At 27.3% G+C, this 41,197-nt stretch carries 38 protein-coding genes and 1 pseudogene; 31 read left to right on the top strand and 8 right to left on the bottom strand.

The features are described 5' to 3' along the window. Window positions 1-148 precede the first annotated feature (148 nt). From QZ288_RS06495 to QZ288_RS06470, 6 genes are all read left to right on the top strand, one after another. The gene (locus QZ288_RS06495) at window positions 149-1,201 is read left to right on the top strand and encodes a glycosyltransferase family 2 protein (RefSeq protein WP_295156645.1); all 1,053 of its coding nucleotides are present in this window, start codon (window positions 149-151) and stop codon (window positions 1,199-1,201) included. Window positions 1,202-1,466: 265 nt separating this feature from the next. Beyond that, window positions 1,467-1,979 carry an META domain-containing protein gene (locus tag QZ288_RS06490; protein WP_295156643.1) on the top strand — a complete coding sequence of 171 codons (513 nt, stop codon included), beginning with the start codon at window positions 1,467-1,469 and terminating at the stop codon, window positions 1,977-1,979. 162 nt (window positions 1,980-2,141) lie between these two features. Further along, window positions 2,142-2,735, top strand: a complete 594-nt coding sequence (locus QZ288_RS06485) for a hypothetical protein (RefSeq protein WP_295156640.1) — start codon at window positions 2,142-2,144, stop codon at window positions 2,733-2,735. Between the two features lie 31 nt (window positions 2,736-2,766). After that, window positions 2,767-4,128, top strand: a complete 1,362-nt coding sequence (locus QZ288_RS06480) for a LysM peptidoglycan-binding domain-containing protein (protein WP_295156637.1) — start codon at window positions 2,767-2,769, stop codon at window positions 4,126-4,128. A 77-nt stretch (window positions 4,129-4,205) separates the two neighbouring features. Next, the gene (locus QZ288_RS06475; protein WP_295156635.1) at window positions 4,206-4,781 is read left to right on the top strand and encodes a peptidylprolyl isomerase; all 576 of its coding nucleotides are present in this window, start codon (window positions 4,206-4,208) and stop codon (window positions 4,779-4,781) included. A 12-nt stretch (window positions 4,782-4,793) separates the two neighbouring features. Next, window positions 4,794-5,285, top strand: coding sequence for a peptidylprolyl isomerase (locus tag QZ288_RS06470; RefSeq protein WP_295156631.1), 492 nt, complete (start codon window positions 4,794-4,796; stop codon window positions 5,283-5,285). A 121-nt stretch (window positions 5,286-5,406) separates the two neighbouring features. Here QZ288_RS06470 and QZ288_RS06465 read toward each other — a convergent pair whose 3' ends face one another. Both QZ288_RS06465 and QZ288_RS06460 read right to left on the bottom strand, forming a co-directional pair. Then, on the bottom strand, window positions 5,407-6,840 hold the full coding sequence (locus tag QZ288_RS06465; RefSeq protein ID WP_295156628.1) for a sodium/glutamate symporter: 1,434 nt from the start codon (window positions 6,838-6,840) through the stop codon (window positions 5,407-5,409). After that, a complete protein-coding gene (locus QZ288_RS06460; protein ID WP_365970306.1) occupies window positions 6,837-7,664 on the bottom strand; it encodes an ElyC/SanA/YdcF family protein in 828 nt (275 codons plus the stop codon). The genes QZ288_RS06465 and QZ288_RS06460 overlap by 4 nt, the downstream gene beginning before the upstream one ends. Window positions 7,665-7,947: 283 nt before the next feature. Between QZ288_RS06460 and QZ288_RS06455 the strand changes: the two genes are divergently transcribed. The 23 genes and pseudogenes from QZ288_RS06455 (at window position 7,948) to aroA (ending at window position 30,953) form a co-directional block, all read left to right on the top strand. Further along, window positions 7,948-8,946 carry a class I SAM-dependent methyltransferase gene (locus QZ288_RS06455; RefSeq protein WP_295156622.1) on the top strand — a complete coding sequence of 333 codons (999 nt, stop codon included), beginning with the start codon at window positions 7,948-7,950 and terminating at the stop codon, window positions 8,944-8,946. Window positions 8,947-9,482: 536 nt separating this feature from the next. Continuing rightward, a complete protein-coding gene (gene ilvB, locus QZ288_RS06450) occupies window positions 9,483-11,156 on the top strand; it encodes a biosynthetic-type acetolactate synthase large subunit (RefSeq protein ID WP_295156620.1) in 1,674 nt (557 codons plus the stop codon). 18 nt (window positions 11,157-11,174) lie between these two features. Beyond that, on the top strand, window positions 11,175-11,702 hold the full coding sequence (gene ilvN, locus QZ288_RS06445; protein WP_295156617.1) for an acetolactate synthase small subunit: 528 nt from the start codon (window positions 11,175-11,177) through the stop codon (window positions 11,700-11,702). Between the two features lie 32 nt (window positions 11,703-11,734). After that, entirely contained in the window at window positions 11,735-12,730 is a 996-nt protein-coding gene (ilvC, locus tag QZ288_RS06440) for a ketol-acid reductoisomerase (RefSeq protein ID WP_295156614.1), read from the top strand. 115 nt (window positions 12,731-12,845) lie between these two features. Beyond that, on the top strand, window positions 12,846-14,342 hold the full coding sequence (locus QZ288_RS06435; RefSeq protein WP_295156611.1) for a 2-isopropylmalate synthase: 1,497 nt from the start codon (window positions 12,846-12,848) through the stop codon (window positions 14,340-14,342). Window positions 14,343-14,450: 108 nt separating this feature from the next. Continuing rightward, window positions 14,451-15,698, top strand: a complete 1,248-nt coding sequence (gene leuC, locus QZ288_RS06430; protein WP_295156608.1) for a 3-isopropylmalate dehydratase large subunit — start codon at window positions 14,451-14,453, stop codon at window positions 15,696-15,698. Window positions 15,699-15,755: 57 nt separating this feature from the next. Further along, window positions 15,756-16,241 (top strand): 3-isopropylmalate dehydratase small subunit, encoded by a 486-nt coding sequence (gene leuD, locus QZ288_RS06425; RefSeq protein WP_295156605.1) that lies wholly within the window; start codon window positions 15,756-15,758, stop codon window positions 16,239-16,241. Between the two features lie 44 nt (window positions 16,242-16,285). Then, entirely contained in the window at window positions 16,286-17,374 is a 1,089-nt protein-coding gene (gene leuB / locus QZ288_RS06420; RefSeq protein WP_295156601.1) for a 3-isopropylmalate dehydrogenase, read from the top strand. A 143-nt stretch (window positions 17,375-17,517) separates the two neighbouring features. Continuing rightward, complete coding sequence (locus QZ288_RS06415) at window positions 17,518-17,754, top strand: hypothetical protein (protein ID WP_295156599.1); 237 nt, start codon at window positions 17,518-17,520, stop codon at window positions 17,752-17,754. Next, window positions 17,747-18,463, top strand: coding sequence for a peptidoglycan editing factor PgeF (gene pgeF, locus QZ288_RS06410; RefSeq protein WP_295156596.1), 717 nt, complete (start codon window positions 17,747-17,749; stop codon window positions 18,461-18,463). Before QZ288_RS06415 ends, pgeF begins: the two co-directional genes overlap by 8 nt. A gap of 259 nt (window positions 18,464-18,722) precedes the next feature. Continuing rightward, window positions 18,723-19,430 carry an acyl-ACP thioesterase domain-containing protein gene (locus tag QZ288_RS06405; protein ID WP_295156593.1) on the top strand — a complete coding sequence of 236 codons (708 nt, stop codon included), beginning with the start codon at window positions 18,723-18,725 and terminating at the stop codon, window positions 19,428-19,430. Between the two features lie 83 nt (window positions 19,431-19,513). Beyond that, entirely contained in the window at window positions 19,514-19,708 is a 195-nt protein-coding gene (locus QZ288_RS06400; protein ID WP_295156590.1) for a hypothetical protein, read from the top strand. 2 nt (window positions 19,709-19,710) lie between these two features. Then, a complete protein-coding gene (locus QZ288_RS06395; RefSeq protein WP_295156588.1) occupies window positions 19,711-20,511 on the top strand; it encodes an AAA family ATPase in 801 nt (266 codons plus the stop codon). Window positions 20,512-20,812: 301 nt separating this feature from the next. Beyond that, on the top strand, window positions 20,813-21,817 hold the full coding sequence (locus QZ288_RS06390) for an alpha-1,2-fucosyltransferase (protein WP_295156586.1): 1,005 nt from the start codon (window positions 20,813-20,815) through the stop codon (window positions 21,815-21,817). Between the two features lie 156 nt (window positions 21,818-21,973). Beyond that, window positions 21,974-22,591 (top strand): cytidylate kinase-like family protein, encoded by a 618-nt coding sequence (locus tag QZ288_RS06385; RefSeq protein ID WP_295156583.1) that lies wholly within the window; start codon window positions 21,974-21,976, stop codon window positions 22,589-22,591. Window positions 22,592-22,604: 13 nt separating this feature from the next. Next, window positions 22,605-23,321 carry a phosphatase gene (locus QZ288_RS06380; protein WP_295156580.1) on the top strand — a complete coding sequence of 239 codons (717 nt, stop codon included), beginning with the start codon at window positions 22,605-22,607 and terminating at the stop codon, window positions 23,319-23,321. 207 nt (window positions 23,322-23,528) lie between these two features. Beyond that, window positions 23,529-24,509 carry a hypothetical protein gene (locus QZ288_RS06375; protein ID WP_295156577.1) on the top strand — a complete coding sequence of 327 codons (981 nt, stop codon included), beginning with the start codon at window positions 23,529-23,531 and terminating at the stop codon, window positions 24,507-24,509. Between the two features lie 4 nt (window positions 24,510-24,513). Next, window positions 24,514-26,721 carry a transcript cleavage factor gene (locus tag QZ288_RS06370; RefSeq protein WP_295156575.1) on the top strand — a complete coding sequence of 736 codons (2,208 nt, stop codon included), beginning with the start codon at window positions 24,514-24,516 and terminating at the stop codon, window positions 26,719-26,721. Window positions 26,722-26,847: 126 nt separating this feature from the next. Next, window positions 26,848-28,035, top strand: a complete 1,188-nt coding sequence (locus tag QZ288_RS06365) for a PLP-dependent aminotransferase family protein (protein WP_295156573.1) — start codon at window positions 26,848-26,850, stop codon at window positions 28,033-28,035. 262 nt (window positions 28,036-28,297) lie between these two features. Then, a pseudogene (locus QZ288_RS11770) lies at window positions 28,298-28,429 on the top strand (ferritin family protein); the annotation flags it as partial. 12 nt (window positions 28,430-28,441) lie between these two features. Further along, window positions 28,442-28,582 (top strand): rubredoxin-like domain-containing protein, encoded by a 141-nt coding sequence (locus QZ288_RS11765; protein WP_363322977.1) that lies wholly within the window; start codon window positions 28,442-28,444, stop codon window positions 28,580-28,582. A 129-nt stretch (window positions 28,583-28,711) separates the two neighbouring features. After that, window positions 28,712-29,665, top strand: a complete 954-nt coding sequence (gene ftsY, locus QZ288_RS06355) for a signal recognition particle-docking protein FtsY (protein ID WP_295156570.1) — start codon at window positions 28,712-28,714, stop codon at window positions 29,663-29,665. 25 nt (window positions 29,666-29,690) lie between these two features. Continuing rightward, window positions 29,691-30,953, top strand: coding sequence for a 3-phosphoshikimate 1-carboxyvinyltransferase (gene aroA / locus QZ288_RS06350; protein WP_295156567.1), 1,263 nt, complete (start codon window positions 29,691-29,693; stop codon window positions 30,951-30,953). 9 nt (window positions 30,954-30,962) lie between these two features. Here the strand turns inward: aroA and QZ288_RS06345 are convergent, their stop codons facing one another. From QZ288_RS06345 to QZ288_RS06320, 6 genes are all read right to left on the bottom strand, one after another. After that, on the bottom strand, window positions 30,963-31,685 hold the full coding sequence (locus QZ288_RS06345) for a polyprenol monophosphomannose synthase (protein ID WP_295156565.1): 723 nt from the start codon (window positions 31,683-31,685) through the stop codon (window positions 30,963-30,965). Further along, window positions 31,682-34,384 (bottom strand): DUF4132 domain-containing protein, encoded by a 2,703-nt coding sequence (locus tag QZ288_RS06340; protein ID WP_295156563.1) that lies wholly within the window; start codon window positions 34,382-34,384, stop codon window positions 31,682-31,684. The genes QZ288_RS06345 and QZ288_RS06340 overlap by 4 nt, the downstream gene beginning before the upstream one ends. A gap of 74 nt (window positions 34,385-34,458) precedes the next feature. Continuing rightward, window positions 34,459-35,487 (bottom strand): 23S rRNA (adenine(2503)-C(2))-methyltransferase RlmN, encoded by a 1,029-nt coding sequence (rlmN, locus tag QZ288_RS06335; protein ID WP_295156560.1) that lies wholly within the window; start codon window positions 35,485-35,487, stop codon window positions 34,459-34,461. 121 nt (window positions 35,488-35,608) lie between these two features. Continuing rightward, window positions 35,609-35,854 (bottom strand): FmdB family zinc ribbon protein, encoded by a 246-nt coding sequence (locus QZ288_RS06330; protein WP_295156557.1) that lies wholly within the window; start codon window positions 35,852-35,854, stop codon window positions 35,609-35,611. A 138-nt stretch (window positions 35,855-35,992) separates the two neighbouring features. Beyond that, a complete protein-coding gene (gene recN / locus QZ288_RS06325) occupies window positions 35,993-37,702 on the bottom strand; it encodes a DNA repair protein RecN (protein WP_295156555.1) in 1,710 nt (569 codons plus the stop codon). Next, a complete protein-coding gene (locus QZ288_RS06320) occupies window positions 37,702-38,571 on the bottom strand; it encodes an NAD(+)/NADH kinase (protein WP_295156552.1) in 870 nt (289 codons plus the stop codon). The genes recN and QZ288_RS06320 overlap by 1 nt, the downstream gene beginning before the upstream one ends. 112 nt (window positions 38,572-38,683) lie before the next feature. Between QZ288_RS06320 and QZ288_RS06315 the strand changes: the two genes are divergently transcribed. Beyond that, a complete protein-coding gene (locus QZ288_RS06315; protein ID WP_295156550.1) occupies window positions 38,684-39,430 on the top strand; it encodes a lysophospholipid acyltransferase family protein in 747 nt (248 codons plus the stop codon). Between the two features lie 152 nt (window positions 39,431-39,582). Further along, window positions 39,583-41,055, top strand: coding sequence for a 4Fe-4S dicluster domain-containing protein (locus QZ288_RS06310; protein WP_295156547.1), 1,473 nt, complete (start codon window positions 39,583-39,585; stop codon window positions 41,053-41,055). Window positions 41,056-41,197: the final 142 nt, after the last annotated feature.

Below are 41,197 nucleotides of genomic sequence, written 5' to 3'. Positions count from 1 at the left end.
CAAGCAAGCAAGCAAGCAAGCAAGCAAGCAAGCAAGCAAGCAAGCAAGCAAGCAAGCAATTCTAAAAAATATTTTATATATATGCCTATTAATCATAATAGGCTATCGTTGTTTTGTTTTAAACATATATTAACTGGCAGGTATAATTATGCTTAAAGTAAGCATTATTATACCTGTTTATAATGCAGAAAAATATTTAGCTAAATGCTTAGACAGCATTATTAATCAAACTTTAAAAGAAATAGAGATAATTTGCATAGATGATTATTCTGCAGATAATAGTTTATCTATATTAGAAAAGTATAGCAAGTTAGATGCAAGAATTATTCTAATAAAAAATGAAATAAATAAAGGCTCTGGCAGAAGCCGTAATATTGGAATAAATATTGCTAAGGGAGAATATATTGCTTTTATAGATTCAGATGATTTTGTAGATTCTAAATATCTTGAATTGCTGTATAATACAGGAAAAAAGTTTGATGCAGATTTAGTAAATACAGAAAGCATATATTTTTGCAATGAAAATGACAATACAGAAAATTACATTTCAAATAATAATTTTAGTTTTAAAGAGGGGGCTAGAAATATTGATACTTCTTGTTTATTAAATAAATTAAGAAAATCAGCATTAGAATATACATTGAGTTGGTATGCATGCTGTAAAATTTGGAAATTAAATTTTTTGTTAAAAAATAAATTAGAATTTTTAAATATAAATAATTCCGAAGATTTTTACTTTTTATTTATGGCATTAGCTCATAATCCTATTACAGCTTATAATGGGGCGGCAAAGTATTATTATATTCAAAGGGAAAGTAGTTTAAGTAAAAAAGGTTCAAAGGAAAGCGTATTAGAAAATGCAAGAAATAATTTGCCTATATTAATTAATTATTATAATGACTGCTGTAATGATTATAAATTAAATATTATGAATTATGTTTTAAGCTATTTGTTTTATCTTTATAAGGATATTAAAGATAAAGATGCTTATAATTTGCTTATTGATACAATTAATATAATTTCTTTAAGCAAAAAACTTTTTACTACAAATTTATTTTTAAAAATGTATTTTTCTAAATATGGCGTATTGAAAAATTATGATACTTTTATATTTTATAATGAATTTTATTCTGGAACCATAAGAAAAATGTTCTCTCATTCATTATTATCTTTATTAAAAAAACTTGACTTTATACCATAATTTATAAAGTATAATAAGTTTTCAAATATACTTTAAAAAGTTATGATGAGTATTTTGCTGTAGTTTATATTAGTTTTAATAAATAGTCTTTCTTATTTTATGTAAACTAATTACAAATTTTTATAATATTAAATTTCATTATAATATAATTATTGTACAATATTTTTTATATTCTAAAAAAATCTATTTTTTTGTTTATATAACATTGATATAAAATTTAATTATGATATAATTTACAATAAAATAAATTTTTGGGGAAAATAAAATGAAAAAATTATTATCTGCAATTCTCATAATTATGGGAGCAATATTTGTATTGTCATGCGGCAATAATGCAAAAAAAACTGATACAGTAGTAGTTACAACAGTTGAAGATTTAACAGGTAAAGAATTTATCCTTACTAATATGTATGAGGGTAAAGAAGTTACAATAGCTTTTTCTGATACTAATATGTTAGGCGGAAAATCAGCTGTTAATAGCTATTTTACAGAGTATTCATTAGATTCAGGCAAATTAATATTGAATGCATTAGGTTCTACTAAAATGGCAGGTCCTGAAGAAGATATGGCAGTAGAATATGAATACTTAGAAATATTAAATGGTGCAGATACAATTTCTTTAGACGGAGATGTATTAACTATTACTACTGATTCAGGTACAAATTTAATTTATACTTTTAAAGGTAATGTAGAAGTTATTACTGAAGATGTTGTTAATGCTGAAGATACTGAAAATGCTGTTAACGTTGAAAATACTGAAAATATTGTTGAAGAATAATATTTTTATTTAATATTTTTTAAATAAGCAAGATAATAATATTTTTATTGTCTTGCTTTTTTCTTTTTAATATAAATTCTTAATAAACTATTGACTTTTATAATTAGTAATATAATATAAAAGTATATATTACTGTTTTTATATAAAATTATTGGAGCTGTTATGCAATTTAGAGGATACTTTTTTATATATTTAGTGTTTTGTTTAATTCTAATTATTTCCTGCTCGGAGACAATGCCTTTAAAGGAATATAAAGATGCATCTGTTTTGAGAGAAAAGGCTGTAAGATATGATTTGCAGAAATACTCAAAAGAAGAATTTGATATAGCTGAAGCAAATTATTCAGAAGCTCTAATACTTATAAATGAAAATAAAGATTCTGCTAAAGTTAAAGAACTTTTAACAGCAGCATCAAATTCATATCAAACAGTATTAAGTAATGTTCTTCCTCAGTATGCCCAGATATTAAAAGAAGAGATATCTTTTGAGAGAGTATATTCTAAAGAAATAAAAGCATATAGAGTAGATAAAGATAATTATGAGTTTGCAGAACTTAATTATATAAATGCATTATCCGCTTTAAGTACTAATAATTATGAAGAAGCTGTGAATTATTTTCTAAATTCTAAAAAATATCATCATAAAGCATATTTTACGACTAAAGTAAGATATGATGAAAGTTCAAGAGGAATAAAAGAAGCAGAAGAAAAAATTAAGCAGGTTGATGAATTAGATAAGTCATCATCTGCTAAATAAACTATAATTTTATAAAATTGGAGTTTAAGAAATGAAAAAGGGATTATTTTTATTTATTGCTTTAATATTATCTTGTTTCTTGTATGCACAGGAGACTAATGATTTAGTTTTACCGCCTGAACTGCCTTCAGATTTGCCTGAAAGCATAAAAGAAAGTGATGACTATAAATTAGCTCAAAGATACAGAGAAATGGCGATAGAAGCTCATGAGGCAGGGGATTATAATCAAAGTATAGAATACTCAAAACAAAGCAAAGAATATTCTGATAAAATTATATTAAGATACGGAGTTTATGAGTATGTATTAAATAGCCAAAGATATGCTGAAAGAAAATTGAATCTTTTTAAAGGACTTGGCGGAGATACTAATGAATTAACATCTCCTCTATATGAAGGATCTGTTTCTGATATTAATTCAGCAAATAATATGTTTAATGCTGCTGCTAATAATGATGATTATACAAATACTATGCTTGAATACAGCAAATCAGCTGATAAATCTGAATTGGGATATAATATTATTTCTATAGATTTAAGAAGAGAATATCTAATGAATGAATCTTTATTAACTAACGGAGATGATACCGATTTGGAAATTACAGCTTTAAGAGATGAGTCCAAAGATTTATTATCTAATGGAGATTATACTAATTCTTTGATAAAATCAAGAGATGCTATGAGTATTCTTGACAGATTAGAAGCACCATTAGCTTATGCAAAGGCTCAGGAGGCTATGGATAAAGCTAAAGAAGATGGTTATAATGACAGCAAGCCTTCTTTATATGATGAAGCTTCAAAATCATTAACTTCAGCAGGAGAAACTTTGGCTGCTAATAATTATTCAGATTCATTAATGCATTCAAAAAATGTTATTAGTTTAGTTAATTCAATGGAAAATTCATCTTTCTCAGAAGGAGAACAGTTATTAGACAAAGCAGTATTCCCTCAGTATTATGTAGTTCAGCTAAGAGATACTAATACAGATTCATTATGGCGTATAGCTTCTTATAGCTTTATATATGGCGACGGTAATTTATGGAGAAGAATTTATGAAGCTAATAGAAATGCTATAAGGGATCCTAATATTATAAGAGAAGGTATGAGATTAATTATACCTAGTCTTAAAGGTGAAATCAGAGAGGGAGTTTATGATATTAATAAAACTTACAGTGATATAAATACTTTCTCTGCTAATCAGACACAAGACAATATGATTATGGAAGATGATGCAAATTCAGATACTCAAAATAATGCTGATAATAATGAAGAAGCAGAAGAGCCTATCATAAATGAACAGACAGATAATATAGAAGCTGGTGAGAGTATAGAAATGTCTGAAGAAGAAATTGCTGATGATATGGAAGCTGACGGAGATGCGGCAGCTGCAGAATAAATAATATAATTGGTTTAAATTTATAAAAAATAATTACGAATATTACTGAAGTTAATATAATTTAAGAGGGGCTGATTTTGTATAAAAAGTTAAAAATTATTATTATTTCGTTATTAGGTATTATAATATTTGCATCTGTTATTATAGCACAAAAACCTAAAGCTTCAAAAGAACATTTATTTATTGAAACAGATTTCGGTACTATAGAAATAGCTTTCTTTCCTGATAAAGCTCCGAAACATGTTGAAACTATTAAAAAACTCGCTAATGAGGGTTTTTATAATGGTACGCTTTTTCATAGAGTTATACCGGGTTTTATGATACAGGGAGGAGATCCTTTAAGTAAGCAGCCTAACAGAGCTTTGCATGGAACAGGAGGACCTAATTTTGTTATACCTGCGGAGTTTAATGATGTTTCTCATAAAAGAGGAATATGTTCTATGGCTAGAGGACAAAGCATAAATAGTGCTGGGTCGCAGTTTTTTATCTGTGTGGCTGACAGTACATTTTTAGACAGACAATATACTGTATGGGGCGAAGTTGTAAGCGGTATGGAAGCTGCTGATAAGATAGTATCATTAAAAAGAGATGCTAATGATAATCCTATACAGCCTGCTAAAATGAACAGAGTTTATGTGAAAACAGTTAATTAAGGGGAAATTAAAATGAAAGAACATTTATTTATTGAAACAGAATACGGTACTATAGAAATAGAATTCTATCCTGATAAAGCTCCGAAACATGTTGAAACTATTAAAAAACTTGCTAATGAAGGTTTTTATGACGGAATAAGATTTCATAGAGTAATACCTAGATTTATGATACAGGGAGGAGATCCTATAAGTAAAGATGCTTCAAAAAGGCATTTGCATGGTACAGGAGGTCCAGGCTTTAATATACCTGCTGAGTTTAATGATATTGCACATAAAAGAGGAATATGTTCTATGGCTAGAAGCGAGCATCCTGACAGTGCAGGGTCGCAGTTTTTTATTTGCGTAGATGATGCTTCTCATTTAGACGGACAGTATACAGTTTGGGGAAATGTTGTTAATGGTATGGAAGTTGTTGATAAAATAGTGTCATTAAAAAGAGATCATAATGATAATCCTATGGAAAATTCTACTATGAATAAAGTATATATTAAAGAAATAGAATAATTCTTTATAATAAAAGTAAAATAAAAGACGGGATTCAATATATGAGTTTCGTCTTTTTTATTATATATTATTTCTCTGTTATTTATTACAACTTATTTATTTATTATAACTTATTTATTTGTCATAACTTAACGGATTTTTTATGTATTAAATAAACAGTAAATGCAATAATCAGATAAATTGCTGAAGTAATTAATGCAGCTATAAGATTATCTAAAGTAGAGCCCACAGCTAATATAGTATTGAGTATAGGAACTACCAAAAGCCCAGTAACAGACATTAAAGAAAAACCTAAAGAAAACTCTGTAAGAGCAGGACTTTTATATTCGGGGTCGCATATTTTTAGAAGAGTCATTCCTGTTATAAGTACTCCTGTCAAAGTTCCCCAAGAAATTATTGCTCTTTCAAAAGCATAGTCATTTTTAAATAGCATATTATTAAATATAAATACTATAAGATAAGTAGCTATAAATCCCGCTATGCACATAACTGTTATAGGTGCTGTATAATGAATTACTGCTTTTATAGGAAGGCTTGTTATTGCAGATACTATTGCAAAGTCGCTTAGTGTACCTATAATTCTTGCTTTTACTTTAGAATCTATCATCCATTCTAATTTTAATTTTTTTATAATCATATTTAAAGCAAACATTATAATCATAGAATAAGTCCATACAGGAAGAACATCTAAACCTGCTATACCAATTTTTTTTATGAAATTCAAAACTATAAAGGCTAATCCGCATACTGCAAATATTACAGCTAAGTGAAAAGTAATAGTTTCTATAGAACTGCTTAAAAAAGTTTCTCTTCCCAAACTTTCCTGACTTTTTATATCATTATTATATCCTGCTTCCATATTATAATCTATTTTTTTTATATTCTTATTATTTTCATTTTCATTAATAATTTTTTTAATGACATTAGTTTTATTAGTTCTAACAGCAATATTTATAAATACAATGCCGAATATCATTCCTCCTACAAGCCCTATAGTTGCAGTAGTTAAAGCCACGCCTTGAGCTATTTCCCATTGAGCAATTCCAAATCCTTCAAGCATTTTTCCAGTGGCAGCAGCAAGTCCGTGTCCTCCTGCAAATCCTGCTGAAAGTTCATAGCCGAATGTTCTATATATATTTATATCCGTATTTATTTTTGTAAATAGTATATTAACTGCATATCCTATAGCAGACTGAAGCATACTTGCACATTGGAATATACCAAATGCCATTAAAACTTTTGCAGGGTAAAGAGATTTTATTTTTTTCTCTTCGTTTAAAAACATACCAAGCGGAATAGCAGCAAATATAGGTATGGATAAAATTCCGGGAAGCAGCGAATATGTTTTAATATAATCCTGAGATATAGAGAAACTTGAAATTTTACCTATAATTTCAGGAGATATTAAAAGTCCTATAAATCCTCCTATTACAGAAGCTGGAAGATATAATTTTTGAAATAATTTTACTTTAGCTCTAAGTAAAGCACCTATAAGAAGCAGCAGCGATAATAAAGATAATGATTGCAGTAATTCAGTTAATAGTTTTGAAGTCATTCTTTTTTTATATCTCCTATTAATTTTTTATTTATTTTATTGCTTTTATCTATTGTTATTTCTTTTTCTTCTATTTTAATAGTATCTCCGTAAAATTTAGGAGGCTTATCTAATATTATATCAGCAAACATTATAATCCTTGCTCCTAATTCTCTTGGAAATTGTCTGATTCTGTACAATTTTCTAACATTATTAGCATTATATCCTATTGCATTAATATGTTTTTGTCTTGCTATAAATACAGCTCTTTCATTATGGAAAGGCTGAGATACTATAGTGAAATTGCTGAGTTCAAAAACTTTATTTGCTCTTATTATAGAATCTCTAGTTCTAAATCCTGCAAAGTCTAAAAATATATGTTTTTTATTAACGCCCAATTTCATTAAATCTAAACGCATTTGTCTAGGCTCATTATATGATTTATATCTATTATCTCCGCTTACAAGTATGAATTTTACTTTTCCTTTTTTGTATAATTCGTATGCGGCGTCCATTCTAAATTTAAAATACATATTTATTTTTCCGTCATTTAAATATTTGCTTGTTCCCAAAACCAATGCAGCATCATTATAGGGTATTTTTTCTATTGAAGAATATATATATTTTCTTGAATATAAGGATACTGATGAGTATATTATAATGCATGACAAAATTAATATAATAATAATTTCAGGTAAAAATTTAAAAGCTGATAAAAAAATAAAAATTAAATAATTTACAAATTTATATAAACTATTTTTATTATATATTTTTTTATTTAATATTTCTTTATTATTTTTAATATATGATATTTTATTTTTGTATCTATTTTTTAATATCTTCATAATATTTTTATAAATATGCAGCCTTATGATTTTTGATAGTATACTAAAATAATTTATATTGTCAATCTATTTTATTATGATATTATTTTTTACTTTACTTTTTTATTTATTAATATATAATAAAAGAGAATGTATAATCATATTTATTTCAATATTTGCTTAATCTCAAGCAAGCAAGCAAGCAAGCAAGCAAGCAAGCAAGCAAGCAAGCAAGCAAGCAAGCGTCTAATCTTTATTTAAAAATAAATAATTTATATTTTTTGCTGCAATCTAGGAGTATTTTATGTTTTTAGAAAATCCTGTAAGCTATGATAATAATATTTTAAATAGAATAAAAATTTATGAAGAATATTCGCTTATGAGTGACGTAGATAGAAAGTTTTTAAATGGAGTTGTAAGAGAAGTTAAGCCAAAAAAAGTACTGGAAATAGGTGTTTTTGCAGGTATGAGTTCAGCAATAATATTAAATGCTATTAAAGATTTTAATGATTCTTTTTTATATTCTGTAGATTATAATACTTTGCTTTATTCAGATAATACTAAAAAGTCAGGTTTTATATTGGATAAAGAAGAGTATAGAGATTTATTAAGCAGGCATAAATTATATACAGGAGGAGTTACAGCTAAATTTATTGAAGAAATAGGGCAAGATATAGATTTATGCTTTATTGATGCAGCACATATTAATCCGGGTGAATTTATGGATATTTTAATGGTGCTTCCTTACTTGAAAAAAAATGCTGTATTAATAATACATGATGTGGCAAATCATACATTTTCATATAAAAATAATAAATTAGTATATACATGCGGTGTATTATTTAGTGCACTTAAGGGAAGAAAAATTATACCGAATGATGGTATATTTAATTCTATTGGTAATATAGGTGCTGTAATATTAGACGATGATATATTGGATAGAGTTTATGATTATTTTCATTTACTGACTTTGCCATGGGAATATTTACCTACAGATGAAGATATAGAGATTACAAAAAATATATTTATTAAGCATTATGATAAAAAATATATTGATATGTTTATTAATATTTATTCCTACTATAAAAAAGAAATTACAGCAATTAATGATAATATAAGAAATGAAAAAACTGCTTTTGAAAGCAATCATGATTTCTATATGAAAATAAAGTCTTTAGAAATAAGATTATCTGCTATGGAAAAATATGTAAATAGAAGGTTTAATAAAATAATTAATAAATTAGCATGGTTTATCCCTATTAAAAGTATGCGTAATAATTTTAGAAATGATTTGATAGAATAATTTAATTAATAATTTAATTTAATAACTATTTCTAAATAGTTATTAAATTATTAAATTTTCATAATACATATTTTTATATTTAATATGCTTCATTATATTTTTATATAAATTATGCTTTTTAATTATAGTATTTATTATGCTTAAAATATAAAACAGAGCTTTATTATTACTTTTAAAAGTTTAAGAAAAAATCATATTTAAGTATTGCAATATTACGAAAAAATATTATAATATATGCTATATTAAAAGGAGAATGAAGATGAATATGCCGTCTTTTTATTGTATGTATTCTGTTTTTAATAATACAAAACAAGATGCATCAGCTAACAATATTTTCAAATCAACTAATTCAAATAAAAATATTATTATCTTAAATATTCTCCTCTCTATTCTTGTCAATATCCTGCTATAATCATTTAAAATAAAAGTAAAATACATAATTACTAAAATAAGATACTTTTTAAAATTATGTTTCTATAAGTAGAAATCTAATATGGTAAATTGTAATTTTATAAAATAAATTAAGGAGTTATTTAATGAAGTTAAACGGGTCTGATATAATAATGGAAGTTTTGATAGAAGAGGGCGTAGATAAAATTTTCGGCTATCCAGGAGGGGCAGCTTTATTTATATATGATGCTATTTACAAATATAGAGATAAGATTGAACATATAATGCCTGTTGATGAGGTAGGGGCATGCCATGCTGCTGACGGATATGCAAGGGTAAGCGGAAAAACAGGAGTTATAATTGCTACAAGCGGACCGGGTGCTACCAATTTGGTAACTCCATTAGCAACCGCATATATGGACAGTGTTCCTTTAGTTGCTATAACAGCTAATGTGCCTGAAAGCTTAATAGGAAAAGATTCATTTCAGGAAGTCTTTATTGCGGGCATTACAATACCAATAACTAAACATAATTTTGTTGTAAGAAGCATAGAAGATTTAGCTGATACTATAAGAAAAGCTTTTGTTATAGCTGCTTCAGGAAGAAAAGGACCTGTTTTAATAGATATACCTAAGAATATAACATTTGCAGAAACAGAATTTACAAAAAAAGAAAAAATTATTCCTAAAACTGTTCAAATAACTTCAGAAGATGAAAAAATAATAGAAAAAACAGCTGATTTAATAAATAATTCAAAAAAACCAATTATATATTTCGGCGGAGGAGCTAAAGATTCCAGTAATAAATTAAGAGAGTTTATGATTAATTCTAATATACCTTCAGTTCATACTATAATGGGGGCTGGAGTATTAGGTTATAATGAAAAATTAAATATAGGGCTTTTAGGTATGCATGGCTCTGCTACTGCAAATAAGGTTATGAATGAAGCTGATTTAATATTGGCTATAGGCACTAGATTCAGCGACAGAGTTGCTTTGAATGCTTCCAAATTTGGAGGAGCTGCTAAGAAAATACATATAGATATTGACAGAAGCGAGATAAATAAAAATGTTTATGTTGATTATAGTATAATAGGTGATTTGGGAGATGTTCTTGACAGATTAAAAAAACTTGTAAAAAAAGTGAATAATGATGAATGGGTAGAATATTTATCATCTTTGAAAGCTAAAGAAATGAAAGAAGATTCTGATAGAAATACAAATAAAGAAGGAATTTATCCAAGCAAGATTATGGATATAATAGGAAATAAAACCAAAGATAATGCTGTATATGTTACAGATGTAGGACAGCATCAAATGTGGGCAGTTCAATATATAAGACATACAAAACCTAGAAGCTTCATAACAAGCGGAGGTTTAGGTACTATGGGATACGGATACGGTGCTGCATTAGGAGCTCAAGCTGCAAAGCCTGACAGAAGAATAATACATATAACAGGAGACGGTTCTTTTTATATGAATTTAAATGAAGTTGCAACTGCAGTTGAATATAATTTTCCTATAATATCAATTATACTTAATAACAGTACATTAGGTATGGTAAGACAATGGCAGACTATATTTTATGAATCAAGATATTCAAGTACTGATATTAATAAAAAAATGGATTATGTTAAAGTAGCTGAAGGATTCGGTGCTAAGGGGTTTAGATGTGAAACTATAAATGAATTTGAAAAGGCATTTGAAGAAGCTTTAGAATGCAAATGTCCTGTATGGATAGAATGTATTATAGATAAAGATTTAAAAGTTCTTCCTATGATACCTTCAGGCGGTACTATAGATGATATTATATTAGATTAATAATTGCAGGAGTAAAAAATGGAAGCTAAGCAAAGAAGAGTTTTAATTTTATTTGTAGATAATAGTTCAGGCGTATTAAATAGAATAACTTTATTATTTAGTCAGAAAGGCTTTAATATAGAAATGATAACATGTTCAGTAACTTGCGTACCAAGCATATCAAGAATGACTATAGTAACAGAAGGCGATGATTCTCATATAACGCATATTATGAAACAGACTTCAAAACTTATAGAAGTTCATTCAGTGCATTTGATAGATCATTCAAACAGCATAATAAGAGATTTATTATTAGTAAAAATAGAAATTGATGACAGCAATAGAAGAAAAGTATGCGATATAACTAATGCACATAACGGAGTTATACTTGATATAGGAAAAAAAAGTATTATAGTTGAAATTACAGCATCTGTTACAGTAATAGACGGATATTTGAATGCATTAAAAGATTTTAATATTTTAGAGCTTTCAAGAACAGGAGTAACATCTATACAGATTGGAGATGATGTGCCTAATATGAATATAACTAATAAATTCGGATTTTAATAAAAATAAATAATAAAAAGGAGAAATTAAAAATGATAAAAAAATATTATGATGCTGATTGTAATCTAGGACTGCTAGATAATAAAACTATAGCAATAATAGGATACGGCAGTCAAGGACATGCTCATGCACAAAATTTAAAAGACAGCGGAGTTAATGTTGTTGTAGGGCTTAGAAAAGACAGTGTTAATTTCAAAAAAGCTTCTGAAGATGGTTTGAAAGTTATGGAAGTTGAAGAAGCGGCTAAGTCTGCTGATATAGTAATGATGCTTGTGCCTGATGAGGTATCAGCTGATATATATAATAAGCAGGTAGCACCTTATATGAAAGAGGGAAATGTACTTATGTATGCACATGGATTTAATATTCATTTTCAATTTGTAGTACCTTCTGAAAATATAGATGTTATAATGGTAGCACCGAAGGGACCTGGACATACTGTAAGAAGTCAGTATTTAGAGGGCAGGGGAGTTCCTAGCTTGATTGCTGTTTATCAGGATAAAAGCAAAAGGGCAAAAGATTATGCTTTAGCTTATGCAGCTGGTATAGGAGCAGGACGTGCTGGCATATTGGAAACTACTTTTAGAGAAGAAACAGAAACAGATTTATTCGGAGAGCAGGCTGTATTATGCGGCGGTGTTACAGAATTAATGAAAGCTGGTTTTGATACTTTGGTAGAGGCTGGATATGAACCTGAAATGGCTTATTTTGAATGTATACATGAAATGAAATTAATTGTTGATTTAATATATTCAGGCGGTTTTGCTATGATGAGATATTCTATATCAAATACTGCTGAGTATGGGGATTACAGAACAGGCAGAAGAATGATTACTGAAGAAACTAGAAAAGAAATGAAAAAAGTATTAAGAGAGATACAAGACGGAACTTTTGCAAGCGAGTTTATTCAGGAATTCGGAGCAGGACGCAAGGCTAAATTTAATGCTACTAAGAGATTAGAAAGCGAGCATAAATTAGAGCAAGTCGGTGCTGAATTAAGAAAAATGATGAGTTGGATTAAAAAATAAAATGATAAAAAATAGCAGATATTTATATAATAATAAATAAAAAATTATAATATATTTTATATAGTCCAAGACATCTTTAGTTAAATGATATTTTTTATTTATAAGGGTTTTAACAATGAGAAAGATTAAGATTTTTGATACTACTTTAAGAGATGGAGAACAGTCTCCCGGCTGTACAATGAATTTAGCTGAAAAATTAGAAATAGCAGCTGAATTAGATAAATTAGGCGTTGATATTATAGAGGCAGGTTTTGCTATGTGTTCTGATGATGATTTCAATGCCATAAAAGAGATAAGCAAAGTTGTTGAAAATGCTAAATTAGCTAGTTTGGCTAGATGCAATAAAAAAGATATAGATAGGGCTTATGAGGCACTTGCTGGGGCAAAACATCCTATGCTTCATACATTTATAGCGGCAAGCGATATACACTTAAAGTATAAATTAGAGATGACTAGAGAGCAGGTATTGGAAACTATAAAAGAATCTGTTTCTTATGCTAAAACAAAATTTGAGTTTATAGAATTTTCTGCTGAAGATGCTTCAAGAAGCGACAGGGAGTTTTTAGCACAAGTATATTCTACTGCCATAGAAAACGGAGCTACTACTATAAATGTACCCGATACTGTGGGATATACTACTCCGATTGAGATGTCTGAACTTATTAAATATTTAAAAGATAATGTTAAAGGTATAGAAAATGTTGATATATCTGTGCATTGTCATGATGATTTAGGGCTTGGTACTGCTAATTCTTTATCTGCTATTTTATCAGGTGCTGCTCAGGTAGAATGTACTATAAACGGCATAGGAGAGAGAGCAGGAAATGCCAGTTTAGAAGAAATTGTAATGGGTATTAAAACTAGAAAAGATTTTTATAATGCTTATACTGATATTAATACTAAACGCATTTATAAAGTTTCAAAATTATTATCTACAATTTCAGGTATGGCGGTTGCTCCTAATAAGGCTATAGTCGGAGCTAATGCATTTGCTCATGAGGCGGGCATTCATCAGCACGGGGTATTGAAAGAACGTTCTACTTATGAGATTATGAATGTTGAAGATATAGGAATTCCTCAAAATAAAATGGTATTAGGCAAGCATTCAGGAAAGCATGCTTTTAAAGACAGAATAGAATCTTTGGGATATGATATTGATGATAAGTCTTTGGAAGATAAGTTTATAGAGTTTAAGGCTTTAGCTGATAAGAAAAAAATAGTAACAGACTCTGATATAGAAGCATTATTAATAGGAAGCAATGATTCAGAAAATCCTACATACACATTAAACGGATTTGTTGTTAATGATGGAAATTCAATATCTTCTTTAGCTACTGTATCTATTATGGATAATGTGAATAATATTGTTGAGGGAATAGGAAAAGGAAACGGGCCTATTGATGCAGCTTTCGGAGCTATAGATTCAATCACTTCTAATAAAGCTAAATTGATTAATTATAGTATCAATGCCATTACTGAAGGCGAAGATGCTTTGGGAGAGGTTATTGTTAAATTGGCTTCTGACGATAAAACTGTAATAGGAAGAGCAGTAAGTACAGATATCATAGAAGCTAGTTTAAGAGCTTATGTTAATGGCTTAAATAAATTATAAATTTTAGGGCTTATTCAATTAAAAAGTTGTAAAAGCCCTTTTATATTTTTACTGTTATTAATAAAAATTAGAAAATAAATAAATAATAAAATTTTTAAGGATACGAATATGACTATTACTCAGAAGATTTTGGCAGCACATGCTAATGTTGAAAAGGTAGAAGCAGGCGATCTTATTATGGTTAGAACTGATTTAGTTTTGGGAAATGATATTACAAGTCCTGTTGCTATCAATGAATTTGAAAAGTATGGTTTTGATAAAGTTTTTGATAAAGAAAAGATAGCTTTGGTTATGGATCATTTTGCTCCTAATAAAGATATTAAAGCTGCTGAGCAATGCAAACAATGCAGAGATTTTGCAAATAAATATGATATTACTCATTATTATGATGTAGGAGATATGGGAGTAGAACATGCACTTTTACCTGAAAAAGGATTAGTTGCACCCGGAGAAGTTATAATAGGGGCAGATTCTCATACATGCACTTACGGAGCTTTCGGGGCTTTTTCTACAGGTGTGGGAAGTACCGATATGGCGGCTGCTATGGCTACAGGACAGGTTTGGTTTAAAGTTCCTTCTGCTATTAAATTTAATCTTAAAGGAAAATTGAATAAAAATGTATCTGGTAAAGATGTTATACTTCATATTATAGGTATGATAGGCGTTGACGGGGCATTGTATAAATCTATGGAGTTTAGAGGCGAAGGCATTTCATCTCTTACTATGGACGATAGGGCTTGTATTGCTAATATGGCTATTGAGGCAGGTGCTAAAAACGGAATATTTGAAGCGGATGATCAAACTATTGAGTTTTTAAAAGACATAGTAAAAAGAGATTATACTATTTTCAAAGCTGATGATGATGCAGTATATGAAAAAGAGTATGATATAGATTTATCTTTAATAGAGCCTACAGTAGCATGTCCTCATTTGCCTGAGAATACTAAAGAGGCTAAAGAATTAAAAGATATAAAAGTAGACCAAGTAGTTATAGGTTCTTGCACCAACGGCAGATTATCAGATATGGCTGCTGCTGCTGAAATATTAAAGGGAAAGAAAATAGCTAAAAATGTAAGATGTATAATTATTCCAGCTACTCAGAAAGTTTATAAAGAATGTATAAAATTAGGGTTTATGGATATATTTATTGATGCAGGCTGTGCTGTATCTACGCCTACTTGCGGACCTTGTTTAGGCGGATATATGGGAATACTTGCACATGATGAAGTTGCCGTTACCACTACTAATAGAAACTTTGTAGGAAGAATGGGAGATAAAACTTCAAAAGTATATTTGGCTAGTCCTGCTACTGCTGCATACAGTGCTTTGACAGGGTATATAACAGAGCCTAAATAATTATTTTTATTTTATAAGCAAAAAAGTTTTAGTATTATTATAGGAGATATTGATTAAATGAAAGCTAAAGGTTTCGTTCATAAATATGGGGATAATGTTGATACCGATGTTATTATTCCTGCTAGATATTTAAATACTGCTAATCATAAAGAGCTGGCATCTCATTGTATGGAAGATATTGATAAAGATTTTGTAAGCAAAGTTAAAACAGGCGATATAATGGTAGGAGGAGAAAATTTCGGCTGCGGTTCTTCAAGGGAGCATGCACCTATTGCCATTAAGGAATCTGGAATATCATGCGTTATAGCATCATCTTTTGCTAGGATATTTTATAGAAATTCTATTAATATAGGACTTGCCATATTAGAATGCGAAGAGGCAAGCAAAAAAATAAATTCTAATGATGAGATTGAAGTTGATTTTGATAATGGCATAATATTAAATATTACTAAGAATGAAAGTTATAAAGCAGAGCCTTTTCCAGAGTTTATTAAAAATATTATAAATTCCAATGGGCTTTTAAACTCTATAAAGAACTCTTAATAATTTATTATTTCTTAATATAAAAAAGTTTGAGGATTATTATTATGAAAAAAAATATTGCAGTTATAAAAGGTGACGGAGTAGGTCCTGAAATAGTTGATAAAGCTATTAAAGTTTTGAATAAAATATCTGAAAAATATTCGCATGAATTTAATTTAGAGTATGCTGATATGGGAGGAGTTTCTATTGATAAATACGGAATCCCTCTTACAGATGAGAACTTAGATAAATGTAAAAAGTCTGATTCTGTACTTCTTGGTTCTGTGGGAGGTACTAAATGGGATAATATTGCTCCTGAAAACAGACCTGAAATGGGATTATTGAAGCTTCGTAAGGAACTTAATCTTTATGCAAATATAAGACCTGTAAAAATTTTAAAATCTTTAGAATATGCTTCTCCTCTTAAAGAAACTATATGTAAAGATATAATAGATTTTGTTATAGTAAGAGAGCTTACAGGAGGAGTATATTTCGGAGAGCATAAATTTGAAACTATTAATGGTATAAGACATGCATCTGATATTATGTCTTATACTGAAACTGAAATAAGAAGAATAGGCAAAACAGCCTTTGAAATAGCAAGAAAAATTAAAAAGCCTTTAACTTCTGTTGATAAAGCTAATGTTCTTCATACCTCAAAGTTATGGCGTGAAATTATGAATGATTTAGCTAAGGAATACAGTGATATTAAATATAATGATATGTATGTTGATAATGCCGCTATGCAGATAGCTTCTAATCCTTCTCAGTTCGGTGTTATAGTAACAGAAAATATGTTTGGGGATATACTTTCTGATGAAGCTAGCGTTATAATGGGTTCTATAGGTATGGCACCTTCTGCTAGTCTTTCTGACGGAACTTTTGGAATGTATGAGCCTATTCATGGTTCTGCTCCTGATATTGCAGGTATGGATTTAGCGAATCCTATAGGTACTATACTTTCACTTGCTATGATGCTTAGATATTCTTTTGATATGACTGATGAGGCTGATAATATAGAAAATGCTGTTTATAAGGCTATAGATGATAATTATAGAACTCATGATATAATGCCTAAATATAATACGATGTCATATTCATATAAAGAAGTAAAATGTTCTGAAATGGGGGATATAATAGTATCAAATATATAATTATATGATATTAATATTATAATTAAAACTTTTTTATATATTAAAAAAACCTTTTCTATTATAATATTACTTTATTTACTTGACAATTTATTTATAATGTACATAATAAATATTATATATATAATGTAAGAGGGTTTTCAGAAGTGGAATATAGCGATAAAGACATTATTTTAGAATTACAGGAAGATAATAAACTGCTTTCTTCTAAGATAGATGTTTATAAAGAAGAGATAAGCGAGTTAAAGCAAAAATTAGAATATGCTAAAAAGTTTTTTACTTTATATGAAAATATTATGGAGCAGTCCAGAATCGAAACTAAAGAATTAACTATAAAAGTAAAAGAATTAGAAGAAGAGATTAAAAGACTTAAGAATGAATAATATTTTTTATCCTTTAAAAAATAATAAGCAGAAGATACATATATCCGTTCTTTCAAAGGGTAAAAATATTAATGCAGAAGATATAACTCTTGAATATAGAAAAAAAATTGAAGATGAGTTTTTTAAATATATTAATTTTGATATAAATAAAGCTGTATTTATGCATCAAGTTCATAAAAATAATATAGTTAAAATAGATGAGTCTAATATTCATTTATTTGGAAGCAGAGAAAAATTAGTTAAAGATACCGATGCTTTGATAACTAATATTAAAAATATTCCTTTAATAGTTCAGACTGCAGACTGCGTACCTATAATACTTTATTGTGATGAAAGCAAATCTATGGCAGCCATTCATTCAGGCTGGAGAGGTACTGCTGAAAATATTACATCAAAAACAATAGAGTTAATGAAAAAAGAATATAGTATTAATCTGTCAAAAATGTATGCTTATATAGGTCCTTATATAGCTCAAAAGGATTATGAGGTAGGAGATGAGGTAGCAGTGCATTTTAAGAATAAAACTATTATTAATAATAAATGGCATATTGATAATGGTTTGGAAGTAAAAAATCAGATGATTGAATGCGGTATTTTAGAGAAAAATATTGAACTTTCTAATTTAAATACTTATGATGAAGAGTTTTATTCATATAGAAGAGACGGAGTACAAATTGGAAGAATGCTTACTCTTGGTGTTATATTATAATTTTATATTCTGCACTGTATTTAAATAGATTTAATAGCTTAAACTAATTTTTATTTTCAAATTTAATTATTAAAAAAAATAAATATTAATTATGCGGTAAATTTAGTATAATCAAAATTTGGGCGTTTAGTATTAAAATAATAAAAGAGTTATTCATTATTTTTTGTAATAAATAAAAAATGGCGGGATTTATAATTTAGCTTTGACAATTATAATTTTAATATTATAATGATTACATTAAGGTAAAGGGTTTATTTTTATGTATGAGATGAAAACAGTTGTAGGAACTAGTCAGATTGATAAAGACGGACTTTTAAAAACTTCATCTATATTTGATTTGATGCAGGACTGCTCATTTTTTCAATTAGATTCTGAAGAAGAGTTAACTAAATATTTTAACGAAAATAATATCAGTATGTTTTTAGTATCCAGACAGGTTGATATATATAAACTTCCTAAATACAGCGATAAAATTATAGTCCGCACTTATGTATATGAATGTAATGAGGCTTACGGATATAGAAATACTGTTATATATGATGAAAATTATAATGAGCTTGTCATTTGCTATGCTATAGGAGGATTTGTAGATTTATCTAATGGTAATTTGATTAGAGTTCCTTCTTCATTTATAGAAAAAATTAAATTTGATGAAAAACAGAAAATGAATTATCTTCCTAGAAAAATAAATATTGATAATGATTTATTAAAAGAAGCTGATAGATTTAAAGTTAAGAAATATTTTATAGATGATAATAACCATGTAAATAATGCAAGATATATTGATATGTCTTTGGATTATGCTGATGATTATTATAAAAGAATAAGAATAGAATATAGAACACCTGCTGAATTGGGAGATACTATTATTGTCAGGAAGGCTGTAATTGATGATAAAGTTTTATTGAAGTTTGACAGCGAGGATAATAAAACTTATGCTTTATTAGAGTTTTCTTATAGTTTATAAATTTAGATTTTGACAAAAATATTTTATAATGTATAATTATAATGTTAGGATACTGCTTATTCTATTTTTTAAAGGGAAGTACTATGAATAAGATTTTTGCACTTTTAGAAAGCGAAGAGGTTGAAAAAAGATTAGAAGCTCTTGATGAGCTTGCTAAAAATGTAGAAAATTCCGATAAAACTAGTGTAATTAAAGCTTTGAAGCCGCATATATTAGATTGGGACGAGGATGTCCGTATTAAAGTGGCTCAGGTATTAAAATTATATACGGGACAATAATTATGGGAAGAATAATATCTTTTTCAAGCGGAAAGGGCGGGGCAGGTAAAACTTTATGCTCAGTTAATTTCTCTGCTGAATTAGCTTCTAGAGGATATAAAGTTTTAATATTCGATATAGATATTAACTGTTCTAATGTATTTATACTGCTTCATGTAAAGCCGCAGTCTAAATTACAGGAATATTTTGAAGGAACATTGACTCTGAAAGATTGTGTTATAAAAAGCGAATATGGTATTGATGTTATCAGTGCAGGAGTTAATATACAGAGATTTGTGCAGTTTGAAAATGATTTTAACTTATCTAATTTAGCTAAAGACTTAAAAGTTTTGTCAGAGGATTATGACTATATTATAATAGATTATGCAGCAGGAATTACTCAGCCTATGATGCGTTTTTATGAGATGTCTAATGATATTATACTTGTTGCCAATCCTGAAATTACAGCTTTAACAGATCTTTACAGACTTATGAAAATGATATATGTTAATAATATGACAGATAAGATGTATTTGATAGTTAATAAAGTAAAAAATATAGATTGGGCTATCAATTTATATAGAGAAATTAAAAAAGTAGCATCTAAATTTTCTCTTGATATTAATTTGGTTCTCTTAGGTCCTGTTTTATTTGATGAAGAAAAAGTTATGGTATCTGTTCAGAAAAGAACTCCTATTATAATACTTTATCCTAAAACTCCTATAAAGGGCGGTTTTTCATTAGCAGTTACAAGGTATTTGTATGATATAGGGGTAATGCAGGAGGAAAATGCAAGAGAAAAAACTTTTTCAGATTTCTTCTGATTTATATAATTATGTATTTTGCTTGACTTTTATAATATTGTATAATATAATATTATTATGAGTTTGTATTTTAAAATAGACAGTAATATTGTGATCACATCACATCACATCACATCACATCACATCACATCACATCACATCACATCACATAATCTAATAAAGTATTATTTTTATAATAATGGGACTATTTTTATAATATATAGTTCCTTAGTATATTCGTGCATTTTTCTTTGTTTAATATTAAATATATTTTTTTATTCTAATAAAATTCTTAAAAATTATTTTCATTTGGACTTTTATTATGCTTTATAATGACTATGAACATTTTATTAATAAAATAGTATGGTTTATTCCATCAAAAAAACATAGAGATAATTTCAGAAAAATTTTGTATGATATGGTTAATTCTATGTACAGATTGGAATATATAGCTAATCAAATTAATCTAAAAAACTATGATAAAGGCAATGTTATTATATGTTCTTCAGGCGGCTTAGCAGATCAATTTTGGCATTATATTCTTGGAGAGTCAATAAAAAGAAATTATGATTTTAATGTGAAATATGATAATACATGGTTTAGAACAGTTCATAAAGATTATTATAAAAAAGAAGACAGACATTTTGAATTACTTAAATTATGTCCTGATATTAGTTATGATATAGCTTCAGAAGAAGAGCTGTTTTTTTATAAGGCAAATTTTAATAACTTTAATAATATGTTAAAAGGATATATAACTAATGAGGATTTAAATTATATTTTACAGACTAAAAAAAATGTGTATATTGAATGTTACCCTAAAAAAGATATTAATGCTGATGATATAGTTAAAAATATAGATTTAGATAAATATCATTTTAAAAGTCTTAAAGGAGAAAATTTATTATTATATAATGAATTAAAAAATAATTTTTCTATTTCTGTGCATGCAAGGCTTGGAGATGTTAATGTTATGGATACATTTAGAAGTATATTTAATTCAGATTACAGCGAATATGCTGATTATTTTATAAAATCTATAAATTATATTTATAATAAATTTAAAGATAATAATCCTAAATTTTTCTTTTTTTCAAATGATATAAATTGGGTAAATAATAATATAATATCTAAATTAGGTAAAAATATTTTATATAAAGTAAGTGAAGAAAAAAATCCTCCGCATTTAGATGTTTATTTAATATCAATTGCAAAACATCAGATTATATCATTAGGCGGATTTGCTAGTTTAGCAGGTTTATTTAATAAAAATACAAATAAAATAATAATTAAACCTAGTGATTTTCAATCATTCAAAAACAATTAATTATATTAAAAATTATATTATTTTTTATTAGATGAATAATAAAGCTTTTATCTGTATAAATATTTGTACTTAAATATAAGAAAAGAAGTTTTTTAAATTTGACAAATACAAATAATATTGATAAACTATTATAGTAGTTAATAGGAGGTATATCTTATGGGTAATAATATTGTTATAACTATAAGCAGAGAATTTGGAAGCGGCGGAAGATATATAGGAGAAATGGCTGCTAAGAATTTGAATATACCTTTTTATGATAAAGCTATAATAGAAATGGCATCGGATAAAACAGGTTTTTCAAAAGAATATATTAAAGAGAATGAACAGAAACTGACAGGTGCTTCGCTTTTTAATTTTGCTATTACTGGTTCTTATGCAGGTAATATGGTTTTTGGTAATGGAGAATCTTTGCAAGACACTATGTTTTTTGCTCAAAGTAATGTTATAAAAGAAGTGGCATCTAAACATTCATGCGTTATAGTAGGAAGATGTGCTAATCATATTTTAGAACATAATGAAAATTGTATTAATATATTTATTTATTCTGATATAAAAAGCAAAATTAGAAGGGCTGTTGAGGAATATAAATTAGACAGCTCCAATATAGAAAAAATACTTAAAGATAGAGATAAATTAAGAGCTAAGCATTATAATTATTATACAGGTAAGAATTGGGGAGATGCTAGAAATTATCATGCTTGTTTAAATAGTGATTTTATAGGTATAGATAATACTATAAAAATTATAGAAGAAATAGCTAAATCAAAATTATAATAGGTATTTTATTATGAAGATTATAGCTGATTTACATACGCATACTTTAGTAAGCGAACATGCTTATAGTACTGTAGATGAAATGGTAAATTCAGCTAAAGATAAAGGTTTTTTAGCTTTGGCTATAACAGATCATGGTCCTGCTTCAAGCGATGGTGCTAAATCAGTTCATTTTAAGGCTATGCATAGTCTGCCTGATTATATTAATGGTGTTAGGCTTTTGAAAGGCTCAGAGGTTAATATAATAGATTATAATGGAAAAGTAGATTTAAGTGAAAATGTATTAAGTTATTTAGATTTTGTTATAGCATCTTATCATGAAGATTCTATAGAGCCTATTACAAAAAAAGAACATACTAAAGGATATGCTGAAGTAATAAAAAATCCTAATATTGACTGCTTAGGTCATATAGGCAATCCTAAATTTGAATTTGATATAGAATATATTGTAAAATTATGTAAGGAATATAATAAACTTATAGAAATTAATTCATCATCTTTTATTATTAGAAAGGGAAGTTTTACTATATGCAAAGATATAGCCTTAACTTGCAAAAAATATGAAGCTAATATTGTTGTAACATCTGACGCTCATTCAAAGTATAAAGTGGGCTGTCATGAAGATGCTGTTGAATTATTATCATCTATAGATTTTCCAGAACATCTTATACTTAACAGCGATTATGATAAATTAATGAATTATATAAAAAAGAGTAATATAAAATCTTAATAGGTATAAAATATATTTATTTTGACTTATCTCTTTATTTTTTTGCTTTATAATTTATGCTGCTCTGTTTATTATTTTTTATATTTTTTGCTGTATTGATTATTATTTAGACTTGACAATTTAGTTTTAATTTATTATATTATTATAATATATGTATGAATCTCTATACATTTTTTAGCTTTATAGGAGTAGTTTATTTTAAATATAATGGAAGAAGAATTATTTTCTAGAAAAGAATCTGTTAAAGATATTTTCAGCATTATAGAAGCTAAATTGAAACAGGGTTTATTTATAGATTCTATGGAAGATTTTGACAGAATTATGTCCAAAGATTTTGAATATGCTGATCTTTATGAAAATATATCTTGCGTAAAATTTTGGATAAACAGACTAGATAAGTTTAAAAATGCAGAGAAAAACTGCATAGAATATTGTAAGCTTTTAGATTCTTCGTATAAAAAATTTAGTATTTTTGTACGGGGTAAATCTTATAATGAAGAACTGCTTTCTATTAAGGCTATACATTATTATGTTTATAATAAAATCATAGAATTAATAATGCAGAAAAATACTGATGATATTGAAGGTACGGAGGAATTACATTTACTTTCTAATGCTTTTATAGAGCTAAAGGATTATTCCAGAGCATTAAAATCTTATGAATATTTAAATATGATAGAGCCTTATAATTCTAAAACACTTAGCTATATAGCTATGATATATGATAAATTAGGCGATTATAAGAAATCTAAAATGTATATAAGAGAAGCTTTATTTTATGATCCTTTAAGTATAGATTTTGAAAATATCAGTATAGAAGCAGTTAGAGAAATCAGAGATATAATTATTAAAAGGGGAGTTCATAATAACAGTCAGGAAGAGATAATAATGTGGATGAGTGCTTATGGTGAACTTATGAATATACTGGATGTAAAGAAGCCTTTAAGCGAACAGGAGGAATTTGAGCTTAGAAGAAATATATCCAGATTAGAGGCAGATTATAGAAAGATAAAGTTAAGGGAAACTACAGCTCCTAAACTTTTATCTTCGTATGCATTTTTAACTGCATATCTTATTATGAAAGAAGATGATTCTGATGTTGAAGAGATTAAGGTATGGGGCAGAAAGATGGCTATGATAGATAAGGACTTGCTGCAATACTATATAAAAATACTATACAAGGAGTGATAATATGTCAGAAGCTCTGCAAAAATTGGAAAATATATTTTCGGAAGAAACATTTACAAGAAAACCGCTGCTTAATTATACTAATAAATACTTTGTTGATTTATCAGGTATTATTAATGATATAAATGACAGTAATGATATAAATACAGCTATAGATACTGCTAAAATTCAGTTGGAAAAAAATCCTAATCATATATCAGCTTTATATGCTAATGGATTTTTAAATTTAAAAATTTCAAACTATTCGGATATGAGTTTAGAAAAATTACTTGGAATTTTTAAAAATGCCAAAAAATGGAATATAGTAGAGTTTGTATGTCAGAAGATTTTAGATGAGTATTATGAAAGCGATTATGCTTTGAGATATTTGGCAAGCTATTATCAAAGCACTAATAGAGATTCTGAGGCATTAGAAATTTTAGAAAGGCTTATTAGATTTGATGTATCTAATCCTGAGCTTCCTGAAAAAATAGCTCATACAAAAGAATTGGCAGGCGATATAAATAGTGCTGTGCATTATTATAAAATTGCTTTTGAAAGAAATCTTTTGAGAGAAAGAAATAATGCAGAAAGCGATATTAAAAAAATATTGGAATATGAACCTGATAATTATAATTATTTATTAAAATATGAGAATGCTCTGAAGTCTCTTGTAGATTCTAATATAATGATAGATGTTTGGAAAATAATATTTTTCTATTATTTTGAAAATAACAGATATAATGATGCTTTAAAAACTATAAAAAATTTGCTTAATTATGAACAGGATATAGTTGCACAAAATAATAAAAAAGCTAAATTTTTCAGACATAGACTTGTAGATGTTTACGAGGCTTTATATCCTAATCATACTCTTTTTCAAAAAATAGAAGAAATATCAGCTATTACAAATGTTAATAAAAAGCCGAAAGATTGTATAGATATTTTTGAAAAGTATATACAGTATGATGTTGATAAATATGTTATTCATAGAAATTTCGGAGTAGGTAAGATTAAATCAATAGATATAAATAATGTTAATATTAAATTTGTATCTCAGGAAGATATTAGAAAAATGACTTTTGATATGGCTATACAGTCTTTAATAACATTGCCTAGCGATGATATTAATGTTTATAAGGCTTATAGACTTAATGAAATAAAAAAAATAGCAGAAGAAAATCCTACAGAACTTTTAACTATTATATTAAAGTATAAAAAAACAATTACAACTAAAGATTTGAAATATGAATTAACATCAAAGCCTGCTTCTGTAGTTTCAGAGTCTTCTTATACTAAATGGCTTGAAAGTGCTAAAAAATCTGTAAGAGCTTCTACTACTGTTAAATTTGATAAAAATACTTTCCTTTATAATGAAGAGGCTGAAACTTATGATGCTGAAAGTTTATCTAAATTTAATAAAACTAATGATTTCTTTGAAAGATATCAAATATATATGGAATATCTCACTTATACTCCTAACCTTAACTCTGAAGAAGCTAAAGAAATGAATAATTATTTTATTAATGTTTCAAAAGATAAAAAATCGCCTAATGATGCTAGGATAGTAAGTACTATATATTTGAGAAGTCAGTCTAATGCCGACAGCAGCATACCTTTGCTTTCTGATATAGTTAAAGATATTGATGATTATACTCATATTTATGAAGTTCTTCCTTCTTCTAATTACAGAGAAAAATTTATAAAAGCTATTTGGGACGGAAAAAGAGATGATTATTATAATATAATACTAAAAATGCTTTATTCCCCTCATGTTAAAAATAATTATCTTATAGTAAATAAATTATTTGAAGACGGAAAAGCTGATATGCTTGCCAAAACTATAGATGATATATTTCTTCATTACAGAGAATGTCCTGAATCATTTGTTTATTTTGCTCAGAAGATACTTGACGGCGAATATTATGATGATGCAGACGGAAATATAAAAATAAATAAAAATTCGCTTATGATAGGCTTGCTTAGTATAATACCGCATTTATCAAAGATGGCTGATAAAAAAGAAACTTCTTCTCAGGCTAGAAAACTTTTAAAAGTTGTATATGATTTAGTATTTGATAAGGCTTATTTGCTTAAATTTATAGAGCATGAATCTGAAGAAGATGTTAAGATTATATTCAGCGAATTCCAAAAATTAGTGAATTTGGAGCAGCATTATAAAACAGATATTATTTCTGCAGTTATAAAACGTTTCCCTGATTGGAAGATATAATAAAAATTAGCTGAATTAAAAAAACTTTGTCTTTTATTTAGTTTATTATAAAAAAGAAAAATTGCTGTAGCATTATTATGAATAGTAGTGTATAATATATAACAAATTTTTTAAATGGATATTATTATGAAATTAAGATTATCAAAAAGAGCATTAAAAGAAGATTTTCAAAGCAGTTTTGTTAAGATTATGCTTGAAGTTGCTGCTAAGGGTGATTTAATATCATTTGCAGGAGGGCTTCCTAATCCTGAGTCTTTTCCTGTAGAAGATATTAAAGCTGCGGCAAATAAAGTTTTAGAAACTAAAGGTGCTTATTCTTTGCAGTATAATAGTACTGAGGGGTATGAGCCTTTAAGAGAGTTTATTGCAAATAGATACAGAAATCAGGGTATTGATATAGAAAGCAAAGATATACTTATGACTAATGGTTCTCAGCAGGCATTGGATATTATTTCTTCGTGTTTAATAGATCCTGATGATGATATTTTAGTTGAAGATCCTTCTTATCTAGCTGCTTTACAGTCATTTCATCTTTATAATCCTAATATTCATACTGTTAATTTAAATGAAGATGGTATTGATGCAGAAGCTTTTAGAGATGCTGTTAATAAACATAATCATAAGTTTTTTTACTCTGTTCCTAATTTCCAAAATCCTACAGGAATAACTTATACAAATGCAGTAAGAGAAAAAATTGCAGATATAATTAAAGGTAAAGATACATTTTTTATAGAGGATAATCCTTACGGAGAATTAAGATTTAAAGGAGAACATCAAAAATCTATGGGTATATATTTAGGCGAGCAGGCTATATTGCTTGGAACTTTTTCTAAAACAGTTGCTCCGGGTATGAGATTGGGCTGGATAGCATGCAGAGAAAAAGAGCTTTACACCAAGATGAAAGATTATAAACAGCTTATAGATTTGCATACAGGCACATTTTCTCAATTAGTTGTAAGTCAGTACCTTGAAGATAATGATTATGATTCTCATATAAAAAAGATAATAGATTTATACGGAAAACTATGCGGTTATATGCTTGAAGCTATGGATAAATATTTGCCTGATGATATGCATTGGAATCGTCCTGAAGGCGGTATGTTTATATGGGCTAAACTTCCTAATGGAATAGATGCTGTTGAACTTTCAAGAAAAGCTGCTGATGACGGCATTGCCATTGCAGCAGGAGAGCCTTTCTATGAAGCCAAAAGAGGGCTTGGTACTTTTAGATTAAATTATACAAATTCCAAGCCTGAAGATATTGATAAGGGAATATCCATATTAGCTAAAGTTATTGAAAAAATGCGTAAATAATAAATAGGTAAAAAACGGCAGTTCATTTTATTGGGCTGTCTTTTTTATATCATATACTTTATAATATATAAAGAAAAACCTAAAAACTATATTAAAAATGAAAATATAATTAAAAAAATTATTTTTTCTATATTGTTTTAATTATTATTCTCATTTATTTTGTTGGCTTTACGATAGGATAAATACTTAAATATAATGTATGCAGATGAATGCATATTCAAGTTACATTTAAATTAGCTAAAAAACTAATAACAAAAGTGCAGCAGCTGATGAAACTTATGAATATACAAAAATGTATCCTGCTTTCAGTAAAGTTGCTGTATCTGAAAATAATAAAAATGTTTCTGATTTGATGAATAGAATAGCTTCTGTTGAAAAAACTCATGCTCAATTATATAATAAAGTTATGCAGGATTTAAATGCTAAAAAAACTTTACCTACAGTTTATTATTTATGTCCTGTTTGCGGATATGTTGAAGCAGGTTCAGCTCCAAGTAAATGCCCTTTATGTAATGCTACAGCTAATTCTTTTCAGGCTTTCAATTAATTAATTATTATTTAATGAGGCAAAAAGCATTGATAATATTTTTTATTATCGATGCTTTTTTTATAACTTGAAAAAATCTTAATAGTTTATATAATATTCTAAATAATTTTTATTTGGAGAAATTAATAAATGCCGTATACGAATATTATAATAATAGTCTGCTCTGCAGTACTTTTGATTTTAGTTTTGGTATTAATAAAAAAATCTAAAAAACCTAAAGTTTCATTAACTAGCTCTAAAAGTAAATTTTCATTATCATCTTTATTTAATACTTCATCAATTAATGATGAGTTTTTTGCAAGTTTGGAAAATATGTTAATAACAGCTGATGCAGGCGTTGAAACTACTAAAGATATTATTTCAAAATTAAGGGAAACTTTAGAAAAAGAAAATATAAAAGAACCTGCAGAAGCAAAAAAATGTTTAAGAGAAATTTTAATATCTAAATTCATACAGAAAAAAATAGAACTTAAAGATAAAACTATACTTTTTATAGTAGGCGTTAATGGAGTAGGTAAGACAACTTCAATAGCCAAATTAGCTAATCTATTAAAAAATGATCATAAAATTATATTGGCGGCAGCTGATACATTTAGGGCGGCTGCTATAGAGCAGTTAGAGGAATGGGCTAACAGACTTTCTGTAACCATTGTTAAAGGACAGCAGGCTGGAGATCCTGCAAGCGTACTATTTTCTGCTTTAGATAAGGCTAAGTCATCGGATGCTGATATTGTTATAGTTGATACTGCAGGACGATTTCATAATCAGGAAAATTTAATCAGACAGCTTGAAAAGATGAAGAAAATTGCTACAGAAAGATTTACAGAATTTAATTTTATACCTATATTAGTATTGGATGCTAATGTTGGTCATAATGGAATAGAGCAGGCTAAAGTATTTACTAGTGCTTTGAATATACAGGGTGCTGTAGTTTCAAAGCTAGATAGTACAGCTAAGGGAGGAGTGGCAATAAGCATTGCTCATTATTTATCACTTCCTATATATTATGGAGGATTTGGTGAAAAAGTTGATGACTTCAAAGAATTTGATGCTGAAAGCTTTGTAGATTCTATATTGCAATAGCATACAATTGATTGGAGATTATATTATGTCAATTACTATTAGACCTTCAGAGATTTTTGGTTCTGTTTATATTCAGATGAGTAAAAGTGATGCTCATAGAGCTTTAATAGCATCATCATTAGCAAAAGAAGTAAGTATTATAAAGCCTTGTATTAGTAATGTAAGTGTTGATATAGATGTTACTAGGAGTGCTGTTTCTAATTTTGCCGATTTAGAAATAATTGATGATTATTTGAAAGTTTCGCCTAAAAAAGAATATGAAAAAGAGATTACTATAGATGTTAAAGAATCAGGTACTAGTTTAAGGCTTTTGATTCCTATTATATCTGCACTTGGAATAAAATGCACTTTTATGGGTTCTGAAAAATTATTATCAAGGCCTATGGATATTTATAAGAATATATGGAAAGAGCAGGGATTGGAATTTAATATTTCTAAAGATTTTCTTAATATATCAGGAAAACTTAAACCATCTGATTTTAGAATATCAGGTAATATAAGCAGCCAATTTATAAGCGGGCTTTTATTTGCTTTGCCTTTATTAGAAAATAATTCTAAGATTATTATAGACGGAGAGTTAGAATCTGCTCCTTATGTGATGATGACTTTAAAAACTCTTAAGGCTGCTAATATAGAAATATCAAGACATAGTGACAATATAATAGAAGTATATGGAAATCAGAATTATTCTTCTATTAATTATGAAATAGAATCAGATTGGTCGCATGCCGCTTTTTTTGCCGCTGCAGGAGCTTTAGGCGGAGAAACTACATTATACGGACTCAATAATTATTCAATTCAAGGCGATAAAGAGATACTCAATATTCTTAAATTTATGGGAGCTAATATATATTATAATGATGATAATTCTATTACAATAAAAAAGTCAAACAGACTGAATGCTTTGGATATAGATATGTCAAATATACCTGATTTAGCACCTATCATTACAACGCTTGCTTCAACTGCCAAAGGAAGAACTAGATTATATAATGCAGGAAGACTAAAATATAAAGAAAGCGATAGGATTAATGATTTAAAAGACAGCTTTACTAGAATAGGGGCAAATATAGAAGTAGGAGATGATGAAATATTTATAGAAGGTACTGAAAAACTTAGAGGAGGAAATACTACTTCGCATAATGATCATAGAATAGCTATGGCACTTGCAGTAGCATCTGTTGTTTCAAATGAAAGTATAACAATAGATGATTCTCAGTCTATTAATAAATCATCTTTTGATTTTATAGAGCGGTTTAGAAGTATTGGGGCTGATATAGTATTATAATATTTTAGATTAATTGTTAAAGTACTTCTTTTTATTTCTGAATTTTAAACGTATAACTCTAAATAATGCCTCTGCTATTATATTTTTAGACATTTTTGATTGTCCGCTTCTTCTTTCATAAAATATTATAGGCTCTTCCTTTACTTTGTAGCCGTTGCTTTCAAAAGAGTAATTCATTTCTATTTGAAAAGAATAGCCTGCTGAAAGTATATTATCAAAGTTCATATTTTTTAATACAGATGCTCTAAAGCATTTAAATCCGCCTGTAATATCCATAATTTTAGAGCCTAATATAAATGAGGCATATCTATTTCCATAGTATGATAAAAAAAGTCTTCTTAAAGGCCAGTTTACAACACTTATTCCATTGCAGTATCTTGAGCCTATTATCAAATCTAATTTTTCATTTTCCATTCTTTCAATAAATTTAATAACGAAATTAGGATCATGCGAAAAATCAGCGTCCATCTCTATAATATAATCAGGATTATACTGAAATGAATGTTTAAAACCAGCAATATATGCAGGTCCTAATCCTTCTTTTTTTTCTCTCTTTAATAAATGAACTCTGCTGTTATTTAAATATTTTTCTACTATTTCATAAGTACAGTCAGGACTATTATCATCTGCAACTAAAACTTCTATATATTCCGGTAATGATAATATTGTATTAAGCATTTTTTCTATATTATCTCTTTCATTGTATGTAGGAAGTACTATAATAGCTTTCATTTTTTATTTGATTTCCTTTTATTTGCAGTTTGAGTTTTTTTATTTCTTTCTAAGTTTTTCTTTATATGATTATCTATATTAAACATTATATATTTAACATATCTAATATTAGAAGTTCTAGGGTCTATTATATTTTTATAAGAGAATGTTTCGCTATTATCTATTGTATAAAATACTATATCTCCAAGTAAAATTATATCATTATCATCTATAGCATTATCTATGCCCATTAAGTTAATTTTTACTCCTATAGATATAGAAGAATCTGAAATTTTATATCCTGTTATATATGAACTTTCATAATCTAATTCCATATCGAGAGAGTCTGCTAAGGTTTTGAAAGTTTTTATTTTTATTTCTTTATTTCTATATTTTACTATGATATTTTCTTTTATATCTTCATCATCAAAAGAAAAATTAATATTTTGCATTTGATTAAACGGCTGCTTTATATTTAAATCTGCTATTAATTTTCTAGCTTTTTCTATTGTCTCATTTTTCATTTCTATCGGGCTTGCTAATGATAATTTATATTGTTTATTAATTTTATATATTTCATTATCTAATGTTTGAAATGTATTTGATTTTCTATCATATTTGATATGCTGAAGTATTTTATCATTTTTATTATATACAGTCCAAATAAAATTATCAGATAATATATTCATAACATAATTTTCTTCAAATATATTTTTCCAATTATCTAAAGTCCATTTTTTTCCTGTCATTAATGCTTTATGAAGTCTGTAAGTTTGAAATTTATAAGTTGATTTTATATTATTTTTTATATTATAAAACTCATCTAATAATTTACTGCTTATATTATTATATTTATCTATTTTAGATACATATTCTTTTTTATTATTATCAAATATTTTTTCAATATTTAATTTTTCATTTATATAAAGTGTAAAAGAATATAAATCATCTTTTAATATTTTCTTACCTGTTTTATCTATACCGTAATTTTGTATAATCTTATCTTCTAAAGCATCTTCTGAAATATTCAATTTTTTTGCTGCGGATTTGAATGCCAATTTTGATGTATTTTTTATTTTGTAGTATTTAAAATTATTTGATATGCAGTCAATTAGAGTTAAAGAGTAAATACTGCCGTTGGAAGATAATGCTGATATAGCATAATTAGCGAGAGAGATTCTTCCAGATTCGCACCAGTCTTTTATATTATTTAATACTTTATCTATTTTATAATCAGATTCATAAACAAGATAGGGTATCATTACGAATTTATAAGTTGTATCTGCTCCCTCAAATATCCATCTTTCATATATTTTTTTTATTACATTTATAAAAGATTCAAAATTAAAATATGAAATAATTTTATCTAAATCTTTTATTTTTGACGGCGATTTTAGCTTGGAATATTCCAAATATATATATTTTATAATTATAATAGGTATATCCTGATTTGAGTCTTTACTAATAATTCCGTAAAGTAAAGATTCATCTAAACATAATAGATTTTTTTCATATTTTTTATCATAATTTTTATTAACATAGCTAACTATATTATAAGTATCTTTGAACTCTGAATCTATAACTTTCTTGCTTCTCCATTTTTTTAATGCATCCTTTGCTAAATCGCTGTCCAAAGCTTGTAAATATTCATAAGATTCTTTTTTCTTTTTATTAATTATTTTTATAGCAGCTTTTCTTATACTAGGAGATTTATTTTCTAAAAGCGAGCATAATATTTTACTTGAACCGAAATCTATTTCCTTACTATATAATTCATTTAAAAACGGTATAAAATTCTTACTGCTTTTTGTTATTCTGCTGACAAATTTTTTATTTGAAAATAAACTTTCAAAATAATCCACATTTTTTTTTATGAGAGAATAGAAAAAATTATTAAATTCCTTATTTTTTATTTGAACTGCAAATGAATCATAATATGATATTCTATCATTATAAGAATAGAAAAATATATAAGAAATAATAATATCAGATAATGCTACATCCATATTGGTTAAATAATTTAAGCTTTCCTGATATGTAATATTAAATCCCTCTTTTCTGATTAAAATTAAATATGTGAATGCTTTATAACTATTTGTTTTTAATATTATATCAAGAAGCTTTTTAGATTTTTTAGAGTAATCTGATAATAATAAAATATAATATAATCTGTAATTATTCAGTATTGATTTTTTTATAAATTCTATATCCTCATCATTCGGAGTTTTTTTTATATTATAAGGCTTATAAGGTTTTGCAGCACTGAAATATCCGAATGCTGATTTTTTTACATAAAATCTTTTTATTAATTCATATCTCTTATCATCTTCATATATAATATCATTATTTATTACAGCAATACTATTAGGAGTTCCAAGATGTTCTACTATATTGTACTTTGCATAATAAGAATCATATACCTTTTGAAGTAAAATATCTATTTTTTTATCAGCTATTTTTATATTAGCCTTATTATCATTATTTATTAGCAGTATAGCAGTTAATATCAAATATATACCGCAGTTATTACTATTTTCTAATGTTTTGTATAATGAATAAAAATATTCTTTATCTTTATTGTATGTATAATTAGCTTCTCTTAAAAAATCCAATGCATATATATCATTTTCCACTATACCCATATTAATTATGCATATTTCTTTTTCTAAATTATATCCTTCATATTTCCTGCTAAATAAAGAACTATTAAATTTTTTCATAAATTACTCTTAATATCCTATAAAATATATTTATATTATACCAGTATTTAATAAATAATAAATACTATACTAATTTACATGTTTTTAATAGCTAATTGTCCGCAGCCTGCTGATATTTCCTGTCCCTGCTTAAATCTCTCAGCGACTTCAATTCCATTATCTTTAAGTATGGATTTAAATCTTAATATAATATCTTTATTTGGTTTTTGAAATTGCGGTGCATGTTCTACAGGGTTTATAGGTATGATATTAACTTTAAAAGGAAATTCTTTTTTTAAATTTACAATCCTGTATGCATCATTAACGGAATCATTAATATCTTTAATAAGCACCCATTCAAAAGTAATCATTCTCTTACCGTTTTTACTGTATCTTTTTAGTATAGACATAAGATTTTCTATAGGGTATCTTTTATTGATAGGCATAATTTTATCTCTTACATCATTTTTCAATGAATGTAAAGAAACAGCCAATCTGCAGTCTAAATCTCTTTCTATTAACTGTTTTATTCCTGACACCTCTCCCGAAGTTGATATTGTAATATGTCTTATTCCTAAATTAAAACCTTTGAATGAATTAATTGTATCTATTGCTTTAAAAAGGTTTTTGGTATTTGCTAAAGGCTCTCCCATACCCATAAATACTATAGAATTAACTTTTTTGGTTACAGCTCTCATAAGTAAGAACTCCGCAAGTATTTCATCTGCAGTGAGATTTCTAGAAAGTCCCATACTTCCTGTAGCACAGAAAGCACATCCATAACCGCAGCCTACCTGAGATGATAAGCAAAAAGTTACTCTGTCTTTTTTATTTAAAATGACTGATTCTATTTTTTTTCTGTCATATAATGATATTAATAATTTCTGAGTGCCGTATTCATCTTCTGAAATATGTTCTATTTTTGAATTATGTATAAAATAAAACTCATCTAATAAAGCTCTTAAATTTTTTGGTATATTGCTCATCTCTTCAAAACTTAATGCATATTTTTTATATATCCAATTTAGTATTTGAGATGCATGAAATTTAGGAAAATCATTTTCTGCACAGAATTTAGATAATTCATCTTCTGAAACATTCATTATAGATATTTTTTTAGCCATAATTTATTATTGTTGCTAATAAAAATTATGAGCTTTGATACTCTGCCATTTAGCGAATGTCAGACGCTCATAATTTTTATTTTAAGTTTTAATATAAATAAAAATTATTTTATTTTGCTATTCAGCAGCTTTTGTTAGGAGCAGATGATGTTTCGCTTGTGCTTGATGAACTAGATGCACTATTTTTTTCTTTATAATCATTAACATAGAATCCTTTGCCTTTGAAAATAATACCGCTATTTAAAGATATCATTCTTTTTGATTCGCTGCCGCATTTTGGACAATCAGCTTTTGCTTCTGATGTTATTGATTGAAATTCCTCAAATTCATTTCCGCAGTTTTCACATTTATATTCATAAGTAGGCATAATTACTTCCTTTTATTATATTTGATTAATTAAATTACAATAATATATTATTTAAATTAAAATCTGTCAAGCGAATTTATTTATATTATCAGATATTATATTTATATAAAAAATTAAAAATATTAATTATATATAATACTATTTTTTAGCATGTTCAAGCAGTTCTTCAGCATGTTTAATACTTGCTTCAGTAATTTCTTTTCCTGTTATCATTCTAGCAATTTCATTTACTTTCATATCATTATCTAATTCTTCAATAGTTGAAGTTACAATATCTTCGCCCTCATTTTTTGTAACTTTGAAATGATTATTAGCATATATTGCAATCTGTGCTAAATGAGTAACGCTAAGCACCTGCTTTCTTTTTGACAATGCTGCTATTTTTTCGCCTATAACTTCGGCAATTCTTCCTCCTACGCCTACATCTATCTCATCAAATACACATGTTTCAGAATAATCTCCCAAAGATAATACATTTTTTAATGAAAGCATTATTCTTGATATCTCTCCTCCTGATGCTATTTTTCTAAGAGGCTGAAACATACTTTGCTTATTCGGTGCTATTATAAACTCTATATTATCTATTCCTGTAGAATTAGCCTTTATATTAGAGCCGTCTATATTGAGTATGCCTTCATCATCTTCATCTAAAGTTATTTCAACATCAAATCTTATAGAGGACATTCCTAAATCATTCATTTCATTTTCTATTGCTTTTATAAAATCTTCTTTTCTATTATGTCTTATATCTGATATTTCTTTTGCAAGCATAGAAGTTTTTTCTCTCATCTCTTCTATTTCTTTTTTTAAATTTTCAATATCTTCTTCGGAGAAATTCAGAGATTCTAATTTTTCTTTAGCTTCTTTTGCATAAGCAAGTATTTCTTTTATATTAGAACCGTATTTCTTTTTTAAATTGTTTATAAAAAAAAGTCTTTCATTTAGAGCCTGAAGCTCCTCAGGATCAAATTTAGTTTTGGACCTTATTTCTGTTAAAACTGTTTTTATATCTTCAAGATTTAATGTAATTCCCTCTATTTGCGATGCAATATCTGAAAGTCTGCTGTCATATTTAGATATAGTTTGTAAAGCTCCTATGCTTCTGTTTAATTTTATATATGCACCTGATTCGCTTCCAAATATATCCTTATTGATAGCAGAAAGAGATGAGGCTATGCTTTCTGCATTCGACATCATAGTAATATCATTTTTTATATCTTCATCTTCATTTTGCTTTAATTTTGCCCTTTCTATTTCATCTATTGCATATTCTAAAAATGATTTTTCTTTTAATATTGTATTTTTATTTTGCGATATTTCATTATACTGTTTTATTAATTTTATAAGCTTATTATAATGATTTTTATAATTTTCCAGTTTTCCATCAATATTCAAATAACTGTCATAAAAATTAAGATGATTTGCAGGATTAAATAGTGACTGATGCTCATGCTGTCCGTGTATATCTACTATTAAATCGCCTAATTCTTTTAATTCAGCTACTTTAACGCCTACATTATTTATAAAAGATTTGCTTTTGCCGTCTTTAGTAATTTCTCTTTTAATATTAAGTTCATCATTATTGATTTCTATATTCCACTCTTTTAATTTGTTTTTTACAATATCAGCAGATGACTGTAAAGAGAAGTTTCCAGATACAATAAGTCTGTCTCCATTGGCTCCTACCATTCTAGTAGAACCTTTTTCACCTGTAATGAGTTCTAATGCACTTATTATAATACTTTTTCCTGCACCTGTTTCTCCTGTAAGCACATTAAACCCGCTGCTGAAATTTATTTTTAATTTATCTATTAATACAAAATTTCTTATTTCAAGATATTTAAGCATCATCTACCCCAATTAAGTTTGTTCCTAAGTATATCATAAAACAATCTTTTTACACTTTGAAATATATAACAGCTTTTATCACTTATTTTTGCTTCTATTTTATCATGATTTTTAAATTGGTATATATCATATCCGTCTATAGTTATCATAGCTTTTAATGATTTTTTTGTCAATTCAAGTTCTATATTATCGCATTTAGGTATAACCAAAGGTCTGAATGTTAATGAATGCGGGGATATAGGTACGAAAGATATAGCATCAATTGTAGGGGCAATTATAGGACCTCCTGCACTTAAAGCATAAGCTGTAGAGCCTGTGGGAGTTGCTATTACTACACCATCGCCTACTATAGAAGATATTAATTTTCCTGATATTATGACATTGATATATATGGCTCTTCCGTCGCATTTGCTTAATACCAGCTCATTTACTGCTAAATATTCTTTGCTTATATTTTTTTCTTTAGAATGTATGATTATTGATAATAAAGTTCTAGGTTCTATCTCATAGAGAGTTTTTTTACCTTCAATATATTCTTCTAATATTAAATATGCTTCTTCGGGAGGAATCTCTGAAATAAAACCTAATGTGCCATTATATATGGGAAGAACAGGCACATCATATTTTATTGCTATTTTTAAAGCTGATAATAATGTTCCGTCTCCTCCTATAGATATAAGCATTGATACATTTTTTAATTCTTTACCTGCTTTTTTTATATTTATATATGAAGATATATCATAATCTATTATTATAGTTTCTATATCATATTTTCCTAGAATATCATATATTTTTTCTAAAATATATGCAGGATATCCATTAATCGTATTAACTATGATTCCTATTCTTTTTTTTACATCATCATTCATAATATTTAATATAAAATTATTAAAGGTTAAAATATTTATTGATTATAACAAAACTTATCAATATAGCAAGTTATATATTGATAATTTTTTATTTTTATAATAAACTATATAAATGATATTATTTAGTTTAATTTATTTTTTACTAGCTGTAATTTATACATTTATATGCTTTATTATTGCATATCCTGTTTATCCTTTTATAAGAGTATTTTCTAAGAGAAAAGCATCTAATTATGTTCATTCTATGGCTAAATTTTGGGGCAGAGGATTAATAAAAATGGCTTTTATTTCCTTTGATATAGAAGGCATAGAAAATTATGACTATAAAAAAACTTATTTGCTTACTCCTAATCATCAAAGTGCATTCGATATATTTGTATGTTTTAATATATTTAAAAAATCATTTGCATTTGTTTCAAAAGATACTTATGGAAAAGTTCCTCTGATAGGTTTTGCTATGTCTCTTGCTAATTATATATTTGTTAAGAGAGGTACTGTAGGAGCTGTAAAGTCAATAGATGATATGGAAAATAGACTTAGAAATAATATAAGCATAGTAATTTATCCTGAAGGAACTAGAAGCAATACGGGAGAGATAAAAAGACCTAAAAGAGGCATACTGAAAATAGCAGAAAGATGTTCGGATATACCTGTTTTGCCTGTAGTTATATACGGCACTAAAGATATTATGAAAGCAAAAACCATTAAAATAACTCCTTTCAAAAAAATATATGTAAGATTTTTAGAGCCGTTTTATTTTAAGGATATAGAAGGCGATGATAATTCTAAATTAGATTATTGGTATAGCATTATGAGTAAAAATTATAATGAATTGAGAGACAAATCAATTAAAAAGTGATTATATACAGGTTTTTATGCGTATATATAATAAAGTTATGTATATTGTTTAAGCGTTATGCTTGAAAAAAATAATCTTCATATTATAATACTTAAGCAAAATATAATATTTTTTTTTAATGAAAAATCACTTAAAAAATTAGGAGTATAAAAGTGAATATTAATAATAACGCTTCTCAATTGAAGAAAGATATCCTAGTAAAGATAGCATTAATGTATATTGAAGATAGACTGATAGAAGATATTGACAGACTGCCTATAGAAATAATTCCTAAAGACAGCAAATCTATAAGATGCTGCATACATAATGACAGAGAAATAATGAAAAATAGAATTATTGCAATGCTTGGAATAAGCGTTGAGGGTAAGGAAGACAGCGGTATACCATTGTCGGAATATTCTAAATTGGCATTGGAAAGAGAAAAACCAACTTGGCCTATGCTTACAGTATTAGATGAGGCATGCAATGCTTGCGTTAGAGCTAATTTTATGGTAACAAATGCCTGTCAGGCTTGTCTTGCAAGACCTTGTATTACAAATTGTCCTAAAGATGCTATAACTATATTAGATGAAAAAAGGGCATATATAGACAGTAATAAATGCATCAACTGCGGATTATGTTTAAAAAATTGTCCTTATCACGCTATTATTTATATACCTGTACCTTGCGAGGAGTCTTGTCCTGTAGGTGCTATTAATAAAAATGAGTATGGTAAAGAGGTAATAGATTATCATAAATGCATATTCTGCGGTAATTGTATGAGAGAATGCCCTTTCAGTGCTATGATGGATAAGGGGCAGCTTTTAGATGTTCTTAAGCATTTGAAAAATGATGAAAAAGTTAATGTAATGTATGCACCTGCTATAGCCTCTCAGTTTAATGCTAAGCCAGGACAATTAAAAAGTGCTTTATTAAAGATAGGTTTTAATAAAGTTTGGGAGGTTGCTTTAGGTGCTGATATTACTTCTGATAATGAAGCGGCTGAATTTGAAGAGAGAATGGAAAGGGGAGATAAACTTATGACTACTTCATGCTGTCCTGCTTATGTTAAAGCTGTGAGAAAGCATGTGCCTGAATTAATTCCCTGTGTATCTGAAACAAGAACTCCTATGCATTATACTGCTGAAATGATGTATGCAGAAGATTCTGATGCTGTTAATGTATTTATAGGACCTTGCCTTGCTAAAAGAAGAGAGAGTATAGATGATGACTTGGTTGATTACTGCTTATCTATGGAAGAACTTGAGGCTTTATTTATAGCTACAGGTACAGAAGTTTCAAAAGAGCCTGATTTGGATATAGAGGTTGTTCCTACATCTTCAGGAAGAAAGTATGCTGTAAGCGGGGGCGTTTCTGAGGCTGTTAAGGTAAGATTAAAACACCCTGAAAAATTAAAGGCAGCTGTTATTAACGGACTTGATAAGGAAGGTATGAAACAGCTTAGGGGATACGGAAAAGTCCAGTCTGGAGAAACTCCTATTACTGATGATACTCCTAATCTTGTTGAGGTTATGGCTTGTAATGGCGGATGTGTAGGAGGTCCTTGCGTAGTTAAAAATCCTAAGGCTGCTGCTGTTCAATTGCAAAGATATGCTTCTACAGGTACTGAAGTAAAAAAAGGTTAATATTAAATATACAATAATAGTGTTTAAACACTATTATTGTATAAAAATTATTAGAGTTTTGCTAATTCTATAAGTATTGCTATACTATAATGATTATTATAAAAGCTAGAGAGCATTTTTATTGGCAATAATAATGAAGTTA

This window comes from uncultured Brachyspira sp., from assembly GCF_910578695.1.
Taxonomy (GTDB): Bacteria; Spirochaetota; Brachyspiria; order Brachyspirales; family Brachyspiraceae; genus Brachyspira.
The sequence above is the reverse complement of the archived record's forward strand: the minus strand, read 5'-3'. Positions and strand labels throughout refer to the sequence as shown.

Coding starts and splice junctions, on each gene's coding strand:
- QZ288_RS06400 (WP_295156590.1), top strand. CDS start 19,514: ATGAATAAGATTTTTGCACTTTTAGAAAGCGAAGAGGTTGAAAAAAGA.
- aroA (WP_295156567.1), top strand. CDS start 29,691: ATGTCAATTACTATTAGACCTTCAGAGATTTTTGGTTCTGTTTATATT.
- QZ288_RS06340 (WP_295156563.1), bottom strand. CDS start 34,384: ATGAAAAAATTTAATAGTTCTTTATTTAGCAGGAAATATGAAGGATAT.
- QZ288_RS06330 (WP_295156557.1), bottom strand. CDS start 35,854: ATGCCTACTTATGAATATAAATGTGAAAACTGCGGAAATGAATTTGAG.
- leuD (WP_295156605.1), top strand. CDS start 15,756: ATGAAAGCTAAAGGTTTCGTTCATAAATATGGGGATAATGTTGATACC.
- leuB (WP_295156601.1), top strand. CDS start 16,286: ATGAAAAAAAATATTGCAGTTATAAAAGGTGACGGAGTAGGTCCTGAA.
- QZ288_RS06465 (WP_295156628.1), bottom strand. CDS start 6,840: ATGACTTCAAAACTATTAACTGAATTACTGCAATCATTATCTTTATTA.
- QZ288_RS11765 (WP_363322977.1), top strand. CDS start 28,442: ATGCAGGATTTAAATGCTAAAAAAACTTTACCTACAGTTTATTATTTA.
- QZ288_RS06390 (WP_295156586.1), top strand. CDS start 20,813: ATGCTTTATAATGACTATGAACATTTTATTAATAAAATAGTATGGTTT.
- QZ288_RS06380 (WP_295156580.1), top strand. CDS start 22,605: ATGAAGATTATAGCTGATTTACATACGCATACTTTAGTAAGCGAACAT.
- QZ288_RS06435 (WP_295156611.1), top strand. CDS start 12,846: ATGAGAAAGATTAAGATTTTTGATACTACTTTAAGAGATGGAGAACAG.
- QZ288_RS06315 (WP_295156550.1), top strand. CDS start 38,684: ATGATATTATTTAGTTTAATTTATTTTTTACTAGCTGTAATTTATACA.
- rlmN (WP_295156560.1), bottom strand. CDS start 35,487: ATGGCTAAAAAAATATCTATAATGAATGTTTCAGAAGATGAATTATCT.
- QZ288_RS06490 (WP_295156643.1), top strand. CDS start 1,467: ATGAAAAAATTATTATCTGCAATTCTCATAATTATGGGAGCAATATTT.
- QZ288_RS06345 (WP_295156565.1), bottom strand. CDS start 31,685: ATGAAAGCTATTATAGTACTTCCTACATACAATGAAAGAGATAATATA.
- ilvC (WP_295156614.1), top strand. CDS start 11,735: ATGATAAAAAAATATTATGATGCTGATTGTAATCTAGGACTGCTAGAT.
- QZ288_RS06460 (WP_365970306.1), bottom strand. CDS start 7,664: ATGAAGATATTAAAAAATAGATACAAAAATAAAATATCATATATTAAA.
- ilvB (WP_295156620.1), top strand. CDS start 9,483: ATGAAGTTAAACGGGTCTGATATAATAATGGAAGTTTTGATAGAAGAG.
- QZ288_RS06370 (WP_295156575.1), top strand. CDS start 24,514: ATGTCAGAAGCTCTGCAAAAATTGGAAAATATATTTTCGGAAGAAACA.
- QZ288_RS06395 (WP_295156588.1), top strand. CDS start 19,711: ATGGGAAGAATAATATCTTTTTCAAGCGGAAAGGGCGGGGCAGGTAAA.
- QZ288_RS06485 (WP_295156640.1), top strand. CDS start 2,142: ATGCAATTTAGAGGATACTTTTTTATATATTTAGTGTTTTGTTTAATT.
- ftsY (WP_295156570.1), top strand. CDS start 28,712: ATGCCGTATACGAATATTATAATAATAGTCTGCTCTGCAGTACTTTTG.
- QZ288_RS06470 (WP_295156631.1), top strand. CDS start 4,794: ATGAAAGAACATTTATTTATTGAAACAGAATACGGTACTATAGAAATA.
- leuC (WP_295156608.1), top strand. CDS start 14,451: ATGACTATTACTCAGAAGATTTTGGCAGCACATGCTAATGTTGAAAAG.
- ilvN (WP_295156617.1), top strand. CDS start 11,175: ATGGAAGCTAAGCAAAGAAGAGTTTTAATTTTATTTGTAGATAATAGT.
- QZ288_RS06375 (WP_295156577.1), top strand. CDS start 23,529: ATGGAAGAAGAATTATTTTCTAGAAAAGAATCTGTTAAAGATATTTTC.
- QZ288_RS06455 (WP_295156622.1), top strand. CDS start 7,948: ATGTTTTTAGAAAATCCTGTAAGCTATGATAATAATATTTTAAATAGA.
- pgeF (WP_295156596.1), top strand. CDS start 17,747: ATGAATAATATTTTTTATCCTTTAAAAAATAATAAGCAGAAGATACAT.
- QZ288_RS06495 (WP_295156645.1), top strand. CDS start 149: ATGCTTAAAGTAAGCATTATTATACCTGTTTATAATGCAGAAAAATAT.
- QZ288_RS06405 (WP_295156593.1), top strand. CDS start 18,723: ATGTATGAGATGAAAACAGTTGTAGGAACTAGTCAGATTGATAAAGAC.
- QZ288_RS06385 (WP_295156583.1), top strand. CDS start 21,974: ATGGGTAATAATATTGTTATAACTATAAGCAGAGAATTTGGAAGCGGC.
- QZ288_RS06480 (WP_295156637.1), top strand. CDS start 2,767: ATGAAAAAGGGATTATTTTTATTTATTGCTTTAATATTATCTTGTTTC.
- QZ288_RS06365 (WP_295156573.1), top strand. CDS start 26,848: ATGAAATTAAGATTATCAAAAAGAGCATTAAAAGAAGATTTTCAAAGC.
- QZ288_RS06320 (WP_295156552.1), bottom strand. CDS start 38,571: ATGAATGATGATGTAAAAAAAAGAATAGGAATCATAGTTAATACGATT.
- recN (WP_295156555.1), bottom strand. CDS start 37,702: ATGCTTAAATATCTTGAAATAAGAAATTTTGTATTAATAGATAAATTA.